Source organism: Pseudomonas sp. 28 E 9 (assembly GCF_900004785.1).
GTDB lineage: Bacteria > Pseudomonadota > Gammaproteobacteria > Pseudomonadales > Pseudomonadaceae > Aquipseudomonas > Aquipseudomonas orientalis_A.
Window position 1 is genome coordinate 1 of sequence record NZ_CVTK01000022.1, and the last position, 57,671, is coordinate 57,671.

The window sequence follows — 57,671 nt, forward strand, 5'->3', positions numbered from 1 at the left end:
GCGCATGGGTTTTCTCACGTTCCTGCCGTTTTTGCTCAAGGCCAAGGGGGCCGGGCCTGCGGGCATTGGCCTGGCGCTGACGATGCTGTTCGTGGGGGGCGCCTTCGGCAAATTGCTGTGCGGTTACCTCGGTGCGCGCATCGGCATGATGAAGACGGTGTGGGCCACGGAGTTCACCACGGCGGTGCTGATCGTCATGGCGGTGTACCTGCCCTACGCCGGCTTGATGGTGATGTTGCCGCTGCTGGGGCTGGCGCTCAATGGCACCTCGTCGGTGCTGTATGGCGCGGTGCCGGACCTGGCGGGGCCGGGCCGGCGCGACCAGGCGTTTGCAGTGTTCTACACCGGCACCATCGGTGGCGGCGCATTGGCGCCGGTGCTGTTCGGCAGCCTCGGAGATACCACCGGCGTGCCCGTGGCCGTCTTGTTGCTGGCCGCCACCTTGTTGCTCACCTTGCCGCTGTCCTGGCGGGTTCAGCGAGGGCTGGAGGCCCAGGCCCGGTAGGGCGAACGAATTTTTCAGCGTGTTCTGGCAGGTATAACAATGAATAACAGTGAACCGTCTGCCGTGTCCTTGCCGTTGTCCCAGCGTGCGCAACGCCTCAGCGCACCGGGCACGTCCAGCATGCGCAGCAAAGCCAATGCCTTGAAAGACGCCGGCGTCGACGTGATCAATTTTGCCGCCGGTGAATTGACCTTCGATGCCTGTCCGGACATGAAAGCCGCCGCGAGCGATGCGCTGGCCACTGCGCGCAACCGCTATACGCCGCCCATCGGCTTGCCCCAGTTGCGCCACGCGCTGGCGCAGCAGGTCACTCAGCGCTGCGGCGTGAACTACAGCGCCGATGAAGTCGCGGTGACCGCCGGTGCCAAGCAGGCGCTGTATAACGCCGCGATGGTGCTGCTCGATCCGGGGGATGAGATCATCGTTGCGGTGCCGTACTGGGAAACCTTTCCCACCCAGATCCAGCTGGCCGGTGGCGTCCCGGTCTATGTCGACACGGCAGCCGATGACTATCGCCTCACCTGCGCGGCCGTCGAAAACGCCCTGACTCCACGCACCCGCATGATTGTGATCAACACCCCGAACAATCCGACGGGGACGGTTTATCAACGCGAACAATTGTTGGGGATCGCCCGGCTCGCGTTCGAACACCGGCTGTGGGTGGTGTTCGACGAGTGCTACCGCAAGCTGGTGCGCGCGCCCCATGAACATCACAACATCGTCTCGCTGTTTGCGCCGCTCAAACACCAGACGGTGCTGGTCGATTCGTTTTCCAAGAGCCACGCGGTCACCGGCTGGCGGGTAGGGTATGCGTGCGCGCCCGCAGCGGTCATCGCCGCCATGCACAACCTGCAGGGGCACACCACATCCAACCCCAGCAGCCTGTCCCAATACGCCGCGCTCGGCACTTTGATGGCGGACGCGCCGTACTTTACCCGCCAGGTCAACGCCTTCCTCGACCAGCAACTGCTCGCGGCCTGCACTTGCCTGGGGCATATCGATGACATCACCTGCGCCCCGCCGGAAGGGGCGTTCTATCTGTTTATCGATGTGTCGCGCAAATTGGGTGGCCGCTACCTGGGCACCGTTATCCGTGATGTCGACCACCTGGCCGATCTGTTATTGACCCAGGCCCATATCGCGGTGGTGCCCGGCTCCGGCTGCGGCGACCGAAACAGTATCCGCATTTCCTACGCCGTTGAGCGCGAAGCGTTGATTGAAGGCCTCACGCGCTTTGCTCGCTTCATGGCAGAAATCGTTGCGCACTAACCCCAGCCAAAAAGGATATGAGCCGTGGAAAATCTGAGCCGCCAATTTATCGGGTACGTGAACCAGGCGCTGGTGGATGTCGAGGACCGACATCTGGCCCAGGCCCTGCTCAGCGGTTTCAACAGCCAGCCCGCCGAGCTGGACAGGTACTGCGAGACCTATGTCGACATGACTTCCAGTAACTGGAGCGAGTCGTCGCTGTGTACGTTCTTCTGCGGCTGGCGCAGCCCGGACGGCGCCGCCCATGCTGTCTCAAGCATCATTGTGCGCATTCTCCAGGAGTCGGCATCCCTGGCCGACGCCGCCCGGCTGCAGATGCTCGAAGCGGCGGCGCACTGTGGCGAGATCATTGTCGAGGACATCGGACTGGGCGAAATGCACGGGCATCCGCACCACTCCAAGCTTTATTACCGCATGGCTTCGGCGATATGCGGCTCGGATGAATGGCGTCTGCAGGACAAATTCCTGAACCCGATCACCAAGGAATTTTCCGGCTGGGTTGGCGAAAAACGCCCATTGGCGCCGCAGCTCATTGAGGCGCTGGAAATGATGGCCATGACGGAGCTGTTCAACACCGGCGAATACAACCTGATGACGCCGTTGTGGAAGCAGTGGTTGCGCGATGTGCGCGGCTACAGCGCCGGTGAGGCCAGCCGCGTGGCGAGCTTTCTCAGCGTGCACTGCGGCAGCGTCGAAGCGCGCCACTTCAAGCATGCGGCAGAGGCGCTGCGGCTGTATGCCAGCGCCACCGGGCAGGCCGTGGATTACAGCCGTATCGCGCAGCTATCCAGGGAATACGTGGCCAGGGCCTGTGAGCATCTGCAAAAGATGGCGTCGGTGCTCAAGTGTGAACAGCCCGCCTGGGATTGAGACGACCCGATAACCCCCGTTGTGCCGCTGACATGGAGCCTGAACCTATGATGGATACCGACACGCGCCGACGCCCTCTGTCGGCGCTACTGGATAGCACCCGTTGCCTGCGCGTACTCGAAGCCCATAGCCCGATATCGGCGTTGCTCGCGCAGCGCGCCAGGCTGGAAATCAGCCCCGGGCATACGGTGGGGTACGATGCCATCTGGTCCAGTTCGCTGACCGACTCGACCCAGCGCGGGTTACCCGATATCGAAATTCTCTCGCCCAGCAACCGCTTGCCGGGGATCCGCGAAATATTCGATGTGTGTTCGCTGCCGCTGATATTCGATGCCGACACCGGCGGCAAGCCCGAACATTTCGCGATTCACATCAAGATGCTGGAGCGTGCGGGCGTCTCGGCGGTGGTGATCGAAGACAAGTGCGGCTTGAAGAAGAACTCACTGTTCGGCACCGAGGTCGACCAGGCGCAGGAGCCCATTGAGACCTTTTGCGCCAAGCTCCAGGCCGGTTGCGCCAGCCGCACCGGCTCAGGGCTGATGCTGATTGCGCGGTGTGAAAGCTTGATCCTCGATCGCGGCATGGAGGAGGCGATGGCGCGGTGCCTGGCGTATGTGGAGGCGGGGGCGGATGGCATCATGATCCACAGCCGCAGACAGGATGGCCTGGAAATCCTCGAGTTCGCCAGGCAGTTTCGGCGGCAACGGCCCAGGGTACCGCTGATTTGTGTGCCCACCAGCTACGCTCATCTGAAGTTCGAGGTGTTGGAGCAGGCTGGTTTCAACGCGGTGATTTACGCCAATCACATGTTGCGCAGTGCCTATCTGGCTATGCGCGATACCGCTGTGGGCATACTCGCCCATGGCAGGACCCTGGAACTGGAGCCGCGCTGCCTGGGCATCGACGAAATGCTCGACCTGGTGCCCGGGACGCGCTAGCGCGATGCTGTCGTCCAGCCGTTTACTCATTGGTGCATGTGTCGGATTGAAATCCCCGTTTCAGGGCGAAAAACGCTGTTTATTTATACAAATGCACCATTTAAATTCATAAAAGCGACATTTTGCCCTGTCACGGTGCGAAATGAATTGATAAAGTCCGGCTCAATCTCTGTTTAACAACAATCATTTTGCCGAGACTTTTCATGAGCGAATCCGTCGAATCCTTCCTTGCCCGCCTCAAGAAACGCGACCCCGACCAACCGGAATTTCATCAGGCCGTGGAGGAAGTCCTACGCAGTCTGTGGCCGTTTCTTGAAGCCAACCCCCACTACCTGACCTCGGGCATTCTGGAGCGCATGTGCGAGCCGGAACGCGCGATCACCTTTCGGGTGTCCTGGGTGGATGACCATGGCAAGGTCCAGGTCAATCGCGGTTTTCGTATCCAGATGAACAGTGCCATCGGCCCGTACAAGGGCGGTTTGCGCTTCCATCCCTCGGTGAACCTGGGCGTGCTGAAATTCCTCGCCTTCGAGCAGACCTTCAAGAACTCCCTGACCTCGTTGCCCATGGGCGGCGGCAAAGGCGGCTCGGACTTCGACCCCAAGGGCAAGAGCGACGCCGAAGTGATGCGCTTCTGCCAGGCCTTCATGAGCGAGCTGTACCGTCATATCGGTGCGGACGTGGACGTACCGGCCGGTGATATCGGCGTGGGCGCACGGGAAATCGGCTTCCTGTTCGGCCAGTACAAACGCCTGGGCAATCAATTCACCTCCGTCCTGACCGGCAAAGGCATGACCTACGGCGGTAGCTTGATCCGTCCGGAAGCCACTGGTTTTGGCTGTGTGTATTTCGCCGAGGAAATGCTCAAGCGCCAGGGCCAGCGGGTCGAAGGCAAGCGTGTGGCGATCTCGGGTTCCGGCAATGTGGCGCAATACGCGGCGCGCAAAGTGATGGACCTGGGGGGCAAGGTGGTTTCCCTGTCGGACTCCGAAGGGACACTGTACGCCGAGAGCGGTTTGACCGAGGAACAATGGTCGGCCCTGCTGGCGCTGAAAAACGTGCAGCGTGGGCGTATCAGCGAACTGGCCGAGCGTTTCGGCCTGGAGTTTCGCCAGGGTCAAACACCCTGGGCGCTGGCGTGCGATATCGCGCTGCCCTGCGCCACCCAGAACGAACTCGACGCTGATGCCGCCCGCACGCTGTTGCGCAATGGCTGCATCTGCGTGGCCGAAGGCGCCAACATGCCGACCACGCTCGAGGCGGTGGATATCTTTATCGACGCGGGCATTCTGTTCGCGCCGGGCAAGGCCTCCAATGCCGGCGGCGTGGCCGTCAGCGGCCTGGAGATGTCGCAGAACGCCATGCGCCTGCTATGGACCGCGGGTGAAGTGGACAGCAAGCTGCACACCATCATGCAGTCGATCCACCATGCCTGCGTGCACTACGGCGAGGAAAATGGCCGGGTCAACTATGTGAAGGGCGCGAACATCGCAGGCTTCGTCAAAGTTGCCGACGCGATGCTGGCCCAGGGCATCGTCTAAGCCTCGGGCTCGATGCGCAGCACTTCGATCAACTGATCGCCGACGGGGCGCTTCCACAGCACCTCGTCACCCACCTGGGCGCCCAGCAAGGCGCGGCCCAGGGGCGAACCCCAATTGATCAGGCCCGCGTTGGCGTCGGCCTGGTCTTCGCCGACCAACTGGATGCGCTGCTGCTCGTCCTGTTCGTTGGCGAAGGTCACCCAACTGCCGATTTGCACCTTGTCGGTGGAGGTGGCCGGCGGCACAACCTGGGCGCTTTGCACGCGCTGGTTGAAGTAGCGCAAATCCCGCTCCAGGTCGGCTTGGCGTTGCTTGTCTGCCTGCTCGCCTTTAGTGGATTCGGTGCTGTATTCCAGTTGCAACTGCGTAACCCTGGCTTGCAGCTGCGCCAACCCTTGCGCCGTCAAACGGTTGGGCTGCGCGCTGACCTGACGCTCCACCGGCTGGTCGGCCTGGGCGGCGGCGTTGTCCTCATTTACAAAAGCTCGGCTCATGACATTCTCCTCCAATGGAGTTTGGGCCATGCTCACCGCCGGATCGTTCCCACGCTCATTGCGAGCGATAGGCTCTGGCCGCATCACGGTCTTTCTCCTGCTGCCACTCGTGCTCGCGATCGTTCCTGCGGTTGTCCTGGTACTCGCGCAATTCCTCGTTCTCACGCATGGCTTTGCACTGGCGAAAACCGTCCTCCCAGCCTTCGGCGTATTGCCGGTCTTTCAAATAGCGCGGCACGTTCTTGCGAAACTCCCCGGTGATCACCCCGGCGGCCTGGCGCCCGCTGCTGCAACCGTCGTCAAAGCCATCGGCGAAGGCGGGCGGATAACCCTTGGCCAGCAGCTCCTGATGGGTGGTTTGGCAGCCCGCTAACCACAGCACCGTACTCAGCACTACCGCATATCGCCACATGGCGTACTCCCTGGCCGATTTACGGCTGATAAGGAGAGTCTAGAAGGGGATTTGTAAGCTGTATGTGAAAGGCGTGTAAGAGGGATGTGCAGGATTTTTAGCCAAGCACACCACCAACTGTGGGAGGGGGCTTGCCCCCGATGGCGGTGTGTCAGCCAGCTTTGCAGTGACTGACACTCTGCTATCGGGGGCAAGCCCCCTCCCACATTTGATTTTCATCAGGCTTTAATTAGTAGTGGTACCACTTCACTTCGAGCAGCACTTCATTGACCGGCGTCGACAGGTGGCTGTACTCGCGCTGGGCGCTCAGGCGCAGGCCGAGGTTGCGTGACAGTTCCCATTGCTGGTTGAGGCTGATGCTGCGCCGCACCTCGCCATTGGTGAAGAAATCGCCCTTGGCTTCCAGGCTCAGGTTGCCCAGCGGGTTCTTCCACAGCACGCCGGTGTTGAAGCCGGCGGCGGGGGAGATGGCTTCGCTGAAGTCATTGTTGTGTTCCACGCGCACGGTGCCGAGGGCGAAGCCGAGCATGTCGTCCGAGAGCTGCCAGGTGCCGCCGGCGCCGCCGTTGACGTGGGCGACCAGGGTTTCGTCGTCATGTTTGCCCGGCACCCGCTCCAGGCCGCCGGTGACTTGCCAGGACCACGGTTGCAACAGGGCGTTGCGCGGGGTCAGGGAGCGGATGGTGGCCAGGTCCAGTTGCTGCAATTGCCAGTGGTTGCCTTCGTACTGGCGCAGTTTCATCTGCAGGATTTCGATTTGTGCGCCCAGTGGGAAGCCTTCGGCGTTGTCGTTGAGGTCGTGATAGGCCATGCGCAGGCCGTACTCGCCGAAGGCTTTGTCGCCGCGAGTGCCGATGCCGGCCTGCCAGGTGCGCGACTCGTGGCCGTTTTCCGGCAAGCCGGGCGGGGTGATCTTCAGGTCGGGCGCCGGGTTCTGGTTGATCGCGCGCAGCAGTTCGAAGCTGCGCTGGGAGCGTGCGGTGTCGCGTTCCAGGCCGTTGGCGCGGTAGCGGCCAAGGCGATAGGCAGCGTCCACCACCAGGGCCTGGCGCTCGCGAGGCAGCGCCTTGAAGGCGGGCTCCTGCAACTGTTTCTGGTCATCGCTGATCTTCAGTACCCATTGCTGCTCATCGCTGTCGAGCGGCTTGGCGCGTTCGAGCAGCTCGCGTTCACGGGACGGGCGATAGTCGATCTTCTCCACCAGACCCGCGTCCTTTACCGCTTTGACGGTATCGGTCGGGATCGCGGTGAGTGGGAATTGCTCGGTCAGACGCAGGCCGGGGCGCGCCACTTGCAGCAGTTCCAGCAGGCGATAGGAGCAGTTTTCATCGAAGAAGAAGTAGTCGAACTGGATCTGCTTGAGCTCCCACACGTGCTCGACCATGCGCTTGGTCTCGACTTCGGTGAGGTTCAGGCGGTATTCCCACAGGTCACGGTTTTCCAGGCTGCGATATTCGGAGAGTTTTTCCTGGTAGGGCACCAGGGCGAACAGGCCGGGGTAGCCGCCCATCAGGCCTTTCCAGGCATACAGAATGCTGTTGTCCGAGCCTTCGATATAGGCGCCGAAGTTGATTGCGTAGCTGAGCAGGGCGGTGTTGTTGCTCTGCACGTCGGCCTGGTCGATGCGCAGCAAAGTGTGGCCGAACATCGACGAGGGGCTGTTGAGGTAGGCCGCCGGGAAAATCATCACCGCGCTGTGGGGCGCGACGTCCGAGAACCACTGTTTGAATTCTTTGCAGTCCACGGCCGGCAGGTCGGTCAGTTGCAACTGATTCTTGAGCCAGCGGGTGCGTGCGGGGTAGACGCATTGGGCATGTTTTTCGCCCAGGCCGGCCGGTGCGTAGAGCGCGTCCACAGTGGCCTTGAGTTCGGCGTCCGGATGATGCGCGCCGTCAGCGGCGAGAAAGAATTTCTTGTCGCTGACATAGCTGCGCCAGCCATTGATCTTGCCGGCCTCGTAATGCCCCAGCGAAAGCCAGAACGGATCATTGGCCAGTTGCTGCAAACGTTGATCGTCGAGGTGCGGGGCCGCGTGCAGCGGGGCGCAGGCGAAGAGAGCCAGGCAAGCGAGGCGTTTGAGCATGGGGGCTACTTAAGTCGGACTGAAAAAAAGACCCAAGGGGGACAGGTCGAAAAAACAAAACCCGCGCCTCGAAAGACGCGGGTGGGTCGAGCTTAAGCCTGGGTAGCGTATTTCGCCAGACGGGCATCGCTTTTCAGTACGGCAATGGTGTTGTTGTGCACGTCATCAGCAGTCACGTCAGCCTTGCTGAAGATTTGCTGGAAGTGCTCGTGGGTCACGGCTGCGAAGTGATCGCGATCTTCCGGAGCCACACCCAGTACCACCGCGTAGGTGGTCAGGGCTTCGCCGTTGCCTTTGGCCATGTCTTCGGACAGCTCGTTCATCATGCCATTCATGGCAATCCAGGACTTGCCGCCGTAGGTCAGGGCGCTGTTGGTGCTGCAACCGTTGGTGCCCGAGGTCATGCCGAAGGTGGCGTTACCCGAGGTGCCGTTGGTGGTGGAAGCGAGGAAATGAGCAGGAGTACCGCGCTGGCCTTCAAACAACATGTTGCCCCAACCGCAGTTCGGGCCACCTGGTGCTTCTGCCATTGCATTGAGGGAGACGACGGTGAAGAGAGTACCAAGAAGGATCCGTTTCATAGCTTTGTTCTCTTTGTGTGCAAACCAATGGACAAGGGTTCAGGCGCTTCGCAGCACCCTAGGGGCCAGTTATTAGTCCAACCCGCGCAGTTTGGAGTTTAGGCACGTTCCATGGGTTCCGTGAGTTTTTATAAAACATTCAGTCTTGAACGTTTTTTTTGTGCGGCGCGCGCCGTGGCTATGCTTTCCCAACAGCGCGCCTTGCCAGAGCGCGCAACCGAGAGCCAGAATGCCCCCATCTGCCCCGCCTGATGTAAGGAAGCCCGATGCCTGATCCTGTTGCTGCCAGCTTGCGTCTAGCGCCCGAAGCGCTGACTCGCCCTTTCTCCGCTGAACAGTTCAGCTTCTCGACCACCAATGATTTGGAGCCCTTTCGCGGTGTGCTTGGCCAGGAACGTGCGGTTGAAGCCTTGCAGTTCGGTGTGGCCATGCCACGCCCCGGTTACAACGTGTTTGTCATGGGCGAGCCCGGTACCGGTCGCTTTTCATTCGTCAAACGTTACCTGAAGGCTGAAGGCAAACGCCTGCAAACCCCGTCGGACTGGGTTTATGTGAATAATTTCGATGAGCCGCGCGAACCGCGTGCGCTGGAATTGCCAGGCGGCGGCGCTGCAGCGTTTATCACCGATATCAACGCGCTGGTCGACAATCTGGTCGCGACCTTCCCGGCCGTGTTTGAACACCCGACGTACCAACAGCGCAAAAGCGCCATCGACCGTGCGTTCAACCAGCGCTACGACAAGGCCCTGGACGTGATCGAGCGCCTGGCCCTGGAAAAAGACGTGGCGCTGTATCGCGACAGCTCCAACATCGCCTTCACGCCGATGCTTGACGGCAAGGCGCTGGACGAAGCGGAGTTCTCGCAGTTGCCGGAAGCCGATCGTGAGCGCTTTCACACCGATATTTCCGAGCTGGAAGAACGCCTCAACGAAGAGTTGGCGAGCCTGCCGCAATGGAAGCGTGAGTCAAACAACCAACTGCGCCAGTTCAACGAAGAAACCATCACCCTGGCCCTGCAGCCTTTGCTTGCGCCGCTGTCGGAAAAGTACGCGGAAAACGCCGCCGTCTGCGGTTACCTGCAGGCCGTGCAGGTGTATCTGCTCAAGACCGTGGTCGAGCAATTGGTCGACGACGCCAAGACCGACGCCCAGGCGCGCAAGCTGCTCGAGGAGCAATACTGCCCGAGCCTGGTGGTGGGGCATTCGGTCAACGGCGGTGCGCCGGTGGTGTTTGAACCGCACCCGACCTACGACAACCTGTTCGGCCGTATCGAATACAGCACCGACCAGGGCGCGCTTTACACCACGTACCGCCAACTGCGTCCGGGGGCGTTGCACCGTGCCAACGGTGGCTTCCTGATTCTTGAAGCGGAAAAAATGCTCAGCGAGCCATTTGTATGGGATGCGCTCAAGCGTTCCCTGCAATCGCGCAAGCTGAAGATGGAGTCCCCGCTGGGCGAACTCGGCCGCCTGGCGACCGTGACCCTCAACCCGCAGATGATTCCGTTGCAGGTCAAGGTGATCATCATCGGGTCGCGCCAGTTGTACTACGCGTTGCAGGACGCCGATCCGGACTTCCAGGAAATGTTCCGGGTACTGGTGGACTTCGACGAAGACATCCCGATGGTCGACGAAAGCCTGGAGCAGTTCGCCCAGTTGCTCAAGACCCGCACCTCGGAAGAAGGCATGGCGCCGCTGACGTCGGATGCGGTGGCGCGGCTGGCGACTTACAGCGCACGCCTGGCGGAACATCAGGGCCGTTTGTCGGCGCGCATCGGCGACTTGTTCCAACTGGTCAGCGAGGCGGACTTTATTCGTCACCTGGCGGGCGATGAAATGACCGATGCCGGGCATATCGAGCGCGCGCTCAAGGCCAAGGCCACGCGCACCGGCCGTGTGTCGGCGCGGATTCTCGACGACATGCTCGCCGGGGTCATCCTGATCGACACCGCCGGCGCCGCCGTCGGCAAGTGCAACGGGCTGACGGTGCTGGAGGTGGGGGATTCGGCGTTTGGCGTACCGGCGCGGATTTCCGCCACGGTGTACCCGGGCGGCAGCGGCATTGTCGACATCGAACGTGAGGTCAACCTCGGCCAGCCGATTCACTCCAAGGGCGTGATGATCCTCACCGGTTACCTGGGTAGCCGTTACGCGCAGGAATTCCCGCTGGCGATCTCGGCCAGCATCGCGCTGGAACAGTCCTACGGTTACGTGGACGGCGACAGTGCCTCCCTGGGCGAGGCCTGCACCTTGATTTCGGCGTTGTCGAAGACGCCGCTCAAGCAGTGCTTTGCCATCACCGGCTCGATCAACCAGTTTGGCGAAGTGCAGGCGGTGGGTGGGGTCAACGAAAAGATCGAAGGCTTCTTCCGCCTGTGCGAAGCGCGCGGGTTGACCGGTGAACAGGGCGCGATCATTCCCAAGGCCAACGTGGCCACGCTGATGCTCGATGAAAAGGTCTTGCAGGCCGTGCGCGCCGGGCAATTCCATATCTATGCGGTGCGTCAGGCGGATGAGGCGTTGAGCCTGCTGGTGGGCGAGGATGCCGGTGAGCCGGATGCCGAAGGGCAGTTTCCGGAAGGCACGGTCAATGCGCGGGTGGTGGAGCGTTTGCGCGCGATTGCGGAAATGATCAGCGAGGAAGACTTGAAGGAGGCAGAGAAAGAGCTGGCGCAGCAGGCTTTAGCTGAGGCCAAACCGACCTGATCCCTGAAGCTTGATGAGATCAAAAGTGTGGGAGGGGGCTTGCTCCCGATAGCGGTGTGTCAGTCTCAATATTTTTGACTGATGCACCGCAATCGGGGGCAAGCCCCCTCCCACATTTGGAACTGCTTACGCCACAAAATTGACTCCATTCTCACGGACCGATGTCCGTTGGTCCTTACAACCTTGGTTTGTCGCGTTTTTCTTCTATTCTCAATATCAGGGATATCCGCAGGAGTCGCAGGATAGAAACAGCCTCGCCTTTGCGCTGGGGCTGAACACCGATCTACCGAGGGTCGCCGCCATGCCGCGCAACCTTTGCCTTACCCGCCAGTGCCTGGGCCTGGCAACTCGTATCGAATGCTCCATTCGCCCCCTTGCCGGGGAGAATGGGCTGTGGACGTTGTTATTTGCCGCCGGCATGTCGGGCGAGCAGCCTTCCACCGTCAAGTCTCAAGGCCCGTTTCACGGGCCGTTCGTGGCGGAAACCATGTTGGGCTCCATTGTCGACAGCCTGACCCTGCACGGTTACGAGCAGTTGGACGAGCCGCAGATCTGGTGCCTGCACCTGCAAGCTCATCTGCGCCAACTCAACGGCGGCCAGGAGCGATTGGCCCTGTAATCCCGGGCTATTTGCTTTCCGGTTTGTCCAGCTTGACCTCAAAGCCATATTGCACGGTGTTGAGGTCGGTGCGCTGGTAGCTTTCCAGGGTGGTCGGCTGGCCGTAGAAATAATGCACATCAAACAACGCCGTACCGTATTCCTCGGCGCGGTGGCTCACGCCGAGAATTTCCTTGAGGTAGTTGCCGCTCGCGTCCCTGGCGTAGAAACGCCAGCTGTCGGCGGGAAACGCTTGCTGGTCGACGATCAGCGCGTTGTCCTTGAGTGACAGGCCCTTGGGCAGTTTTCCGACGTCAATCGAGGCCTTTTCGATGGTGGCGAGAAACAAGGGTACCGAGCCGACCACAAACGCCGGGGTTTCCGGGAACAGGTTGAGGTCATAGGTCAGCGTGCCGCTGGCCGCGTTCAGCTCGTAGGCCTCGGTCGGCAACTCGATGGGTTCGCCGCGCTCGCCCTTATCATCTGCGGTGAAAAAGGTGATCGGCGCGGCGCTGTTATTGCGCTCGGCGCCGACCAGGTCGTCATTGAAGGTGAAAGGGTGATCGAACACGATTTTCGCGGCACTGGCGTCTTCGGTCGATTGGCTGATGGTGACGCTGTTTTTCAACTGATCTTCAGTCATCGACGCGTCTTTGAGCCAGCTGGCGGCGGCGGCGTCATACACCGTGACCGGCATCGGCAAGGGCTGCACGCTCTGTTGCAGGCTGTTTTTGTCGAAGCGCATCACCGGCAGGTCCAGCGCCTTGCGGGTCACGGTGGCCTTGGAAAAGTCCAGTACGTTGACCTGCAGGGTATCGATCACACCGTTGAAGTACACCTTGGCGTAGTGGCTGGTCTGGGTGCGTTCGAAGGCTTTTTGCGCGTCGGTGAGCTGTTTATCCAACGCTTCGGACCAGGCCTTCTGCTGTTGCAGCTGCGCCAGCTGCTTCTCATAGAACGCCACTTGGGCAGCGCTTTCGTTGATTGAACCTGAGCGGGTGAGAAATTGCCCGGTGTTGTCCCGGGCCTGTACCAGCAGCGGGTTGGGCGAGTCGTCGCCCAGCTCGGTGGCCAGCGGCTCGCTGTTGGTCAGTTCGATTTCGGCGTAATTCTTGTCCAGCGACAACAGTTTGAGGCTGATATTGCCCTCGGTGCGTGAATGGCCGACGTCCTTTTTTGACAGATCAAAGCTCAGCACTCTGCCCGGCGCGGCGACTTCAATCGTGCCTTTAAGGCTGACGGGCTGCGGCTGGCTCTTGTTTTCCGTCTCGATGCCCTCGATGAACGGGTAGGTCACCGTCAGGTCGTCGGGGTTGGTCAGGTTGGAGCTGCTGGGACTGAGCTGGATGCCGGGGTCGGTCTCCGACCATTCCGGCTGGAAGGGAATGACTTTGTTGTTGCTCAAGGTCACCGACTCCCACTCCAGGCCATGGGGGAAGGGGAATTGCTCGGGAGCGTTGAACGTGAACGGGAAGACCGGCTGCAAATCCGTCAGGTAGTCGGAATGCGAAGCCCTGCGCAGGACGAACAGGCCATTGATATAGGTGTCCACCAGGGCCTGGGGGCTGGGGTAATGCTTGAGCAAGACCAGGCTGTCTTCGCCGTATTCGGCCTCGATGGGTTTGGTGTCGAGCTTGATCCGCGCACGTTCCAGCAACAGCAGCGAACCGCCAAGGTCGGCGATGACGTCGCGCAGCTTGGGGTCCTGGATGCTGTCCAGGGACTGTTCGAACGTGGTGGTTTTTTCTTCGAGGGTGGCCTGCTTCTGCTCTTCTTTGGGAGAGCAGCCGCTGGTCATCAGCAACGCCGCGCACAGGCCTAGACTGGCCAAAGGGAATCGCACATCCATTATCTGAGTTTTCCTGTCCGACATCATCGAGCCGAGTGAATGGTCTCGACACTAGCAGAAAAATCCTCTTACAGATGCCACTTGGCGCAGTTTTCTCGCGGTGACAGGCGCCGGGTAGCCACTGGTATACTCGGCGCCATTTTTAGCCAAGCTGTGTGGGATTCAATGGAACGCTTTATCGAGAACACGATGTATGCCGCGCGCTGGCTGCTGGCGCCGATCTATCTGGGTTTATCCCTGGGGTTGCTGATCCTGGCGATCAAGTTTTTCCAGGAAATCATTCACGTGATTCCGAATATTTTTTCCTTGCTGGAATCGGAAGTGATCCTGCTGTTGCTGTCGCTGATCGACATGGCCCTGGTCGGCGGCCTGCTGGTGATGGTGATGATTTCCGGCTACGAGAACTTCGTCTCGCAGCTGGATATCGATGAAAACAAGGAAAAGCTCAACTGGCTGGGCACCATGGACTCTTCTTCGCTGAAGATGAAAGTGGCGGCCTCCATCGTGGCGATTTCCTCCATCCACCTGCTGCGCATCTTCATGGACGCCAAGAACGTCGATCCGCAACACCTGATGTGGTACGTGATCATCCATATGACCTTCGTGGTCTCGGCGTTTGCCATGGGTTACCTGGACAAGCTGACCAAGCACTGATGGCGCGCGCCGGCCTTACTGCTCGACGAAGTAGTAGGGCTGGCGGTTGATCTTCATTTGCTTGAGCACGGTGACTTTCTGACTGAGCCGATCGGTCTGATCCAGCAGCGCGACGTTGCCGGGTTTGGCGCTGAGAAAGGCGTGCAATTGGGCCTCGGTCTGCAGAATCGGCAAATAGGCCTGCAGATAGAACACACTGGCGCCGGCGATTCGCTCATTGGGTTGGAACAGCGCCACCTCTTTACCTTCGTCCTGCAGTGTCTGGACCTGACTGATCACCGGCACGAATGACTGGCGCACATCGGCTTTGGGGGCGAACCAGAAGGCGGCGCTGAGGTAGCAGGCGATGGCCAGTGTGAATACACCGCCGATGATCTGTCGGTGGTAGCGGTAGAGTGCCGGTTTGTGTTGTTTGACCCACTCCAGCAGCACCCGCGCGTATTCCGCCGCCAGTACGGCGGCGGCCGGAGTCAACGCCATCAAATAGACGGTGCGTTTGCTCGAGGCCAGGGTCAGCAGGGTGAACTGCGCCACCAGCCACACGCTGAAAAACAGGCGGTAGCGGTTGCGCACCAGGCTTTTGCGAAAGTGCCACAGGCCCAGGTACACCAGAATGTTCCATGGGAGGAAGGCCTCAGGCAGTTTAACGAGGTAGTAATAGAACGGCTCGTAATGCCCGGCTTCCACAAACGAGCCGCTGAAGCGCCCGACACTGTTGGTCCACAGCACGTCACCGACTGCCTGCATACCGCCGCGCTGAAACAGAAACCCGAGCCAGATCAGCAGCGGCACCAGCGCCAGCAGCGTGAACAGCGCCGGCTTGAGCCAGTCGCCGATACGCAGGCGCTTATCCATCAGGCTGGTGCACGCCAGGTAGACAAAAATCACAATCCCCGGCATCGCCAGGCCCAGCACACCTTTGCTCAGCGTGGCGATGACCATCCCTGCTGTGAACAATGCCCACGCCCAGGCGCTGGAACCCTGGCGCTCGGATTCGGGGCGCATTGCCTGGTAGAACCCCAGCAACGCTGCAGTCACGCCCAGGGCGAGCAACGAATCCTCACCCACTCCTCGCAGATTGCCCCAATAGCTGGCCATGGTCGCCAGGATCAACGCGGCGCTGAACGCCAGCGTTGTGGGCCGCCCGAACCGGCGCAACATCCCGTAGAGCAGCATCACGCTGAACAACCCGGCAAACGCCGACGCCAGGCGCACGGCCCCGGTGCTCGCGCCAAACAGACGAATCGCCCCGGCGTCCAGCCAAAGACTCAGTGGCGGTTTCTCCAGGAAAGGCTCACGAAACAGACGCGGCACCACCCAGTCATTGTCCAGGTGCATGGCCATGGCAATCCCCGAGACGCGGGCCTCGGTGGAGCCTTGCAGTTCATGGTTGCCAAGGGCGAAGAAAAACAGCAGGCCGACGAGCAAGAGCAGCAGGGGAACGGGACGCGTCATTGAGTGGCTACCGGGCAGGGGACCGCTCGGGGGAGCGGGCATGGCTGCCGGCTAGTATAGGGAGGGGTTTCTTAACGGTTCGTGAACGAGTGTAGGGTTTTTGTGCGGTCAGGCGGCGAGAGCTTTACGTACCTGACACGCTAATCCGCGTCCTTGGCAGCAAATAATCTCTTGGCCTGCGCAAAACACTTTTCTGCAATGGCCGAGCGCGGTTCGGTCTTGCGCATCACCATGCCCAGTGGCGCGAGCACGCTGGCGTCCGGCAGGTTGATGAACGCGAGGTTCTCGATCGGGCTTTCCAGGCCGCTGTCCAGCGGCATGATTGCGCAGCAGAAGCCTTCGTGGATCGCCTGGAACAGCTGATAGGTTGAGTCGCTTTCGAGCATGGGCTGGGGGGCGAGGCCGCGGCTGCGGAAGCTCAGGTCAATGGACTTTCGATAGTGCATGCCCGTGCTGATCATCCCCAGGGGCAATTGCGCGGCGTCTTCCCAGCTCATTTCCGAGCCTTCGAAATGGAAGTGACGGGTGTCGTACAGCAGGCCGACACGGGTCTCGCCCAGTTCGAAAAAATCCAGGTAGTTGGCGTTAACGTGGTCCAGGTAACACACACCCAGATCCAGTTGATTGGTGCCCAGCGCTTCGATGATGTTGTCCGAACTCATCGACGTCAGGCTGAACTTGAGCTCGGGAAAGGTGTGGGACAGGCTCTGGATATAGCTGATCGGGTTGAACCCGCTGAGCGGCACCAGGCCCAGGCGCAAGTTACCCACCAACTGGCCACGACACGCGGCCGCCTCGGCGAACAACCCGTCATGGGCGGCGAGCAAGGTCCTGGCCCACGCCAGCACACGCTCACCGGCCTCGGTAAAGCCTTCGAAACGCTGGCCCCGGGTGACCAACTCCAGGCCCAACTCCTCCTCCAGATTGCGCAGGCGCATCGACAACGTCGGCTGGGTGATATGGCAGCGCGCAGCCGCCTGGCCGAAGTGACGGGTCTGCTCCAGCGCAATCAGGAATTTGAGTTGTTTTATGTCCATCAAGGTGCCTGCCAGGGAAGAAGTGAAAGGTCTGTCAGAGTGGAATCACCGATTCCTCAGAACTGGCCAACGCACTCGATAACCGGCCGCCAGACAATGCTGGATAGCCCGATCAGCCTTGACGATTAGACAGGCATTTTTCAGTTCAGTACACAGTCGATGGGTTCAAGGACGGGCGGCAGCCCTGCCGTGCGCAGGATGGCATGGGGTTGAAACCGGGTCGATCAGCCGCCCGTCATATTCATGAAGCGCACCACCTGCACCTCATCGTCGAGGGTGAAGTTGTGCCGATACGGCTTGAGTTTCATCGACTCGATAATGGCGCTCTCCAAGCGTTTCGGTTCGCCCGGATAGCGCCGCAGCACCGCCTTGAGGTCGACCGAATGCTCATTGCCCAGGCACAGCAGCAACCGGCCTTCCACCGTCAGGCGCACACGGTTGCAGGTCGCGCAGAAGTTGTGACTGTGAGGCGAAATAAAGCCCAGGCGAATATGCGGCGCCTCGGCCAGACGCCAGTAACGCGAAGGCCCCTGCGTCGATTCCGCAGAGTCGATCAGCGTGTAGCGTTCGGCGATACGCTCGCGCACCTGCGCACTGGAATAAAACGCCTCGGCACGGCTGTGTTCGCTGATCACGCCCAGCGGCATTTCTTCGATAAAGGATATATCCAGACCACGGTCGATGGCGAAGGCCACGAGGTCGTTGACCTCATGGTCATTGCGACCTTTCATCACCACACAATTGAGCTTGGTGTGCTCGAAACCTGCGGCATTCGCGGCATCGATACCGGCGATCACCTTGGCCAAATCACCGGTGCGCGTCAGTTCACGAAAGCGCGTGGGGTCCAGGCTGTCCAGGCTGATATTCAAGCGCTTGAGCCCCGCATCGAACAACGGAGCAGCGAGCTTGCCCAGTTGCGAACCGTTGGTAGTCATGCACAACTCACGCAGACCGGGGAGCGCGGCGATGCGTCGGCACAGCTCCACCACGCCCTGACGAACCAAGGGCTCGCCGCCGGTCAGACGGATCTTGCGGGTGCCCAGCGCGACGAAACTGTGTGCCAGTTGATACAGCTCTTCCAGCGACAGAATCTGCTGGCGCGGCAGGAACTCCATGTCCTCGGCCATGCAATACACACAGCGGAAATCGCAACGGTCAGTGACGGACATCCTGAGGTAGTCGACCCGGCGCGAAAAGCTATCCATCAGGATTTGATCGGTCATGAGAAACCTCGGCGGCGGCGTCGGGCGCATAACCCTGGCGCTTTAATGGGCGCGTTATCTACGCGAGGCTAGAGTTGTTTTGAGCGTACGTCTAATCAGTATTAGCAACTGAGTGATCGACGGGGTCTATGGGGTGTGGCTGATGGTTTTAGGGGGGCCGCGGTGGTGGGTGATGAAGGGCTTGGTCAGTTAAGGTTCGATTCCGTCCTGTGGCGAGGGCGCCTCGCTCGCCGCAGGTACGGAGTGATCGTGCGGTCGGTTTCTATGGGTTCTCGCCAGGTGTCTGCTTAGTGAATACCTGAGTTTCCAGCATCCGCTCCAGCAACAACTCACCCAGCACGACCAGTTGCTGAGCCGCCAGCAGCTTGTGGCGGTGTGAGCCTTCCAGTTCAAAGGCCAGATCGGTGGTCATGACGTTCAGCGAGGCGAGGGTTTCACTGGCTTGGACCAGCAGGGTTTCGGCGGGGATGCCTGGGGCGAGGGTGAACAGGGTTGTTGGGGGATTGGGGGTGATCTTTTTCATGACTGAAACTCCTTGATTAGTGGAGTCGCCAGACATCGCTGCTAAACGAAAAGGGTGGCGACTGTACGCGGGTTAGCAGACCAGGAATCAAGGAACCCAGCGCACCCGAAGGTGCCCCACGCACAGCCGCCATAACGCAATCCAGCGGATGCTGAAAGCATCGCTTGAATGGGAGGTGGCGTTGCAGGCCTTGATATTAACCGAGCTGCTAAACCCGGTCGCTGATTTTGCAGCGACTGGGGGAGGTTAGCGGGGTGGGAGGTGAAGGGGGAGTTCATGGATGGCGCGAGTTTTTGTGGGAAAATTCTGAAGGCCCGCCAGTTGGGCTTTTTAAACCCAGAAACGACAAAATCCGCACAGGCGGGTTTTGTCGACGCTTCGAAGTGGTGCGCCGGGGTAAGTTGAACTGTTATTTCAACTCATTGAAATTATTAATATAAAATTTATTTTTTGTTGTTCTGGAATACCAATTGGAATACCGCCTATCCGGAAAGAGGTGCAGCTCCGTCTAATCAACACTCCCATCTTTTGGGGGCTCATCTGCCTCGAGCCCGCACATTAATGTTTTCTAGTAGTTTCTGCATAGCGCATTCGGAGCCCGCCGGCTGACACACATTGCGGATGAGGTTGAAATGATGGATACTGTTTTTATGTACAGTATTTAATTTTTTGACGACTCGTTGTGACTAGGCTTGGGGCAGTCGGCAAGGGTGATGCGAGATTTGAGCTTCCCTGACGCTGGTGGGGACATTTTGCCACTATCGGCGGTAGAGGTTATCCTGCCCGACCCGCATGACCGTACTGCCTATTTGGTAGACGTTTGCCCATCTTCAAGGAAGTAGTTAGGAATGCACGAGACGCTGAGAATAAAAATTGACTTTTTGAAGGAGCGTCAACGGCCAGCTGAAATTTTTCAGGCTATGAGTAGTTATATTGAGGCCTACGAAGCGATAGGCCAAGTCATGGTCGGGAGCCTCGGTGCGCAGGGAGAATTTGCTCTTCGGCTTGAAGATGTCGAAACTGGTTCAGTTGCTAGTGTGCTAAAGGCCGTTCCTGGACGCCTCAAGGGATGGTTCGAGACTGCTGTTTTCGAATCAAGCATGAAATTAGCGGAAGACCTAGCGGGTCTCGAAAGTACCACTACTGAAGAAGAGGTCGATCAGCTAGCGTCAGGAGTTGAAGCTGAACTAGCTAAGTTTAATGATGAACAAATGTTTGCCCCAAAAATTGATCGAAAAGCTTTTGCACACGCATTGAATAAATTGTCAGAAGCAAATAAGAGGCTTCTTCCTGAGGAGAGCGCTTCGGCCAGCATCGTTGAGTCGGAAAATATCACAGCTATCAATACTCACTGGCGTTTTAACGCGAATCCCAAAGAGATGTTTCAAGGGACGACTGAAACTAAAGGCTGCGTGGATAAACTTTACGTCAGAGCGCCAGTCAACATCGGTAAAGGAGCTTGGGCTATGCTCAGCGCCAGTACGAACAATCGCTACAATGCCAAGATCACTGACTTGCCGTGGCTTGAGCAGTACCAGGATGGCTCTATAGCACCTATTGGTCCCAGAGACGTTATGGAGGCTGAGGTTTCAATTGAAATTTACTCTCCGCCTCCGGGGAAAGGTAAACCCTTCATCTCGGGTGCGAAAGTCGTAAGAGTTTTGCAAATTCACCGCGATGTCGGATTACAGCATGAAACAAAACCTCTCTTCTAAAAAACGAAATACGATGTGGGCGGAGCTTTTTTCCGAGTACATCTTCATAGTCACGCCTTTTGTCTTTCTTGTGGCAATCAAACTGTATACATCGTCTTGGAAAGAAATCTTATTAGCGCCTGACTGGTCGTTAGTGTCCTGTATTATTTTTGGCCAGATTGCAGTGAGAATGTCTCGATCTGCAATCAAACATCGCGCCGCGGATGATACGCAGTTTGGGCTATACTCGGCAAAGCGATTCTTCTTAGTTGCAATGTCTTTGCTATTTTATTTTGGGATGGTGGCGCAGCCCACAATATATCTTGGGTGGGGGCAACTGGTTTTATTTTTAATGGCTAGTTATTTTCATTTTAAAGACGGTCTTGCTGCTCGAATTCTTGAGGGGGGCGTCAAAATTTAGTTTTATCTTGGGTCGCGTACATGTGCGGACTGATGATGACTAGGGTGAATAGGGCCACAAGCGAATCGTTGGTACTGAATATCTGCAAGGCTGCAACCAAGGCCTTCGGGGGGTCTAGTCATGCGTTTTTGGGCTAGCAGACTCTGAAGGTGGCCAAAGAATTCTGCCCCAAATGATGGCATCCACCTTATCATTCGGCTCTTTGCCAGCTGGATGACGAGAGGCTTCATGATTAACGATGCCAAAACCATAGCGGAGCTGCGAGTGCTATTCGGTTATCTCGGTGAGCAACTGCGGGGCTGGTGGCAGAACCAGTTTTCCAGTTCTCTAACCGCTGCATTTTTGAGCTGGTGTTCACCTGTTCAGTCGATCAAAAGGGAGCGAAAGTAATGCTTGGACTGACTCTGAGAGAGGAGTTTCGAGGTAAGCGCCTCAGAGGGACAGCCATTGAGCTCTCCAACGATACAAATACTGGCGCAACTCAGGTTGCAGCCACGCAGTTCCTAGAAATCACCTACCCGACGCACGACCTGCTGAAAGGCGTCGAGGCCGTCGGCCCAAACCAAGGTCGACCGGTGGTTGTGATCGGCGAACGAGGTCTCGGTAAGTCGCACTTGATGGCCGCGCTTTACCACGCGGTGAATGACCCAACCTCTACAGGCGCATGGCTCAATTCCTGGGCGACAACCTTGGGTGAACCACAGATCGGCAAGATCGCTCTTCGCAGCGAAATGCTCGTGCTCGGCGAAAGCCTGCATCGCCAGCGCTACAAGTTTTTATGGGATTTGCTTTTCGAGCGTCACCCCCACGGCACCTACATCAAGGGTAAGTGGGAAGGCATGGGCGCCGCGAAGACCGATATCCCATCCGACAAGCTGATCCTTGAGCTGTTGCAGCACACTCCTACGATGTTGCTTCTGGACGAATTCCAGACATGGTTCGACGGCCTGACAAACACCAAGCAGTATCCTTGGAAGAACTGGGCGTTCAACTTCATCCAGATATTGTCGGAGATCGCCAAGGAGCACCCCGAACTGCTAGTGCTGGTCATCTCAGTACGCAATGGCGGCAGCGACGCCTATCAACAGGTACACCGCGTTAATCCGGTCACCATTGATTTCAAGGCTGGCGGCAACGCCGAGCGCATCCAGCAGGATCGTCGGCGGATGCTGCTGCACCGGCTGTTCGATAACCGCTTGCAGATTCCAACGACCAATATCGAAGCCTTGGTAGCCAAGCACATCGCCGAGTACTTCCGCTTGCTGGACGTGCCGCCATCTGAGCAGGATCGCAAACGCAAAGAGTTCAACGAATCCTGGCCCTACGCCCCCCACCTACTGCGATTGCTCGAAGAGCAAGTGTTGATTGCGACGGACGCACAGGAAACGCGCGACATGATTCGCATCCTGGCCAACCTTTACAAGAGTCGTGGCGAGCTTACGCCTGTTCTTACTGCTGCTGATTTTCGGCTGGATGACGATGCGTCTGGCATCGGTGCGCTGCTGGACTCAGTATCAAACGAACACCACCGCACGCTGCGCTCCAAGGCGCAGCAGAACATCATCTCGGTCACGGAAGCCGTACCGACGCACGCTAGTATCGTCCCTCATCTGCAGGAAATTGTGGGGGCGCTGTGGTTGCGCTCGATTGCTGTAGGCAATCTAGCCGGTGCCGAGCCTGTGACGCTGCAAGCAGACATCACGCGCGATACGCCCATCGACGACAACGCCTTCCAAGTGGAATTGGCCACCGTCGTAGAGAACAGTTTCAACATCCATCAGGATGGCCTTCGCCTGGTCTTCCGTGAAGAAGAGAACCCGCAGGCCAAGTTGATGGCTTGTGCACGCAACGACAAACTGTTTTCTGATGGATCCGATCTTGTGCAGCTTGCCAAGGAAGTTCGCTACGTCATCGGCGGCACCGAAGAAGTAGCCAAAACTTTCCGTGTGATCGCACTGCCGAAATCCTGGCAGTCGGACCCTTGGTCGTCGCTCGACGAGTCGGAACAGCCGGAGCGCTGGGATAACCGCCTGCCAATCCTCGTTCTTCCTGAAGAGCCGGACAACACTGATCTGCGCCTTGGTCTCTGGATCAAAGATCATCTGCAAAAGCGCCGCAACACCATTCGCTTCCTGCTGCCGCGCTCTGGCTCATCGAATGCATTTCAAGATCGCGATCTGCTGATCCTCGCTCGTGCTGAAATGAAGGCATTGGAATGGAGTGGTCAGAGCTCCGAGTACAAGAAGCTGCACACAAAATATCAGGGCGAGCTTCGCGACATTCTGAAAAAACGCTTTGATCGCTTTGCCGTACTCCATCGCTGGAATTTCACCGACCCAAGCCAGTGCATATTTTCCGTCGAGAGTTTGAGAAAAGAGGGTGCACAGATTCCCGAGGGCATTGAGGAGGCTCTGGTCAATGATCTATTTGTGCCTGAAGACTTCGACGACCTAGTGCAAGAGGCAGCTAGTGATAACTCAGCGGTTGGCAAGCTACTGCGAGAATTGCAAGAGCCGCGTCCCGCAGGCCAAGACTGCATTCCTTGGCTGGGTGAAACCTCAATGAAGGACCGTCTGCTGCGTCTTTGCGCGCGGGGCAGGATCGCCATCAATGTGCGTGGCATGGAATTCCTGCAAGCGCAGCCGGGGGAAGATGAGGAAACAGCGTGGCGGCGGCTGCGCTCCAAGCTTTCCTATACCGGACGACAGCTCGACGAAGTATTTGTGATGGAGCCTTCAGCCATGCTCACAACGGGTGGCGCAACCCCTCCTCTGGTGTCGTCTGCGGGAGACTCCTCTGGCGGTGGTCTCTTTCGCGGCGCTGGCATCACACCATCGACTACTCCTCCCGGCGGTAGCAATGCTCCCTCCGGCGGCTTCACCTCCAATCCGCCCAGCGGAGGAGGAATTTTTGGTGGCGAACCAAACATCAACGCCGGCGGCAAGCCGCGCATCGCATTGAACAACCCGGCCACCTCGGCTCTAAATCTTATTGGTAAGCTTGAAGGCTGGGGTATTGGCCCAGCATCATCAGTACACGCGGTACATCTCAGCTCCGTGAGCAACGCAAACGGTCGCCTCGTCGAGGCATTGAAAATCGTCGGAGATGCTACTAGCGAAGTATCGATCAAGGTGTCTGCCGCGACCGGTGCCCAGCTTAAGGAATTACTCAAAAAGTTGCCCGACGGCATGACCTTTGATCTCAGTCTTGAGAAGGAAGACAACTGATGGCCCTCGACGCAGAGGTACTGCACAGCTTGACCAAGGGCCCCGCTGAGGATGCTTGGCGCGTCATCATCAACAAGACGATTGAGATCGCATCCAATCCGCTGACCGCTGGCAATGCGCCAAGTGAGGTCGCCAAACGAGACCGTGAAATCGGTGCGCTGGATCACTTCCTATCTTCTGGCGGATGGGATCTTTGGCAAGCGTTCGGCAGTACGGTGGAGCGCACCTCGGACAGGCTTGCACGCTGGTGGGGCGAACCTGGGTATGGCGGCGGCAGCGCCAAAGCAGTCCTGATCCTCGATGGCTTGTCACTGCGCGAGCTCCCTTGGTTGTTGCAGGGCGCGAAGGAGCGCGGCTTTACCTTGCACGAGGTCACGGCCAATGCGTCCGAGTTGCCCGGCGAAACCAATGAATTTGCTCGCGCCTTGGGCTTTAGCAGCCGCAGTCAATTGCAGAATAACGGTGGTGGTATGGCTCATCGCCTTCAACCAGCCTATACCGAGAGTGTCGATATGCCCTGGAAAGACTGCTCCAGGTTGGTCGATACTTCGCCGAATTGGGTGTTCTGGCATCACTGGCCAGACAGTAAGCTGCACGATGGTGCAGGCGCAGGTCAGGGGCTCGATACGCTGACGCGCGATGCTGCCGAGCAATTGAGCAGCGACGATTTTTGGGCTTTTGTGGAGCGCTTGGCGACTGGGCGGCGGTTGGTTATTACCTCCGATCACGGTTACGCCGCTACGGGTTACTTCCCAGATGCGGATGGCGAGGTTGGTCAGTTTCTCAAAAAAACTTTTTCCAGCGGGCGCAGCAAAGCGGGCACCGGTCTTACGCAAGAAGACTGCGGCCCCTTCGTGCCACCCGTGGCGATGCAAATTAACAGCCCCCATGGCGCTTACCTTCTCGCCCTTGGCCGCTGGAAGTGGAAGAGCCAAGGTGGTTACCCGACGTTGACGCACGGCGGCCTTTCGCTGCTTGAAGTGCTGTCACCGTTTGTTGAACTCTCTCGAAATAATCCAGTTAGTTAAAGGCGGCGCGGCATGGCAAGCAAAAAAGAACTCCTGGCGCTAGAAGTCGCTAAAGCTGTCGGTGCAGGCAAAGCCGTTGCGATGGAGACGGTCGATTTCAACGACCCGAATCGCCCCCTGACTTGTTTGGAAGTCGACTTCCCAATCCTGCCGGTCAATCAGGTCGCGATCATCGAGGGCAACGCGGGCAAGCCGATCTACCAGATGTCGAAGTGGTGGGCGCGGCGACGCTCTAGCGTATTTCGCTCGATGCTGATTGCGGCAGCGACCAAAGCGCCAGAAGACAAGTCTCATGCAGCGAAATTGGTGTGGGACAACTACTACGCTAACCACCAGAAAAAAGGCGCATTCAAACACTTGAAGGTGGCGGACATCTTCATGGGCGGCGGGACTACTTTAGTAGAGGGCTCGCGCCTCGGGATGCAGATGGTCGGTAATGATCTGAACCCGGTGGCATGGTTCGTTGTGAAGCAAGAGCTCGCCAATGTCGATCTGGAGGAGGTGAAGCGTCTGCTCGCCGACGTTGAGGCTGAGGTCAAGCCGCAGATAATGCCGTACTACTACTGCGACGGCCCCAATAATGAAAAAGGGGAATGGACGCACCTGCCAAGTAAGCGGGTGATGGCGGAAGACTTTGATCCGTTAAGCCTGACAATTGAGCAACGGCCCGATTATGCCTACGAAGGCCCGGAGATTATCTACACCTTCTGGGCCAAGCATGGCCCCTGTCAGGTAACAGGCTGCGGACATCGTACTCCCATCATGAGTAGCCCTGTGATGGCGGTGAAGACAATCAGCGTCAAATATTGGGAGCACTCTTGCAGCAAGTGCAATGTTGATTTCGACGTTGAAGAAAATGCGGCACGCATGGCCCCCGATGTACCGCTATATGTCGCGCCGGGCGAATATCCGTATTCAACGCTCGACCCAAAGCGCGGTGTGCTTTGTCCGCACTGTGACCACATTGAGATGGTTAAACTCGGCAAGGGAAAGAAAAAGAAGGTTGAACTCAGCTTGATTGTGCATCCGCAATGGCTTGCAGGGAGCGCACAGCAAAATGCCAATGGTCAACCCTTCGGCGGTTCTGCACAGGACGACGTGGCATCCTCTACCCTTTGGAGTCAAGAGCGTGCAGCCAAGATTCGCCTATTGGAAGTACGCGGTAAGTTGCCTGAAGAGGTGACATGCCCCGAAACCAAAATCACGTTTAAGACTAATGTCGGGACAGTACCCAAGAAATCAAACTACGCATGCAGTGCCTGCGGCACCGTGCAGAGTGTGCTGACCACGATTAAGGCAAGTGGAAAAGTGGGGCCAATGGCTGCTTATGCCGTCCAAGGCTATGCCCCTAAACGGAATTCTGCTGGCATGCCGTACAACGGCCGTTTCTTTGCACCGTTCGATACGGTGCACGCTCAGCAGCACGACGCAGCAGCTAAAGAGTGGGACGCTCGTAAAAACTCTGACTTGGCTGAATATTGGCCTCGTAGTGAAGTTCCGTTCGGGTTCATGACGCACATGAACAATGGTGGAATACCGAACCACGGCTTTACTCACTGGTGGACTATGTTCAATCCACGCCAGATGCTGGTGCATACGCAGTTGCTCAAGTCAATTATAACCACAGGGTCTTATGATTGGCCTGTTCGCGAATATGTCCTCGGTGCATTTCAGCAATATCTGAGAAATCAAAACTCATTTTGTTTTTGGGACATTGGGTACGACAAGCTTGTCCCTCACATGAGTAACAATAACTACCATCCGAAGAACAATGTTGTAGAGAACTGCGTATTTGCTTCGCTAGGCCGTGGGAATTGGGCATCCTGTATTGAGGGAATTTTGGAAGGAGGGGAGTGGGCGAAGCGCCCATGGGAAGTCGTTAGCAATGAGAGCCTTCAAAGGCGCGCTTCTCACTTGTCTGGTCAGGTTACCGGTAAGAGTGAAAAAGTGTTTCTAGGTGACCCAGTAGGTGATGTTACTGTGCATCAAGGCTCGTCGACGGACCTTAACCAGCTCGCCTCTGGAAGCTTGGATTTGGTCATTACCGATCCTCCATTCGGTGGTCTGCTGCATTATTCCGAATTGGCTGACTTCTTTTACGTTTGGCTGCGGCTAGCGCTTAAAGACAAATATCCAGAGTATTTCAATGCCGAGTACACGCCCAAATCACTTGAGGCGGTCGCCAACCGGGCACGTGAGCCGGAAGACCCGGATGGCTTCTACCAGAGGCTACTAACGCAGTGTTGGCGAGAGGCTCACCGCATTCTGAAACCAAGCGGTCTTCTTGCGTTTACCTTCCACCACAGTGAGGACAAGCCTTGGGTGGCCGTGCTGGAGTCGCTCTTTGATGCTGGTTTTTACCTTGAGGCCACATACCCTATTCGATCAGACGAGACAAAAGGAGACGGAGCGAAGCCAGGAACGTTTGGTTCCCAAACCATCGAATACGACATCATCCACGTCTGCCGTAAACGCACGGAAGAGCCCAAACCAGTGAGCTGGGGTCGGATGCGTCGCGAAGTGATGGCGGATGTGCGGCAATTGCAGGCGATGCTGGAAAACCACGTCAAGGAAGGCTTGCCTGCGGCCGACATCCAGGTAATCCGGCGCGGCAAGGCGCTGGAGTATTTCTCGCGCCACTACGGCAAGGTCTACGTTGATGAGGGCCGTGCGATTTCCGTCAAGGAAGCGCTCGTCGGTATCAATGAGCTCATCGACGATGATGCGGACAAAGGCAAGGAGCCACCGCCGGTGAATGCGGAGCCCATGTCTAGGCAGTTTCTACGCACCTTCGATGGCAAGACCGAACTCGCCCGTGATCAGTTACAGAAGTTCCTTAAGGGGTCAATCACCACGCCAGATGAATTTGAGCAGCGCGGCTGGTGTAGCGAGAAAAAGAAGATTTTCACGCTAACCGATCCTCTTGATTTTGCGCGCGATTGGCAGGGCAAGCATAAACGGAAACTCACCTCCGATCTTGATCAGGCGCTGGTGTTGATCGGTGCCTGCTATGACGGTAGCGGCATCAATGCCTCGGATACCCTCAAGAACGAAAACTTCAAACCCCACGTGGCCTTGAAGCCGCTGCTTGAATGGCTGTCTCGTCGCGCGGTCAATCCATCTGCTCGCAATGCAGCATCGCGAGCTGTATCGATCTTCAATAATTGGGCCGCAACACAAGCTCCCAAGCCGCAACAGGGATCGCTGTTTGAGGAGTATGGAGAATGAAGCAAATACGCGACACCGTGTGGCAAAGACGTGGCACGAGCTGGATGTGGGATGCTAAAGCGCTAGCACAAGTCGGCACCGCCAGCGAGGTATGGAGCTTGCGCCAATTTGTGCAGGCGACCGGACATTGGCCGGAAGACTTGCCTAGCAATGATAACAATACCATGGTGGTGGGGGGGCTGGATGGTTGCCTAGATTTGCTCACCCCTACGGATGCCGAAAGCTGGCTGGCTTCTGAGATGAAGGACGCCATTCTGTCCTTTCAGGCGTTTTACGACGGACAAGCAGCATTGATTTTTTGGTTGCCGTCTGGCGCGGGCCGCATTACATCCAACTCTGCCACTGATGCGGTGAGTTGGCGCTGTGCTCACCCCAATGCCAATGAGCGCATCGACTTTGGTCGGGTGTTGTGGGGGGAAGCGCACGAATACCCCCAAGAAATTTTGCTGTGTGAAGGCGCAAAGCCTTCTGGGCTCTTTCACCTGCGGATTACTTGAGGCTTCGATGACAGATCAGTCTCAATTCCATCCCGGAGAACGGATCACCCATCACGAATACGGTCAAGGCGTTATTCTTGACGCGGAGCGTGAAGGCTATCTGCGAGCATTTTTTGGCGTCGGTGAGCGCCGAGTCCCGCTTGGCTCAATTCGCCGCGAACTCTCCCGAACCGAGCGCATCTTACGCGCGGTGGACGGCAGCACTGACCGTGCACGCAAGGCGTGGCTGTCATATGAGGCGCACGCACTACCAGTGATGGAGAGTGCGTCGGCGCTGACCTCGGCCAAGATTGATCTCCTCCCACATCAGGTGGTGCTGACCCACCGAATTGCCACTGCATCGCCACGCCGTTACCTGATTGCAGATGAGGTGGGCCTGGGCAAGACCATTGAGACTGCGCTGATCTTGCGGGAGCTGGCAAGCCGCGGGGAGCTGAGTCGTGCAATGATGGTGGTGCCAGCCGGGCTGGTGAATAACTGGCACCGCGAACTCAACGAAGTCTTTAACCTCGACTTCGAAGTATTCGGCTCCGAGGGTGATATCACCGACCGCAAAACCAACGCCTTTGCCAAACACGACCGTCTGATCGTGAGTATAGACACTTTGAAGCGCTCCGCGCGTATCAAGCGCCTATTGGATGCACCACGCTGGGATCTGGTGGTGTTCGACGAGGCACACCATCTCACTGCCTACCGCACCGGCGGTAAGGTGAGAAAGACCGAGAACTACAAGTTGGCAGAAGCGCTGAAAGACCATTCGCGCGACTTGATGCTGTTGTCAGCCACACCGCACCAGGGAAATCATTTCCAGTTCTGGATGCTCGTGCAACTTCTGAACCCAACGTTGTTCAGTAGCCCGGAGGAAATGCTGGAACATCGGCACCGTCTCAATACAGTGATGTTCCGCCGCACCAAGGCCGATGCCTGCCAGCCGGATGGTTCGCCGCTGTTTGCACGTCGCTGGGTGCATACCGAGTCTTTCTTGATGGGCGATGAGGAGCGGAGATTCTACGAGAAGCTACGCGAGTATTTGGAGGATGGATTCGACCTTGCGCGCCGTCAGGGTGGTCAGGGGCGAGCCCTCGGTTTCTTGATGGCAATCTTCCAGAAGATTGCCGCGTCGAGCTTTGCCGCCGTGAGGCGAACGCTGAAGCGTCGTCTCTTGATGCTGACGTTGCACGAGGCATTGCTGCGGGACAAAGATCTGGACATTGAAGGGCGTGACCGTCTGACCGATGCAGCGCGCGAACTGATTCATGAAGAGTTCAATCTTGCGTGTGACAGTATAGGGCGCAGCGAGGTCGACCGTGTGCTGGCCGATCTTAAGCATCGGTTGGTCAAAAAACTGGATGAAGAAGCGCTGGAGCTTGCCTCCGACCCTTACGGCAGCGAGTATTCGGCCGCATACGCCGAGGAAGCTGCATCGGCTGTCGTGGAGCTGCACCTTCCTGAGGAACGACTGCGAATTGGCGATCTGCTCAAGGTATTCCCGCAACAGCGCGAGACGAAGATGCAGAAGCTACTCGACGGCCTCGGCATTTTGTGGCGACAGAACCCGAATGAAAAAATCGTGGTATTCGCCACCTATCTAGGTACGGTGGATTTGATCGCCCGGGAAATCAATCAGACTTTCCCCGGGCAGGGTGTGGCGGTGCTGCGAGGTGGCGATCATGGAGCCAAGATTGCGGCAGAGCGCCGCTTTCGTCAGAAAGACGGCTCTCGCGTGCTAGTGTGTACTGCTGCTGGTCGTGAAGGAATCAACCTGCAATTTGCGCGTATCCTGTTCAACTTCGACCTACCATGGAACCCAATGGACGTCGAACAGCGTATCGGTCGCATCCACCGCTACGGGCAGAACCATACGGCGCAGGTTTACAACTTAGTCCTTTCGGACACCATTGAGGGGCGGATTTTTCTGCTACTGGACGAAAAGTTGACAGAGATCGCCAGGGCCGTTGGCAAGGTCGACGACCAAGGCAATGTAGCTGAAGATCTGCGTGCGCAGATTCTTGGCCAACTTTCAGAGCGGCTCAACTATGACCGTCTGTACCAAGAGGCGCTATCAGACCCTGAATTGAAGCGGACACAGGTGGAGCTTGAAGCTGCCCTGTCCAATTCGCGCGAAGCACGACAGGTAGTGTTCGATCTATTCCAAGACCTAGAAGGCTTCAGTCTTGACGACTACAAACCTTTTTCCGATGTGTCGTCGAGCCTGGATCGGTTGGTACGCTTCATGTCTGCGGCTGTGGCGGATCGACAGCAGCGGTTAGTTAAGGTTGACGACGAGAGCTACGAGCTCGTAACCAATGATGGAGTTCGCCGCGCCCAGTTCACCTTGAATCGTGAGACTGCTACAAGTCACGACAATGTTGAACTGATGGGACTGGATCATCCGTTGGTACAAGAAGAGCTGGGCCGCTGGCGCAGTGTTCCCCCTGAAGAAATTGGTATTGCAGTTATAGGGGATGTTGAAGCGCCGGTGCTGTTGTCACTCTGGATAATCGAAACGTCAGCCGGAAACGGTGAGCGTCGTGTGGTTGTGCAGCCTATTGCCGTCACGCAGGATGGCGCGCGGGTGCCTGCATTAGAACGTCAGTCTGAACGCTATTTGCATGCACCAACCATTAAGCCGAAGTTTTCATCGGAACAACGGCTTAGCCTTTTTTCAAGTGTTGTAGAGCCAACGTTGCAACGAGAGCTCAAGCACAAAGGTGCTGTGAATAGTAACGGCAGTTATGCTGCTGAGCTCATTGGTTATGTAGAGATCTTAGCTCCAGAGACGCTATGCTGAAAGTAACATTGATCGGGATCGACAGAAGTGAGTGTATTTAAATAGGAGTTGGTCTGGATTTCATCTTAATGCCACGATGCTGTCTGGAGGCCAAGTGCGAAATATTTAATACGAAGGCATGAGGCTAAATGGGCTGTATGAATGGAACCCTATAGCCAGTGTCCAGGCAACTCAATCCCGTAGTTTTTAGCCACGCTCTTCAAAGTCTCAATGATCTCGGTATGTCGAGCCTGGTCAGTGGAATGCCAGCTGGCCCGGTTAATTAGCAGAATCCGCAGCTCTCCCAGATTGTACATGCCCAGGCGATGGAAGTTGCCCCAGCTGGGAATGCCAAACAGGTTGTATATGACTACGGTAGCGTCCCGTTCACTAGCTAGCCGCTTATCGCCAGTCAGCTTTTCGGCGGCTTCTTCGGCTTCGTCACGGTCTTCGTAGGTGTTGAGTAGTTTCATGGCTCTTGGATGCAATAGTGGCGGGGGCGAGGATTGTGCCCGAGCAGAAGCTGCTATGAATAGGCAAAGGGGCCAAAGGACACGAAAAAAATCGACTCCGATGCGCTGGCTTTAGTGCTGTTCGGTAATGCGTAGGTAGGGTTCGATGAACGGCCGATGGGCGAATGCATGGAGATTACGCATATGTCATGGCATGGTTATAAAGGATTTGGTCGAAATTTGACATGCTAGTTGAGTGACTTCTCAACGGAAAAAAATAGACCTTCCCGTTGGTCGTCTGCTGAAGGGGCTCGCGCGATCCAAACCCCGTGGGGCGATGAGTTCGCTCCGGTAATAAAGGAGGGAGGGCGTTGCGCAGAGACTTGGCTGGAAGGCTCATCATTACCGCTATGGTGGGTGCTGTCTCAGAACCGAAAACGTCATCGTCCAGGTGATCCACATGAGGCATTTGAAGCCGGTTTTTTGCTGCGGTTGCAGCAGGCGCTGATTATGCGGCGTGAGGCAGTCACTTCCCAATCAACCCTCTTTGATGCCTGAGCTTGTAATTGAGGTTTAAGATTTGCTTTTCCCGCCAAACCCTCCGATCAAGCGATCTTTGATCGCGCCGACCGGAGGGTTCACTCGCTTTTTCTCGGAGCCAGTTTGTTCCACTTTCCCATTTTCAAATTTGATTAGCGTCACGTTTGCTTTCACCTGTCAGTAATCCCCCCGCGATTCCCATCGAGCGCAGCGCCATTCAGCGTGTGCGAATCTTTTTGTTGGGCATTGATGTAGGTGTGGTGACAGCGGCGACAGCGGCGACAACCGACGTAGAGCGTGGCCTGGAGCGTGGCGACAGAAGTAGCGACAGTCGCCACCTTCTGAGCTCATTGGTTTGACGCTTGACCTCTTTTTCGAGCGGGTATAAAAATTGGCGCACGGATCGCTGTCGTTGACAGCACCTGCCCAGGTAGCCAGAACCTTCAAGGCTACGCCACTTGTCTGGTGGTTCTCCCGAAGTGCGATTAGCGTCCGGCGGCTCGCACAGTCACTCCCCAAGAGTGATGGATGCCTACTCAGCTGATCTGCCCACTGCGGCAGACGATGGACCTACCTCGCTGCGTTGCAGCAACCTCACCTTTTGGCACACTTCGCTGCGCCAGACCGCGCCCGTCTCTTTCTCCTGGAAAGAGACGGGCGCTCGTACCACTGCTGCAGGCCACGTCGTACTGGGCATTGCCGCAATTCTCCTCGTGACAATCGGCCTGACAAATCCGATTCGTCGCCATCCGCAACGACACAGGCACCGGTGCCGCAGCCTATGGAAAAGCTGCACCTGACTGACAGTCAGGCATGCCCCAGATGTCGATGTTGTTGCCTTATCCCACCCAGGATCTCCAGGTGCCGAACTCGTCAGTCGGCACAGCCTCCACCCGCCCGTATCTTAGGATGCGTCTAAGGAGGCCAGATTCATGGAGTCATGCCCTTGCTCCCGGTCGTAAGGAGCCGTCGTTCCGCGTCAGTGAACACCTCACAGGCCGCAGGGGCCTTGATCCTTGATAACACTCAACAGCCGTGGCGGCACTACGTGAGGACAACCAGCAATGAACGAGGAGAGGGCCCATGCAGCAGTTAGACCCGAGGCTTGAACTACCACAATCCCCTCGACCGCTGATTGAGTCGAACCCCGTGCCCCATCCCTATCCCGTGCAGGCACTGGGTGGGATTCTTGGGCCTGCGGTTGAGCGCATGGCCGAGGTCATCGGCGTGCCCCAGGCACTGGCCGCGCAATCAGTGTTGGCTGCCTCGGCGCTGGCCACTCAAGGTCATGCGGGCTTACAGCTCGACGGAAGAAATTATCCCCTGTCGCTGTACCTGATCACGGTGGCCGCGTCCGGTGATCGCAAGACCGCGGCAGACCGATCCGCACTGCTGCCGGCGCGCCAATGGGAGCGTGAACAGTGGCAACATTATCGTGAGCAGCTCTTTCGGTACCGTGCCGCGCAGCGACAAGCGCAGCGTATCAGTCCTGCCGATCCCGCCCCCACAAACAGCGTACCGCTCGAAGCGGAGCCTTCGGCCCCTCGGCTGATCACCACAGACCCGACGATCGAGGCCCTGATCAAGGGGCTCTGCCATGATTTGCCGAGCATGGGCCTGTTCTGTGACGAGGGGGGACAATTCCTTGGTAGCAGCACCATGAGTCGGGATAACCGTTTGAAAGCGGTTACGACCTTGTCGTCACTCTGGGACGATAGCCCGATTGATCGTGCTCGCTCTATGGCAGGCGAAAGCCTACGAGCATATGACCGACGCCTGAGCCTGCACCTGATGCTGCAACCGTATTTGGCCATGCAGTTACTCAGTGACCCGTTGCTGCAGGGGCAAGGCATTCTAGGGCGCTGCTTGATGACCTGGCCAACCAGTCTAGCCGGGCAACGTAGCTACCAAGCTGTCGACTTGTCCAAAGACGCCGCCCTCAAGCGCTATCATCACCGCCTCTCGGCTCTGTTTTATCAGCCTTGGTCACTTTCCGCTGACGGAGCCTTGCAGCTGTCAAAGCTGAGTCTCAGTCCGCTGGCGCGTCGTCGTTGGATTGATTTGCATGATGCTATTGAAGCTCAGTTGGGGGAGTTTGGCGAGCTGGCCAGCGTACGGCCCAGCGGATCAAAGGCAGCCGATAACCTGCTGCGTGTCGCCAGCATCCTTGCCGTGGTGGAGGAGAACAGCGTCGTGGAGGTCGACCACATCCAACGGGCCTCGACCTTAATTGGCTATTACCTTACCGAGATCCAGCGCCTGACCGAACAGGAACCGGTGTGTCGGGTAAAGGAAGAAGCAGATCGGCTGCTGCGCTGGCTCAAGGTCAAAGATTGGAAGCGTTTTAGTATCCGGGACCTGAATCGCAATGGTCCCCGCTTTGCCCGCAAGAGCAGTCGTCATGCCGCCAAGCTGCTGGTCGAGTTGATTGATCATCAGTGGTTGATCACTGATGGCCACACCTTCGAGGTGCGCCATGTTTAATCTTGATGAAGCGCTGCGCAACCATCTGGCTCAGCGTCAAAAGGAGCCCAAAGCGCGATTTGTCGCCGCTACTGTCGCCACTTTGTCGCCACGCTCAAAACCAGGCAGGACAAGGGTTGTCGCCGCTGTCGCCAGCGTCGCCACCACCCATAAAGCTATCGCCTCTACGACAGCCATTATTCAATGGTTGAAAGAGGAGGGTGCGCATCTTTACGTCACCGACAACACGCTGTGTTTTCGCCCGACTGATTGGGCTCAATTCGCCGTCGTGAATGCGCACTGGCGAGCCCTTTTGCATGATCTCGCGGCAGTCGATTAGGAGTAGAAAAATGGCTCGAGTCGGTAAGCGAGCTGGGCGCAATTTCGGCTTCGGTCGCCAGCTCAGCTATGCCGGCCCGCAAGCCTTGAAAGATCTGTTTGGCGACGGCCATTTTGCTACCGTCAAAGCCCATAACGATCGCTGGCAGGCATTCGTGCAATGGTGTCGATCCGATGAAGGACCGGGACTCAATGACGCGCGCCAGATAGACCGCGAGATCCTCATGCTGTACGCCGTCCATGTGCGGGAGCAGGTTGATCAGGGCAGCGTCGGCATTGCCACCGCGCAGAACCGACTGTCCAGCGTGAACCGAACGATGGCCGCGCTGCGCGGTGATCAGTACGTCAAAATCCCCAGTCCGAGCAAGGCGCTGGGCTTGCAGCGCTCAAGCGTGCGTAGTGAGGCCCCACAAGGCCAAGACCGTGCGCAGGTCGAGTTGATCGCACGGGCACTGTCAGATCGTCAGCAATCTAGGGTGAGTGCCATTGTGCTCCTCGCCCGTGAGACTGGTATGCGCCTGCGCGAAGCGATCCTGGCCGATCTGCCCCGACTGCAACTTGAGGTTCGGCAACTGGGCAAGATCAACATCCAGGATGGCACCAAAGGTGGTCGATCAGGGGCCTCGGCACCGCGCTGGATTACGGTAACGGATCAAGTTCGCGATGCCCTGGATTGGGCCAGCGCGACCTCACCCAATGGTAGCCGGAATTTGTTGGCGCCCGACGAAAGCTACAAAGACTTTATGCGGGCAGTTGTGCGACCGGCACGGGACATCCTGCATGAGTATGGATTGAAAGGTTTTCATGAGCTGCGGGCGGCTTACGCCTGTGAGCGCTATGAGCAACTAATCGGCTTTCCTGCACCCGTTAATGGTGGTCGTGTTCATCAAGAGGATCGAGCACTCGATCAGCAAGCCCGTAAGCAGATCAGCCACGAGTTGGGACATAACCGCATCGATGTGGTGAGTGCCTACATCGGAGGCCGGCGATGACGGCCGAGTTCGACATAGCGTTGTTCCTGCGCCCCGTGCTCAAAGGTGCACATGCCACGCAGCAGCGGCACATCAGGCAAGCAGAAAGGATGCACGAGGTGATTCGTGAACGCTGGGGTTGCGCGACTCCGTGGTCCTGGAGAGAAAAGCACGTGAGATGGTTTCTGGAGCACTATTTGCGATGCTCAGCTCCAGCTACCATCTACTACTACAAGTTAACAGCAGGGTTGATCCGCCGTAGAAAGGCAAAAATCGTGGTTGCCTGATAGACCTTTAAGCGTGAGCCCCTGAGTATGGGAATGCGGAGCCTTCCCATACTCAGGGGCTTGCCTGAAAAAGCGTAGGCATGCCAGAGATCTGGCAACTGTCGTCACTCCTTTCGCCCTACTATACGACACGGATCGTAGCCGGTGGCGCGTACCTTTTGGATGTTCAGCGAATCGGTATGACGTTGCGATCTCTGGTTTGATTGATAGCCGATGCCGACAGGCTGCCGGTGGCCGCCTTCTGGATATGTTCACTCCACCAAGCCATCATCGGACGCCGGCGTTCGATGTAGTCAGTCCTGTTGTAGGCGCTACGAACTTCGTCCTTGTCGACATGCGCCAGCGCGACCTCGATCAGTTCCGGATCCCAGCCATGCTCATTCAGGATGGTGCTCGCCATCGAGCGCAAGCCGTGGCTGACTAGACGGTCCTGAAAGCCCATGCGCTTCAACGCCATGTTGGCGGTCTGGCTATTGGCATGGGTGCGGGGGTTTCTATCTGAGGGGAACACGTACTCTCTGTTACCACTGAGTTGCTTGAGCGTTTCCAGTAACGAAAGTGCCTGGTCGGTGAGGGGGATTGTGTGCGGGCGACGCTTTTTCATGCGCTCTGGCGGAATGGTCCAAATGCGCTTGTCGAAGTCGATATCTGCCCATCGTGTGGTGGCTGCTTCGGCAGGGCGGGTCATCGTGTGCAACTGCCATTCTATCAGGCAGCGGGTCGTGCGCTTGATGCTGGCATTCGCGATTTCCATCATGAGCTCGGGAAGCTCCTCAGGTGGTAGCGCAGCCATGTTCTCTTTCTTGGGTTTCTTGAACACCGCCCGAATTCCATTGAGGGGGTTCGCAAATATCAGCCCGGAGTTGACCCCGTAGGTCATGATCTCGTTGAGTCGTTGACTCAATCGTTTCACGGTTTCGAGACTCCCTTTGGCCTCGATTGGGCGAAGGATCTTGATAACCATCGGAGCAGTGATTTGAGAGAGCGGCGTTGTTTTCATGCTTGGGAACACATGGAGCGTCAGCGATCTCCAAATGTCTTCGGCGTAGGCTTTGGTTACGGAGTCTTTCTTCAGCTCGAACCAGGCGGTGGCCACTTTCTCGAACGTGTGTTCAGTCTCAGCAAGTTTGGCTTGCCTTACCTCATCACGCTGGGTTTTGGGATCAGTGCCCAAAGCGAGCAGCTCACGCGCCTCTGCTGCTTTCTTCCGGTCGTTAGCTAGCGAGAGATCGGGGTATGGACCAAGCGCCATATTGATACGGCTTCTGGTCAAGGGCTCGCGGTAATTGAAATTCCACATCATTGAGCCGCTCGCGCGAACTCGAAGCTGTAAGCCATCGCCGTCGCTGAGGACGAAATCTTTACCAGTTGCCTTGACCGCCTTGAGCTGGCGATCGGAGAGGCGGGTTGCGTTAGTAGGCATGGGGCTACCTCCAGCACCGTTTTGGTATCCTGAAAATAGCATTTGGTAGTCCGGGATACCACCTGGGATACCAAAGCAGCTGGAACTCAGAAAACCTCCAAAGCTCCCGTAAGCGCTGAAATCCCCGTATTTACTGGATTTCAGGCACAAAAAAAGACGTCCATGGACGTCTTTAGATGATGAAGTGGTGGAGCCGGGGGGATTTGAACCCCCGTCCGCCAGTACTCCGCTGTCGGTACTACATGCGTAGCCGTTTCTATTAAGTTAACCCTCAGCGACCCGAAGGGCAGGGTGCTTTGGGCGAGTTGTGTAAGTTTTAGCCGCTTCGTCCACAACGTACTGCACGGCGATTCTGTTCTATATGACAATCACTTTGGGTTTACAGACATCCCCTGGTGATTGCTGGACCCGAAGGTACCAGAAGCTCAGGGCTAAGGCTGCTTACGCAGCGAGAGCGAATTCCTGGCCGTAGTTTTCGTCATTGGCAACTATAAGAAGTTGCAACAGTGGATTTACGAGTTCTGTTACCAACTCGGCATGCACCTAAAGTTTCGCGACCGGCGTCGAATCCTAAACGGCCCCGTGCTTGTAACTCGTTGTTTCTAGTGAGTGACAAGCTTGTGCAGTGTACGCCAAACCTTCACGAAAGGCCAACCCGAAGGTCGGCCCTATCGCTTACTGACCGCCTTTGTCGCTGTTCTGCAGGTCTTGCAGGGCCTTGGAGGTGATTTCGATGCACTTCTTGTGGTCACCGGCGGCGCTGGCTGCCTTGGCTTGGGCGACGGCGGTGTCGATTTCGCCGCTTTTGCCACTGGTGTCGGTGGACAGCAAGGCTTTACCGTTGTTGATTTTGTCCAGGTTGATCTGGCACAGGTCTTTTTCACCGGCCGCAAAGGCGGGGGATGCCAGCATCGCAGCGGTGATGAACAAGCCAGCAAGAGCGGAACGCTTCATAGGGTATCTCCTTGCGCAAAAGGGCTCGACGCTGCTGGCGTTGAGGGCCTGCCAGCGACATCACTGATGAGCCTCGTTTGTCGAGGCCTATGCAGATGACTACGCCGGCGCGCAGGGGTTCTGTTTTATTTTGCAGGCTTATGGGCGCGGGCCTGGGTGACGCGGTCGACGAGGTAGACCAGCCCGTGATAGTCGATGCCGCCGTGCAGGCTCAGGCCGATCTCGCAGGTGCGGCTGGTGGAGATGCCTTCGCTGCAGTGTTGCACCGCGTCCTTGAGGCTGCGCAGTGAGTGGGCGTTGAGTTCCGGGGTGGTGAAGCCTTTGTCGCCGGCAAAGCCGCAGCAGTGAATGCCTTCGGGGACGACGACGGTCTTGGCGCAGCGTCGGGCGAGGTCGATCAGCGCCTGGCTTTCACCCAGGTGCTGGGTGCTGCAGGTGACGTGGACGGCAATGGGCGCTTCCTGCGGCGTGAAGTCGAGGCGGTCCATGAGGTGGGTGCGGATGAAACGTACGGGGTCGTAGAGGTCCAGGCGTGTCTCGCCCAGGTCTTGCGTCAGGCGCAGGGTGCACGGGCTGGTGTCGCAGTAGATCGGGTCGAGTCCGCCACGGCTGGCGTGGAGCAGGGCGCCGATCAGTTCCTGGCGCTTGTGTTCGGCCTGTTCGGCATAGCCTTTGGAGGCGAAAGGTTGGCCGCAGCAGAGGTTGTCCTGGTGGTCGGGGAAGACCACTTGGTAACCGGCTTTTTCCAGCAGGCCACGGGTTTTGTCGTACAGCGACATTTGCTCTTTATCCCCCGCTGCTGGGCCCATGGCGCGTGAGACGCACGCCGCCAGGTAGACCACCCTTGGTCGCTCGTCGGTAACGGCGGGACTGAAGCGAATGGCTTTTTCCGGCTGTGGCATGGCGTTGGTCCACTGCGGGACTTGCCCCTTGGACAGCTGGGTCACGGTGGCCGATAACTTCGCCAGGCGTGGGGCGCCCAGCAGCATGCGCGCGCCGTTGGCGACATGCAGGGTAAAACGCGCGCCTTGCAGTGCGGTGGCGAAATGGGTGGCGAGCCAGTCGGCGGTTTTCGTACGGTCGGCGTCGCGGCTGCGCAGCTTTTTCACCAGGTCGCCGGTATTGATGCCTACAGGGCAGCGTTGGGCGCAGAGCCCGGTCGCGGCGCAGGTGTCGATGCCTTGGTAGTGATAGGCCGCTTCCAATTCGGTGGTGTCGACGCCGGCGCGTTGTTTGGCCTGGATGTCGCGCCAGATCACGATGCGTTGGCGCGGGCTCAGGGTCAGGCCTTTCGACGGGCATACCGGCTCGCAGAACCCGCATTCGATGCACTTATCCACAAGCGCGTCGGCGGCGGGCAGGGGCTTGAGGTGTTTGAGGTGAATCTGCGGGTCTTCGCTGAGCACCACGTCCGGGTTGAGGATGCCGTTGGGGTCGAGCAGGCGCTTGAGCTGCCACATCAGTTGATAGGCATCGCTGCCCCATTCCAGTTCGACGAACGGCGCCATATTGCGACCGGTGCCGTGTTCGGCTTTCAACGAGCCACCGAATTCAACCGCCACCAGTTGGGCCACGTCGTCCATGAACGCTTGATAGCGTGCGACTTCTTCCGCGCTGTTGAAGCCTTGGGTGAAGACGAAGTGCAGATTGCCTTCCAGTGCGTGTCCGAAAAGGATGGCTTCGTCGTAGTGGTGTTTGTCGAACAGTTCGATCAAACGGTTGACGCCAATCGCCAGCTGCTCGACCGGGAAGGTGACGTCTTCGATGATCACGGTAGTGCCGGTTTTGCGTACGGCGCCCACGGCGGGGAAGGTGTCCTTGCGAATCGCCCAGAGCCGGGCGTTTTCCAGCGGGTCTTCGGTGAAGTCGACCTGCTTCTCCACCGCAAAAGAGGCGAGTGAGGCCATGATCAGCGCCAGTTGTTCATGCAGTAATGAAGGAGACGCGGCGCGGGATTCGATCAGCAGCGCGCAGGCATTTTCCGATAGTTGCTGTACGAACGCCGGCATGCCCGGTTTGTCCTGTACCGAGCGCAGGCTGCGCCGGTCCAGCAGCTCAACGGCCGACACCGGCTGGGTTTTCAGCACGGTGACCGCGTTGCAGCAGGTCTCGACGTCCGGGAATACGATGAGTGCCGAGGCTTTGTGCGGGTGATCGATCACCGTGTCGTAGGTCACGGCGCTGATAAACCCCAGCGTGCCCTCGGAGCCCACCAGCAAATGGCTGAGGATATCCAGCGGGTCATCGAAATCCACCAGGGCATTCAGCGACAGGCCGGTGGTATTTTTCAGACGGTATTTGTGGCGGATCTTTGCCGCCAGTTCGGCGTTTGCCTGCGTCTCCCGGCCCAGTGTGGCCAGGCGTTCTAGCAGCGCGCCATGGGTGTGGCGGAAGGCCTGGACGCTGGCGGGGTCTTCGGTGTCCAGGCGGCTGCCATCGGCCAGGACCAGACGAATGCCTGCCAGGGTGTGGTAGGTATTTTGCGCCGTCCCGCAGCACATGCCGCTGGCGTTGTTGGCAACGATGCCGCCGATCTTGCAGGCGTTGATCGACGCCGGGTCTGGCCCGATCTTGCGCCCGAATGGCGCAAGCCAGGCATTGGCCTGAGCGCCGATGACGCCGGGTTGCAGGCGGATCTGCAGGCCTTGCGCGCGAATTTCGCGGCCATTCCACTGATCACCCAGCACGATCAGTACCGAGTCGCTGATGGCCTGGCCGGACAAGCTGGTGCCCGCTGCGCGAAAGGTCACGGCGACGCGGTCGCGCTGGGCCAGTTGCAGCAGCGTGACGACTTCGTCTTCCGACTCCACGCGTATCACCAGCTGTGGGATCAATCGGTAAAAGCTGGCATCGGTGCCGAAGGCGAGGGTGGAAAGTGGATCGTCAAAACGACGATCCTTCGGGATCAGTTGTGCGACGTCGCTCAGGAATGCGGCAGGCAGGCTCATCGGTCCTCCAGAAATAGCTGACGCCGGAACCGTTGTCCGGCGTCGATTCTTACCCTGTTGCGTGCAGGTCTCAGTGCACCAGCATACCGGTGAACCAATACGCCTGTGCCAGGGTGATCAGCCCGACGATCGTGGCGAAGAACAGGCTGTGTTTAAGGGTGAAGCGGAACAGGTCGGACTCCTTGCCGACCAGGCCGGTCGCGGCACAGGCCACGGCGATCGATTGCGGCGAAATCATTTTGCCGGTCACGCCGCCACTGGTATTCGCCGCCACCAGCAAGGTGTCGTTGACGCCGATCTGGTGGGCGGTGGTGGCTTGCAACGAGCTGAACAGTGCATTGGACGAGGTGTCCGAGCCTGTCAGGAAAACGCCGAGCCAGCCGAGGAACGGTGAGAAAAACGGGAAGGCCGCGCCGGTGCCGGCCAGCACCAGGGCCATGGTCGAGGACATGCCCGAGTAGTTGGTGACAAAGGCGAAGGCCAACACCATGCCGATGGACAGGATCGGCCAGCGCAGCTCGTAGAAGGTCTCTTTTAAAGTGGTAAGACCAGTTTTAACGTCTATTTTCAATACCGCCATCGAGATCAGCGCGGAGAAGAAAATTGCGGTGCCGGTCGCTGAAATCGGGTCCAGCTTGAATACCGCCGGTATGGCGGTGGGGTTGGTGACGATCGGCGCGACTTTGATTACCAGTTGGTCGAGGTGCGGGATCGCAAAGTTGAACACCCAACTGTACATCGAGCCGCCAGCGGCGAACATCGCCTTGAAGGGTTTGAGGGTCCAGATGGTCACCAGCACGGTGAGAATCAGGAAGGGCGACCACGCCTTGAAAATCTGCCCCAGGCTGTACGGCGAAACCAGGGTGTTGCGCGGCAAACCGAAGCCGCCGGCGCTGGCGGTAACCGCCGTGCTCGAGGTGGCGCCGGCAATCTGCGCGCCGGCACTGCGTTTGGGTTGCCAGACTTTGAGGAATAAGGTCAGGGCGATCAGGCTGGCCAGTGCCGAGGTGATGTCAGGCAGCTCCGGGCCGATGAAGTTGGAGGTGAAGTACTGAGTGACGGCAAAGCTCAGGCCCGCCACCAGGGCTGCGGGCCAGGTTTCGCGAACGCCGCGCAGGCCGTCCATCATGAACACCAGCCAGAACGGCACGAACAGTGACAGCAGGGGCAGTTGGCGACCGGTCATGGCGCCGATCTTGAAGGCGTCGATGCCGGTGACCTGGCCCGCCACAATGATCGGGATACCCAGCGCACCGAAGGCGACCGGGGCGGTGTTGGCAATCAGGCACAGGCCGGCGGCGTAGAGCGGGTTGAAACCCAGGCCGACCAGCAGCGCGGCGGTAATTGCCACGGGCGCACCGAAACCGGCCGCCCCTTCGAGGAAGGCGCCGAAGCAGAAGCCGATCAGCAGTACCTGCAGGCGCTGGTCGTCGGTAATCGACAGGACCGAGCTGCGGATCACTTCGAACTGACCGCTCTTGACCGTCAATTTGTAGAGAAATACCGCCGCCACGATGATCCATGCAATCGGCCACAAGCCATAGGCGAAGCCGTAGCCGGCGGCGGCCAGGGCCATGTCCACCGGCATCTGGAAGGCGAAAATCGCCACCAGGATCGACAGCGCCAGCGTGATGCTGCCGGCCACGTGCCCCTTGAGGCGGAATACAGCCAGGGCCAGGAAGAAAAACACGATGGGTATAACGGCGGCCAGTGCGGATACACCGAGACTGCCAAGAGGGCTGTAGAGCTGTTGCCAGGTTTGCATATGGGGTGGCCCCTGATTGTTGTTGTTTGTACGCTCTGGATAATTGGTAATACCAATTTACAGTCGCTGTTGGCTAGATTAAGAGGCTTGGCAGGGGTGTGTCAATTTGCCGCCCAGGAAACTTTGGTCGTACGAGTGGGTATGCGGCGTTCTGATCGGGATAATCCGAGGCGTTCTGATAGGTGCCGGGAGCGCGGCGATAGGCCAGAATAGAGAGCCCGGCGCGTGGTCGGGATGGTGGAGAGCGGGTTATGGGGTTTGATCAGGTGCGTCAGCGCCGTTTGTCTGACGATATTGTCGAGCAGCTCGAGGGCATGATCCTTGAGGGCACGCTGAAGTCGGGCGAGCGCTTGCCGGCCGAGCGCGCATTGGCTGAACAATTTGGTGTATCGCGCCCTTCGCTGCGAGAAGCGATTCAGAAGCTGGCGGCCAAAGGGTTGTTGGTCAGTCGTCAGGGCGGTGGCAACTATGTGGTGGAATCCCTGGGGTCAACCTTCAGCGACCCTCTGTTGCATCTGCTGGAAAACAATCCTGAAGCGCAGCGGGACCTGCTGGAATTTCGCCAGACGCTTGAGGCTTCCTGTGCTTATTACGCGGCGTTACGGGCAACGGAAGTGGACCGTGAGCGGCTGACGGCGGCGTTCGAGGCGTTGCAGGATTGCTACGCGCGCGTCGATGAGGTGAGTCGAGTGGAGGAGGGCGCGGCAGATGCGCGGTTTCACCTGGCCATTGCCGAAGCCAGTCATAATGCCGTGCTGCTGCACACCATTCGCGGGCTGTTCGATCTGCTCAAGCGTAACGTGGTAACAAACATTGGCGGCATGTATCAACAGCGCACCGAGACCCGCGACATGCTGATCAGTCAGCATCGCGACCTGTACCTGGCAATTATTGAAGGGCGGGCCGAGCAGGCGCGGGAGATCTCAACGCGTCACCTGCTGTATGTGCAGGAAGTGCTGGAGGAGGTTCGTCAGGAGGTTCAGCGCGTGGCTCGGGCGGAGCGACGTAAAGGCATGTAGCCTCGGGCGAGTGGCCCGAAGCTGCATCGTCACAAGGTTAGTCTTCCTTGCCTTTGTTACGCACCGCGCGATGCAATTCGCGATTGGAGTCGCGCTCGCGTTCGGTGTCGCGTTTGTCGTATTCCTTCTTGCCCTTGCCCAGCGCAATTTCGCACTTGACCAGATGCTTGCTCCAGTACCAGGACAGGCAGATGCAGGCGTAGCCTTTCTGCTGCACTGCCGCAGCGAGTTTTTCCAGCTCGCGGGCATTGAGCAGCAGCTTGCGCGTGCGCACCGGGTCGGCAATTACGTGGGTGCTCGCGGTGGTCAGCGGGGTGATATGACTGCCAAGCAGCCACGCCTCGCCATCCTTGAGCAGCACATAGCTGTCGACCAGCTGCAGCTTGCTGGCACGCAGACTTTTTACTTCCCAGCCGGCCAGGACCAGACCAGCCTCGAACCGATGCTCGATGAAGTAATCGTGTCGCGCCTTTTTATTTTGCGCGATGGTCCCTGTTGGGTGTTTCTTTTGTTTAGCCATAGGGGCGGCATTATAGGGAGTTGCGAGCGTGTCGGCTACGGTCAACCTGCGTGCTTGAGCGTGTTGGACGAATCCCGGACAATGCGGGCAGTTCTCTGGTTTTTTTCTCTCGCGGATCTGGCTGTTGTTTCGCGATGTTTGCCCGCTCAGCTGTGGAAATAACGCTCACATGACGACGCATATTCAACGTTCGGCCCTGCTGCCGTATCCCGCACAGGCGCTCTATGACCTGGTCAACGACGTGGCGCGTTACCCGGAATTCCTGCCGTGGTGCTCCACCGCCGAGGTTTTGGAGGGCGATGACGGGTACATGGTTGCCAGCGTCGGCGTAGCCAAGGGTGGGCTTAGCCAGCATTTTGTTACGCGCAATGTGCTGGTGCCTGGAAAATCCATCGAGATGAATCTGCAGGAAGGCCCGTTCACCCAGTTGCATGGGGTCTGGGTATTCAAGGCGCTGACGGACAAGGCCTGCAAGATCAGCCTGGATCTGTCGTTCGATTACGCAGGGCCGATCGTTCGCGCGACATTGGGGCCTTTGTTCAATCAGGCGGCGAATACGCTGGTGGATGCGTTCTGCCAGCGGGCCAAGCAACTGCATGGTTGAGATTGAAGTGGTGCATGCCGCCGTTGATCGCCAGGTTTTATTGCAGGTGAAGGTTCCGGCGGGCACGAGCCTGAGGGCGGCGGTGCAAATGTCGGGAATGGCTGAGCAGTTCCCGCAATGGATGCTGGCTGACTGCCCGCTGGGGATCTTCGGCAAGGTGGTTTCGGACCCTGATGCGCGTGTTGTGCAGCCAGGTGATCGAATTGAGATCTATCGGCCGTTGCTGGCAGATCCCAAGGAAATACGCAGGCAGCGTGCGGCCAGGGCGGCGAAGACCAGGCAGCAAAGCTCATAAATGCGTCAGACAACAAAAAGCCCGGCATGCCGGGCTTTTTGTTGAGTGTTGCTTTGTTACTGCGGGCTGGTGTCCAGAGGCTGTGGCGTCGGGACGGGCACGGTTTCCACGCCATCGACGTCTTTCTGGATCTGGTCCAGCAAGGAGCCTGGCTTGGCCGGCACCTCGGATTTCGGCTTCTCGGCTTCCTGTGCAGGGGCGGTCACGCTGGTGCCGCTGTCCTTGCCCAACAGCGCTTCATCGCGGCTTACGCCAGGCATGAAGTCGCCGGACAGGCTGACAAGCTGGTCATTGCCATTGAAAATGACACTGACGCGCTCCTGCTGGCGCTCACCGCCGCCAGGCTGGAGGCTGTAGAGATAATCCCAGCGATCGGCATGGAAAGTGTCGGTCAGCAGGGGATTACCCATGATAAACCTTACTTGCCGTCGGGTCATTCCCGGGCGTAACTGGTCTATCATGTCCTGCGTGACGACATTGCCCTGCTGGATGTCGATTTTGTAAACCCCGGGGAATGAACAACCGGCGAGTGCGAGCAGTCCCACAAAGGTGAAACTGGTTAGCAAGAGCTTGGTGTTTTGCATCGGTGGGCGACTTCCACTATCTTGGCTGGGACAACGTAAACGCCGATCATACCCGTATTAAGAGAAGCTGCGAAGCAGCATCCGCGAGAAAGCTAACCATGGTTGAAAATAGCGAACTACGCAAAGCCGGTCTCAAAGTGACTCTGCCCCGAGTCAAGATTCTACAAATGCTCGATTCTGCTGAGCAACGCCACATGAGTGCCGAGGACGTTTACAAGGCGCTGATGGAGTCTAATGAAGACGTCGGCCTGGCCACGGTTTACCGTGTCCTGACCCAGTTTGAAGCCGCAGGGCTGGTGGTTCGTCATAATTTCGACGGCGGTCATGCAGTGTTTGAATTGGCCGACGGCGGGCATCACGACCACATGGTTGACCTGGATACCAATGAGGTTATCGAGTTCACCAGCCCTGAGATCGAAGCGCTGCAGCATAAGATCGCTGAGGAGCATGGCTTCGATTTGGTTGACCATAATCTGGTGCTGTACATCCGTAAGAAAAAGTAAAAATCGACGCAGATTTGCTCTGCGCAACGATCGAAGGCGACCCCAGGGTCGCCTTCGTGCTTTATATAAGAGGGAAAATGCTCGCTCAGGCCTTCGCTGCTACGACCATCTTCTTCGCGTGCGCCAGGGACTCCTTGGTCAAATCAATACCGCCAAGCATCCGCGCCACTTCTTCCACGCGCTCCGACTTGTTCAGCTTGGACACGGCCGTGCGCGTCGCATCACTGCCCCGCACTTTGTGCACGAACAAATGCTGATGCCCCTGGGCCGCCACTTGCGGTAAGTGGGTCACCGTCAGCACCTGGCCGCGATCGCCCAGACGGCGCAACAACTGACCAACAATCTCGGCAGTCGGCCCGCCAATGCCTACGTCCACTTCATCGAATACCAGAGTCGGTACACGCGAGGTTTGCGCAGTGATGACCTGGATCGCCAGGCTGATCCGTGACAGCTCACCGCCGGAGGCGACTTTTGCCAGGGCTTTGAGCGGTTGCCCCGGGTTGGCGCTGACCAGCAGCTCCACCTGTTCCAGTCCGTGGGGTTGCAGTTCATGGCTGGTATTGGCGTGCAGCTGGATGGTGAAGCGGCCGCCGGGCATGCCCAGGCGCTGGATCTCCTGTTCCACGGCACCGGCCAGACGGGTAGCGGCCTGTTGGCGAAGGTCGCTCAGCTCACGAGCCTTTTCCTGATAATGGCGGGCGAAGGAGGCGAGTTCTTCGCCGAGGCGCTCGATGGACTCGTCGTTCGCGTTCAGGGTCTCGATTTCATCCAGCAGCTTTTGTTGCATTGCCGCCACTTCGGTTGGCTGGATTCGATGTTTGCGCGCCAGGGTGTAGATGGTGTCCAGGCGCTCTTCTATTACCTGCAGGCGCGCCGGGTCGACATCGAAATGATCGAGGAAGCGGTTCAACTCACCCACCGCTTCCTCCACCTGGATCTGCGCGCTGGTCAGCAGGGTGGTGGCTTCACTCAGTGAGCCGGAGGCGTTAGTCACGCTGGACAGGCGATTGAGGCTCGCGGTCAGTGCGTTAAGCACATTGCCGGAATCACTTTCGCTGCATTGCTCGATCACCTGGCGACAGATGCCCAGCAGTGTCTCGGCGTTGGTCAGGTTCTTGTGTTCCTGTTCAAGCTGTTCCAGTTCGGTCTCGCCCAGGCCCAAGCTTTCAAGCTCTTCGAGTTGATAGCTGAGCAGTTGGTGGCGAGCGCGTTGCTCGTCGCCGGAATTGGAAAGGCGTTCCAGTTCCTGGCGCGTCTGGCGCCAGCGTTGCGCGGCCAGGTGAACCTGGCGGGCAAGTTCGGTGGCGCCGGCGTACTCATCCAGCAGGCGGCGATGAGTGTCGGTTTTCAGCAGGGACTGGTGCTCATGCTGGCTGTGGATATCAATCAACAGTTCACCCAGGGCTTTCAAGTCGCCAAGGGGGCAGGGCGTGCCGTTGATATAGCCACGTGAGCGTCCTTCGGCGGTGATCACTCGGCGCAGGATGCACGGGCCTTCGTTATTGAGGTCGCGCTCGGCCAGCCAGGCCTCGGCCTCGGGAATGTCCGCCAGATCGAATGTGGCCAGGATGTCGGCCTTGTCGGCGCCGGGGCGCACCACGCCACTGTCGGCGCGGTCCCCGAGCGTCAGGCCCAGGGCGTCGAGCATGATCGACTTGCCGGCGCCGGTCTCGCCTGTGATTACGCTCATGCCGCGATCCAGTTCGAGATCCAGATGTTCAACGATGGCGTAGTTATGTACGGACAGGTGCACGAGCATGACGGCCGCTCCCAGGCTTTAGGTCTGGTTATTTATACAGTGTTTTGTTTAGAGCTGACAATCCTGGCGCTTAGCTCGATTTGCTTGATCGGGTGCTTTTTTTAGCTCAATAAGGAATGTAGGGGCAGGAAATGATCCGAGACATGCGAAAGACTTTTGGTAACGTCCGCGCCCTTGAACCTGAAAATTGTGGCCCCATATACCGGAACAGAAGCGCGAGTTGAGTTCGCGCATGATTTTGAAAGGAGAAAGCTATGGCTGACGAACAGACGCAGGATACGCAAACGCCAGACGCCAATTTGGCTGCCGGTGATGAGCTGGTTACTCGTGTGCAAGTGCTCGAAGAGCAATTGGCCGCCGCGCAGGATCAGTCGTTGCGTGTTGCCGCCGATCTGCAGAACGTCCGCCGCCGCGCCGAGCAGGACGTAGAAAAGGCTCACAAATTCGCCTTGGAAAAATTCGCCAACGACCTGCTGCCGATTATTGACAGCCTGGAGCGTGGCCTTGAATTGTCCAATCCAGATGACGAAAACATCCGCCCGATGCGCGAGGGGATCGAACTGACCCTGAAAATGTTCCAGGACACCCTGAAGCGTTATCAGTTGGAAGCCATCGATCCACTCGGCGGTGAGCCGTTCAACGCGGAGCACCACCAGGCGATGGCGATGCAGGAAAGCCACGACCTGGAGCCCAACAGCGTATTGAAGGTATTCCAGAAGGGTTATCTGCTCAACGGTCGCTTGTTGCGCCCGGCGATGGTGGTGGTGAGCAAGGCTCCCGCACCCGTTTCGCCTTCTATTGATGAGCAGGCTTGAAATCCGCCGCAAGGCCCCCATTTATAAGTCAAGCGATTAAGTGCTACCGCAGTTAGCCACAACTGCTGCGGCAACCAAATTCAAGTTTCGGGAGAGTCAAACATGGGCAAAATTATCGGTATCGACCTGGGGACCACCAACTCGTGCGTCTCGGTCATGGAAAACGGCAAGGCCAAAGTTATCGAAAACGCTGAAGGCGCGCGTACCACGCCGTCGATCATCGCTTACGCCAACGATGGCGAGATCCTGGTCGGTCAGTCGGCCAAGCGTCAGGCCGTCACCAACCCGCACAACACCCTGTACGCGGTAAAACGTCTGATCGGTCGCAAGTTCGACGAAGAAGTCGTACAGAAAGACATCAAGATGGTGCCTTACAAAATCGCCAAGGCCGACAACGGTGATGCTTGGGTTGAAGTGAACGGCAACAAGATGTCCGCACCGCAGATATCGGCTGAAGTCTTGAAAAAGATGAAGAAGACTGCCGAAGACTACCTCGGTGAAACCGTGACCGAAGCGGTCATCACTGTTCCGGCCTACTTCAACGACAGCCAGCGCCAGGCAACCAAAGACGCCGGCCGCATCGCGGGTCTGGACGTAAAACGTATCATCAACGAACCCACCGCAGCGGCCCTGGCCTACGGTATGGACAAGGCCAAAGGCGACCACACTGTGATCGTTTATGACCTGGGCGGTGGTACTTTCGACGTCTCCGTCATCGAGATCGCGGAAGTTGACGGTGAGCACCAGTTCGAAGTGTTGGCCACCAACGGCGACACGTTCCTGGGTGGTGAAGACTTCGACATCCGTCTGATCGACTACCTCGTTGACGAATTCAAGAAAGAAAGCGGCATGAACCTCAAGGGTGACCCGCTGGCGATGCAGCGCCTGAAAGAAGCCGCTGAGAAAGCCAAGATCGAACTGTCGTCGAGCATGTCCACCGATGTGAACCTGCCGTACATCACTGCAGACGCGACCGGTCCCAAGCACTTGAACGTGAAGATCTCGCGCGCCAAGTTGGAAGCACTGGTTGAAGACCTGGTTCAACGCACCATCGAACCATGCCGCATTGCACTGAAAGACGCCGGTATTGACGTTGGCTCGATCAACGACGTGATCCTGGTCGGTGGCCAGACCCGTATGCCGCTGGTGCAGCAGAAAGTCACCGAGTTCTTCGGTAAAGAAGCACGTAAAGACGTGAACCCGGACGAAGCGGTTGCCATGGGTGCTGCCATCCAGGGCGCGGTATTGGCCGGTGACGTGAAAGACGTGCTGCTGCTGGACGTCAGCCCGCTGACCCTGGGTATCGAAACCATGGGTGGCGTGATGACCGCGCTGATCGAGAAAAACACCACGATTCCTACCAAGAAATCCCAGGTGTTCTCGACTGCCGACGACAACCAGGGCGCCGTGACCATTCACGTGCTGCAAGGCGAGCGCAAGCAAGCTGCGCAGAACAAATCCCTGGGCAAGTTCGACCTGGCCGAGATTCCACCAGCACCCCGTGGCGTGCCACAGATCGAAGTGACCTTCGACATCGACGCCAACGGTATCCTGCACGTTGGCGCGAAAGACAAGGCGACCGGCAAAGAGCAGAAGATCACCATCAAGGCCAACTCCGGCCTGTCTGATGAAGAAATTCAACAGATGATTCGTGATGCTGAAGCCAACGCTGATGCGGACGCCAAGTTTGCCGAGTTGGCCGGTGCCCGTAACCAGGGTGACGCGCTGGTTCACTCGACGCGCAAAATGGTCGCTGATGCTGGCGACAAGGTGACTGCCGAAGAGAAAACTGCAATCGAAGCCGCTGTAGTTGCCCTGGAAGTCGCTATCAAAGGCGACGACAAGGCCGCTATCGAAGCCAAGGTTGAGGAGCTGTCTAAGGTGTCCGCGCCAGTGGCCCAGAAAATGTACGCCGAACAAGGCCAGCCGGCTGAAGGTGCTGCGCAGCAAGCAGAGCCTGAAGCCAAGCACGACGATGTTGTCGATGCCGAGTTCGAAGAAGTCAAAGACCAGAAGTAACTTGGTCGCCCGGTTGACCGCTCACAAGCGGTGACTGGTAGGATGTCGCCGCGCGGGAGCTTGCTCCCGCGTTGGCGTGTCTGGGGTATGCGAATTTTTACAGTATGCGACAGCGTTCGGGTGCTGGCGGTGTGGCCGGGAATGCTCCTGCTTTCCGAGCAGTAAATACCGCGTTTTTAGTCGGGTGGCCGGCTAAAAAGTAGTAATGACCAGGATCGTTGAATTGACGTGAGTTGGGTCCGGGCCTGCATTGGGGCTCAACGAGTTTGGCGAGGCTCAGGAGGGTCTGGCTGAACGTCCTTAAGAGTGCAAAGACTTATGGCAAAGCGTGACTATTACGAAGTATTGGGTGTGGAGCGCGGGGCTAGCGAGGCGGACCTGAAAAAGGCTTACCGTCGCCTGGCGATGAAGCACCACCCGGACCGTAATCCGGATAGCAAAGAATCCGAAGAAATGTTCAAAGAGGCCAATGAGGCCTACGAATGTCTGTCTGATCCCAACAAGCGTGCAGCCTACGACCAGTATGGCCATGCCGGCGTCGACCCGAGCATGGGCGGCGGCGGTGCCGGTTTTGGTGGCCAGAACTTCTCCGATATTTTCGGTGACGTGTTCAGTGATTTCTTTGGTGGCGGCCGTGGGGGCCAGCGTGGCGGGGCTCAGCGTGGCAGCGACCTGCGCTATACCCTGGAGCTGAACCTGGAAGAAGCCGTGCGCGGCACCAGCGTCAACATCCGTGTACCGACGCTGGTCAACTGCAAGCCGTGCGACGGCTCGGGTGCCAAGAAGGGCTCTTCGCCCATCACCTGCCCGACCTGCGGCGGTATCGGCCAGGTGCGGATGCAGCAGGGCTTCTTCTCGGTGCAGCAAACCTGCCCGCGTTGCCATGGCCAGGGCAAGATCATTTCCGACCCGTGCGATTCCTGCCATGGCGAAGGTCGCGTCGAAGAGTACAAGACGCTGTCGGTGAAAGTGCCGGCGGGCGTGGATACCGGCGACCGCATTCGTCTGTCGGGTGAAGGGGAAGCCGGTACTCAGGGTGGGCCTACGGGCGACCTGTACGTGGTGATCAATGTGCGCGAGCACTCGATCTTCCAGCGTGATGGCAAGCATCTGTTCTGTGAAGTGCCGATCAGCTTTGTCGACGCGGCCCTGGGTGGTGAGTTGGAAATTCCGACGCTGGACGGTCGGGTCAAGCTCAAGATTCCAGAGGGTACGCAGACCGGCAAGCAGTTCCGTATCCGTGGCAAAGGCGTTGCGCCGGTGCGCGGTGGCGGGGCCGGCGACCTGATGTGTCGCGTGGCGGTAGAAACGCCGGTCAACCTGAATCGCCGTCAGCGTGAGCTGCTTGAAGAGTTCCGCAGTTCGTTGGAAGGTGATGACTCTCACTCGCCGAAAACCACGGGCTTTTTCGATGGTGTGAAGCGTTTCTTCGGCGACCTGTAAGGAATTGAGTATGCGACGTATAGCCGTAATGGGCGCTGCCGGGCGCATGGGCAAGACGCTGGTCGAAGCCGTGCAGCAGCGCTCGCCGGCGTCCGGGCTGACCGCGGCGATCGTGCGTCCGGGCAGCACGTTGATCGGTGCGGACGCCGGTGAGTTGGCCTCACTGGGCCGTATCGGCGTCTCGTTGTCCGGTCATCTGGCGCAGGTGGCCGACGAGTTCGACGTGTTGATCGATTTCACGCTGCCGGAGGTGATGCTGGAAAACCTGGCGTTCTGTCGCAAGGCAGGTAAGGCGATGGTGATCGGTACCACCGGTTTGACGGTTGAGCAGAAGCAGTTGCTGGCTCAGGCGGGCAAGGATATCCCGATCGTCTTTGCGGCGAACTTCAGCGTAGGCGTGAATCTGTCCCTCAAGCTGCTGGATATGGCGGCTCGCGTGTTGGGTGATGAGGCGGATATCGAGATTATCGAAACCCATCATCGCCACAAGATCGATGCGCCGTCCGGGACTGCCTTGCGGATGGGCGAGGCCATCGCTGAGGCGTTGGGGCGTGACCTGTCCAAAGTGGCGGTGTATGGCCGTGAAGGGCACACCGGTGCCCGTGCGCGCGACACCATTGGTTTTGCCACCGTACGCGGTGGTGATGTGGTCGGCGATCACACTGTGCTGTTTGCCACTGAAGGCGAACGCCTGGAAATCACGCACAAGGCCTCGAGTCGCATGACGTTTGCCAAGGGCGCGGTGCGCGCTGCGCTCTGGCTGGAAGGGCGCGAGCCTGGCCTGTACGACATGCGTGATGTGCTCGACCTGCACTAATCGGTAGCTTAAACAGGGCCTCAAGCTTATGCTTGGGCCCCGTTTTACCCGCTAAGCGACGCCCTGTCGCATTCCCCTGCCTTTCAGGCTCATTAGCGGTGGACCAAAAAAGCCTTTTTCTGTAAGCTACAGCTTTAGTGTGTCCACTAAAAGCGCGCAGAATAATTCAGTGAAGAAGCGGGGTGACGTGTCCATACGTCACTCCGCTTTTTTGCAACCTGCGATCGCCCTTTCAGGCTTTATTTACGGGAGGTCTTCTTGACTAAGCCAGCCATACTCGCCCTTGCTGATGGCAGCATTTTTCGCGGCGAAGCCATTGGAGCCGACGGTCAAACCGTTGGTGAGGTGGTGTTCAACACCGCCATGACCGGCTATCAGGAAATCCTTACCGATCCTTCCTACGCCCAACAGATCGTTACCCTGACCTATCCGCACATCGGCAACACCGGTACTACACCGGAAGACGCCGAGTCTGATCGTGTCTGGTCGGCCGGTCTGGTGATTCGTGACCTGCCACTGGTTGCGAGCAACTGGCGTAACACGATGTCGCTGTCCGATTACCTGAAAGCCAACAATGTTGTGGCGATCGCCGGTATCGATACGCGCCGTCTCACGCGCATCCTGCGTGAAAAAGGCTCGCAGAACGGCTGCATCATGGTCGGTGAGAATATCTCCGAAGAGGCCGCGATTGCCGCAGCGCAAGGGTTCCCTGGCCTGAAGGGCATGGACTTGGCGAAAGTCGTCAGCGTCAAAGAGACGTACGAATGGCGCTCCACTGTCTGGGACCTGAAGACCGACAGCCACGCGACTATCGAGGCCGCCGACTTGCCTTATCACGTTGTGGCCTACGACTACGGCGTGAAGTACAACATCCTGCGCATGCTGGTTGAGCGTGGCTGCCGCGTAACCGTGGTGCCGGCGCAAACCCCGGCCAGCGATGTACTCGCCCTGCAACCGGACGGCGTGTTCCTGTCCAACGGCCCTGGTGACCCGGAGCCATGCGACTACGCCATCCAGGCGATCAAGGACGTGCTGGAAACCGAGATCCCGGTATTCGGTATCTGCCTGGGCCACCAGTTGCTTGCCCTGGCCTCGGGCGCCAAGACCCTGAAAATGGGCCACGGTCACCACGGTGCCAACCACCCCGTGCAGGACCTGGACACCGGCGTTGTCATGATCACCAGCCAGAACCACGGTTTTGCGGTGGATGAGGCGAGCCTGCCTTCGAACGTGCGCGCCATTCACAAGTCGCTGTTCGACGGTTCCCTGCAAGGCATCGAGCGCACCGACAAGAGCGCGTTCAGCTTCCAGGGGCACCCTGAAGCCAGCCCGGGCCCGAACGACGTAGCGCCGCTGTTCGACCGTTTCATCAATGAGATGGCCAAGCGACGCTGACTGAGCGGCCTGCGGGTGGTCCCGAATTTCGGTGGCCCCCGCAGGCTCTTCAAAGAATGTTCAAGACGGCTTGCCGACTGACCTGCGGATTTGAGTGACAAACCCATGCCAAAACGTACAGACATAAAAAGCATCCTGATTCTCGGCGCTGGCCCGATCGTTATCGGCCAGGCCTGCGAATTCGACTACTCCGGCGCCCAGGCCTGTAAAGCCCTGCGCGAGGAGGGTTACCGCGTCATCCTGGTGAACTCCAACCCGGCCACCATCATGACCGACCCGGCCATGGCCGATGCCACCTACATCGAACCGATCAAATGGCAGACCGTGGCCAAGATCATCGAGAAAGAGCGTCCGGACGCGCTGTTGCCAACCATGGGCGGCCAGACCGCACTGAACTGCGCCCTGGACCTGGAGCGCGAAGGCATCCTGGAGAAGTTCGGCGTCGAGATGATCGGTGCCAACGCCGACACCATCGACAAGGCTGAAGACCGTTCGCGTTTCGACAAGGCGATGAAGTCCATCGGCCTTGATTGCCCGCGCTCCGGTATCGCCCACAGCATGGAAGAAGCCAACGCGGTTCTCGAAAAGCTGGGCTTCCCGTGCATTATCCGTCCGTCCTTCACCATGGGCGGCACCGGTGGTGGCATCGCCTACAACCGTGAAGAGTTCGAAGAGATCTGCGCCCGCGGCCTGGACCTGTCGCCGACCAAAGAGCTGCTGATTGACGAATCCCTGATCGGCTGGAAAGAATACGAGATGGAGGTTGTCCGCGATAAAAAGGACAACTGCATCATCGTCTGCTCCATCGAAAACTTCGACCCGATGGGTGTGCACACCGGTGACTCGATCACCGTTGCGCCGGCGCAGACCCTGACGGACAAGGAATACCAGATCATGCGTAACGCCTCGTTGGCGGTACTGCGTGAGATCGGCGTTGAAACCGGCGGCTCCAACGTTCAGTTCGGCATCTGCCCGGACACCGGCCGCATGGTCGTGATCGAGATGAACCCGCGTGTATCGCGTTCGTCGGCGCTGGCATCGAAAGCCACCGGTTTCCCGATTGCGCGTATCGCCGCCAAGCTGGCAATCGGTTACACCCTGGACGAGTTGCAGAACGAAATCACCGGCGGCGCCATGCCGGCGTCTTTCGAGCCGTCTATCGACTACGTCGTGACCAAGCTGCCGCGCTTTGCCTTCGAGAAATTCGCCAAGGCCGATGCGCGCCTGACCACTCAGATGAAGTCGGTCGGTGAGGTCATGGCCATCGGCCGCACGTTCCAGGAGTCCCTGCAGAAAGCCCTGCGCGGCCTGGAAGTCGGTGTATGCGGCCTGGACGAGAAGCTTGACCTGAGCAACCCGGAAAGCATGAGCATCCTCAAGCGCGAGCTGACCGTACCGGGCGCCGAGCGTATCTGGTACGTGGCTGACGCCTTCCGTGCCGGCCTGAGCGTCGAAGATATCTTCGGCATGAACATGATCGACCCTTGGTTCCTGGTGCAGATCGAAGACCTGATCAAGGAAGAAGAGAAGGTCAAGACCCTCGGCCTGTCGTCCATCGACCGCGACCTGATGTTCCGCCTCAAGCGCAAAGGCTTCTCCGATCAGCGTCTGGCCAAGCTGCTGGGTGTGACCGAGAAAAACCTGCGTACCCATCGCCACAAGCTGGATATCTTCCCGGTCTACAAGCGCGTTGACACCTGCGCCGCCGAGTTCGCCACCGACACTGCGTACATGTACTCCACCTATGAGGAAGAGTGCGAAGCCGCGCCGTCGGGCCGCGACAAGATCATCATCCTGGGTGGCGGTCCGAACCGTATCGGCCAGGGCATCGAGTTTGACTATTGCTGCGTACACGCCGCTCTCGCTCTGCGCGAAGACGGGTACGAGACCATCATGGTCAACTGCAACCCGGAAACGGTTTCCACCGACTACGACACGTCCGACCGCCTGTACTTCGAACCGGTGACACTGGAAGACGTACTGGAAATCTGCCGCGTCGAGAAGCCAAAAGGCGTGATCGTCCAGTACGGCGGCCAAACCCCGCTGAAACTGGCGCGTGCCCTGGAAGCCGCTGGCGTGCCGATCATCGGTACCAGCCCGGATGCCATCGACCGTGCAGAAGATCGTGAGCGTTTCCAGCAAATGGTCGAGCGC

At 58.3% G+C, this 57,671-nt stretch carries 46 protein-coding genes and 1 other RNA gene (1 of these 47 running past the window's edge); 29 read left to right on the top strand and 18 right to left on the bottom strand.

Annotated elements, in window-relative coordinates; all coding sequences use genetic code 11:
* The 5 genes from BFQ00_RS03800 to gdhA form a co-directional block, all read left to right on the top strand.
* A partial coding sequence (locus BFQ00_RS03800) for an MFS transporter (RefSeq protein WP_139114964.1) occupies window positions 1-505 on the top strand: 505 nt, incomplete at its 5' end.
* Between the two features lie 39 nt (window positions 506-544).
* Window positions 545-1,774, top strand: coding sequence for an aminotransferase class I/II-fold pyridoxal phosphate-dependent enzyme (locus BFQ00_RS03805; protein ID WP_065932656.1), 1,230 nt, complete (start codon window positions 545-547; stop codon window positions 1,772-1,774).
* 24 nt (window positions 1,775-1,798) lie between these two features.
* Window positions 1,799-2,644: a hypothetical protein gene (locus BFQ00_RS03810; protein WP_065883851.1), complete on the top strand. Its 846-nt coding sequence runs from the start codon at window positions 1,799-1,801 to the stop codon at window positions 2,642-2,644.
* A gap of 47 nt (window positions 2,645-2,691) precedes the next feature.
* A complete protein-coding gene (gene aepX, locus BFQ00_RS03815; RefSeq protein WP_065932657.1) occupies window positions 2,692-3,582 on the top strand; it encodes a phosphoenolpyruvate mutase in 891 nt (296 codons plus the stop codon).
* Between the two features lie 203 nt (window positions 3,583-3,785).
* Window positions 3,786-5,123 carry an NADP-specific glutamate dehydrogenase gene (gene gdhA / locus BFQ00_RS03820; RefSeq protein WP_065932658.1) on the top strand — a complete coding sequence of 446 codons (1,338 nt, stop codon included), beginning with the start codon at window positions 3,786-3,788 and terminating at the stop codon, window positions 5,121-5,123.
* On the opposite strand, the gene BFQ00_RS03825 is transcribed toward gdhA, so the two are convergent.
* The 4 genes from BFQ00_RS03825 to BFQ00_RS03840 form a co-directional block, all read right to left on the bottom strand.
* Window positions 5,120-5,617 carry a GreA/GreB family elongation factor gene (locus BFQ00_RS03825; RefSeq protein WP_065932659.1) on the bottom strand — a complete coding sequence of 166 codons (498 nt, stop codon included), beginning with the start codon at window positions 5,615-5,617 and terminating at the stop codon, window positions 5,120-5,122. The two genes, gdhA and BFQ00_RS03825, sit on opposite strands and share 4 nt — an antisense overlap.
* Window positions 5,618-5,672: 55 nt before the next feature.
* Entirely contained in the window at window positions 5,673-6,029 is a 357-nt protein-coding gene (locus tag BFQ00_RS03830) for a hypothetical protein (protein ID WP_065932660.1), read from the bottom strand.
* 229 nt (window positions 6,030-6,258) lie between these two features.
* Window positions 6,259-8,112 carry an Lnb N-terminal periplasmic domain-containing protein gene (locus BFQ00_RS03835; RefSeq protein ID WP_065932661.1) on the bottom strand — a complete coding sequence of 618 codons (1,854 nt, stop codon included), beginning with the start codon at window positions 8,110-8,112 and terminating at the stop codon, window positions 6,259-6,261.
* Between the two features lie 92 nt (window positions 8,113-8,204).
* Window positions 8,205-8,693 (bottom strand): DUF3015 domain-containing protein, encoded by a 489-nt coding sequence (locus tag BFQ00_RS03840; protein ID WP_003194274.1) that lies wholly within the window; start codon window positions 8,691-8,693, stop codon window positions 8,205-8,207.
* Window positions 8,694-8,959: 266 nt separating this feature from the next.
* Between BFQ00_RS03840 and BFQ00_RS03845 the strand changes: the two genes are divergently transcribed.
* Window positions 8,960-11,398: a Lon protease family protein gene (locus BFQ00_RS03845; protein WP_065883862.1), complete on the top strand. Its 2,439-nt coding sequence runs from the start codon at window positions 8,960-8,962 to the stop codon at window positions 11,396-11,398.
* Window positions 11,399-11,699: 301 nt separating this feature from the next.
* Window positions 11,700-12,017, top strand: a complete 318-nt coding sequence (locus BFQ00_RS03850) for a PA4575 family protein (protein ID WP_065897618.1) — start codon at window positions 11,700-11,702, stop codon at window positions 12,015-12,017.
* Between the two features lie 7 nt (window positions 12,018-12,024).
* On the opposite strand, the gene BFQ00_RS03855 is transcribed toward BFQ00_RS03850, so the two are convergent.
* Window positions 12,025-13,845 carry a hypothetical protein gene (locus tag BFQ00_RS03855; protein WP_065932662.1) on the bottom strand — a complete coding sequence of 607 codons (1,821 nt, stop codon included), beginning with the start codon at window positions 13,843-13,845 and terminating at the stop codon, window positions 12,025-12,027.
* Window positions 13,846-14,010: 165 nt separating this feature from the next.
* Here BFQ00_RS03855 and BFQ00_RS03860 point away from each other — a divergent pair, with 165 nt between their 5' ends.
* Window positions 14,011-14,499: a TIGR00645 family protein gene (locus BFQ00_RS03860; RefSeq protein WP_057724985.1), complete on the top strand. Its 489-nt coding sequence runs from the start codon at window positions 14,011-14,013 to the stop codon at window positions 14,497-14,499.
* Between the two features lie 15 nt (window positions 14,500-14,514).
* On the opposite strand, the gene BFQ00_RS03865 is transcribed toward BFQ00_RS03860, so the two are convergent.
* The 4 genes from BFQ00_RS03865 to BFQ00_RS03880 all read right to left on the bottom strand — a co-directional run bounded on the left by BFQ00_RS03865 (window position 14,515) and on the right by BFQ00_RS03880 (window position 18,737).
* The gene (locus tag BFQ00_RS03865) at window positions 14,515-15,954 is read right to left on the bottom strand and encodes an ArnT family glycosyltransferase (RefSeq protein WP_065932663.1); all 1,440 of its coding nucleotides are present in this window, start codon (window positions 15,952-15,954) and stop codon (window positions 14,515-14,517) included.
* A 140-nt stretch (window positions 15,955-16,094) separates the two neighbouring features.
* Window positions 16,095-16,991: a LysR family transcriptional regulator gene (locus tag BFQ00_RS03870; protein ID WP_065897617.1), complete on the bottom strand. Its 897-nt coding sequence runs from the start codon at window positions 16,989-16,991 to the stop codon at window positions 16,095-16,097.
* A gap of 224 nt (window positions 16,992-17,215) precedes the next feature.
* Window positions 17,216-18,214: a GTP 3',8-cyclase MoaA gene (moaA, locus tag BFQ00_RS03875; RefSeq protein ID WP_065932706.1), complete on the bottom strand. Its 999-nt coding sequence runs from the start codon at window positions 18,212-18,214 to the stop codon at window positions 17,216-17,218.
* A 262-nt stretch (window positions 18,215-18,476) separates the two neighbouring features.
* A complete protein-coding gene (locus tag BFQ00_RS03880; protein ID WP_065932664.1) occupies window positions 18,477-18,737 on the bottom strand; it encodes a DUF6124 family protein in 261 nt (86 codons plus the stop codon).
* 848 nt (window positions 18,738-19,585) lie between these two features.
* Here BFQ00_RS03880 and BFQ00_RS03885 point away from each other — a divergent pair.
* The 7 genes from BFQ00_RS03885 (at window position 19,586) to BFQ00_RS03915 (ending at window position 31,623) form a co-directional block, all read left to right on the top strand.
* Window positions 19,586-20,452 (top strand): hypothetical protein, encoded by an 867-nt coding sequence (locus tag BFQ00_RS03885; protein ID WP_065932665.1) that lies wholly within the window; start codon window positions 19,586-19,588, stop codon window positions 20,450-20,452.
* Entirely contained in the window at window positions 20,430-20,852 is a 423-nt protein-coding gene (locus tag BFQ00_RS03890) for a hypothetical protein (protein WP_065932666.1), read from the top strand. Before BFQ00_RS03885 ends, BFQ00_RS03890 begins: the two co-directional genes overlap by 23 nt.
* Before the next feature lie 389 nt (window positions 20,853-21,241).
* A complete protein-coding gene (locus BFQ00_RS03895; protein ID WP_065932667.1) occupies window positions 21,242-24,079 on the top strand; it encodes a DUF499 domain-containing protein in 2,838 nt (945 codons plus the stop codon).
* A complete protein-coding gene (locus BFQ00_RS03900) occupies window positions 24,079-25,107 on the top strand; it encodes a hypothetical protein (protein ID WP_065932668.1) in 1,029 nt (342 codons plus the stop codon). The genes BFQ00_RS03895 and BFQ00_RS03900 overlap by 1 nt, the downstream gene beginning before the upstream one ends.
* A 12-nt stretch (window positions 25,108-25,119) precedes the next feature.
* Window positions 25,120-28,335: an SAM-dependent methyltransferase gene (locus BFQ00_RS03905; RefSeq protein ID WP_065932669.1), complete on the top strand. Its 3,216-nt coding sequence runs from the start codon at window positions 25,120-25,122 to the stop codon at window positions 28,333-28,335.
* Complete coding sequence (locus BFQ00_RS03910) at window positions 28,332-28,832, top strand: hypothetical protein (protein ID WP_065932670.1); 501 nt, start codon at window positions 28,332-28,334, stop codon at window positions 28,830-28,832. Before BFQ00_RS03905 ends, BFQ00_RS03910 begins: the two co-directional genes overlap by 4 nt.
* Window positions 28,833-28,839: 7 nt before the next feature.
* Window positions 28,840-31,623 carry a DEAD/DEAH box helicase gene (locus tag BFQ00_RS03915; RefSeq protein ID WP_065932671.1) on the top strand — a complete coding sequence of 928 codons (2,784 nt, stop codon included), beginning with the start codon at window positions 28,840-28,842 and terminating at the stop codon, window positions 31,621-31,623.
* 149 nt (window positions 31,624-31,772) lie between these two features.
* Here the strand turns inward: BFQ00_RS03915 and BFQ00_RS03920 are convergent, their stop codons facing one another.
* Entirely contained in the window at window positions 31,773-32,075 is a 303-nt protein-coding gene (locus BFQ00_RS03920) for a hypothetical protein (RefSeq protein WP_065932672.1), read from the bottom strand.
* 1,602 nt (window positions 32,076-33,677) lie between these two features.
* Here BFQ00_RS03920 and BFQ00_RS03925 point away from each other — a divergent pair.
* The 4 genes from BFQ00_RS03925 to BFQ00_RS29900 are packed head-to-tail and all read left to right on the top strand — an operon-like array spanning window position 33,678 to window position 36,654.
* Complete coding sequence (locus BFQ00_RS03925; protein WP_065932673.1) at window positions 33,678-35,078, top strand: YfjI family protein; 1,401 nt, start codon at window positions 33,678-33,680, stop codon at window positions 35,076-35,078.
* Window positions 35,071-35,397, top strand: coding sequence for a hypothetical protein (locus tag BFQ00_RS03930; protein WP_065932674.1), 327 nt, complete (start codon window positions 35,071-35,073; stop codon window positions 35,395-35,397). Before BFQ00_RS03925 ends, BFQ00_RS03930 begins: the two co-directional genes overlap by 8 nt.
* A 10-nt stretch (window positions 35,398-35,407) precedes the next feature.
* Window positions 35,408-36,388 (top strand): integrase domain-containing protein, encoded by a 981-nt coding sequence (locus tag BFQ00_RS03935; RefSeq protein ID WP_065932675.1) that lies wholly within the window; start codon window positions 35,408-35,410, stop codon window positions 36,386-36,388.
* A complete protein-coding gene (locus tag BFQ00_RS29900) occupies window positions 36,385-36,654 on the top strand; it encodes a hypothetical protein (RefSeq protein ID WP_065932676.1) in 270 nt (89 codons plus the stop codon). Before BFQ00_RS03935 ends, BFQ00_RS29900 begins: the two co-directional genes overlap by 4 nt.
* Before the next feature lie 166 nt (window positions 36,655-36,820).
* Here the strand turns inward: BFQ00_RS29900 and BFQ00_RS03945 are convergent, their stop codons facing one another.
* The 5 genes from BFQ00_RS03945 to BFQ00_RS03965 all read right to left on the bottom strand — a co-directional run bounded on the left by BFQ00_RS03945 (window position 36,821) and on the right by BFQ00_RS03965 (window position 43,744).
* Window positions 36,821-38,077 (bottom strand): integrase domain-containing protein, encoded by a 1,257-nt coding sequence (locus BFQ00_RS03945; protein WP_065932677.1) that lies wholly within the window; start codon window positions 38,075-38,077, stop codon window positions 36,821-36,823.
* A 185-nt stretch (window positions 38,078-38,262) separates the two neighbouring features.
* Window positions 38,263-38,659: a transfer-messenger RNA gene (gene ssrA / locus BFQ00_RS03950) on the bottom strand.
* 93 nt (window positions 38,660-38,752) lie between these two features.
* Window positions 38,753-39,031, bottom strand: coding sequence for a hypothetical protein (locus tag BFQ00_RS03955; RefSeq protein WP_065932678.1), 279 nt, complete (start codon window positions 39,029-39,031; stop codon window positions 38,753-38,755).
* Between the two features lie 125 nt (window positions 39,032-39,156).
* A complete protein-coding gene (locus tag BFQ00_RS03960) occupies window positions 39,157-41,979 on the bottom strand; it encodes an FAD-binding and (Fe-S)-binding domain-containing protein (RefSeq protein WP_065932679.1) in 2,823 nt (940 codons plus the stop codon).
* 70 nt (window positions 41,980-42,049) lie between these two features.
* A complete protein-coding gene (locus BFQ00_RS03965) occupies window positions 42,050-43,744 on the bottom strand; it encodes a lactate permease LctP family transporter (protein ID WP_065932680.1) in 1,695 nt (564 codons plus the stop codon).
* A gap of 251 nt (window positions 43,745-43,995) precedes the next feature.
* Here BFQ00_RS03965 and BFQ00_RS03970 point away from each other — a divergent pair, with 251 nt between their 5' ends.
* Entirely contained in the window at window positions 43,996-44,763 is a 768-nt protein-coding gene (locus tag BFQ00_RS03970) for a GntR family transcriptional regulator (RefSeq protein WP_057725002.1), read from the top strand.
* A gap of 37 nt (window positions 44,764-44,800) precedes the next feature.
* Here BFQ00_RS03970 and smpB read toward each other — a convergent pair whose 3' ends face one another.
* On the bottom strand, window positions 44,801-45,283 hold the full coding sequence (gene smpB, locus BFQ00_RS03975) for an SsrA-binding protein SmpB (protein ID WP_003235073.1): 483 nt from the start codon (window positions 45,281-45,283) through the stop codon (window positions 44,801-44,803).
* 169 nt (window positions 45,284-45,452) lie between these two features.
* Here smpB and BFQ00_RS03980 point away from each other — a divergent pair, with 169 nt between their 5' ends.
* Complete coding sequence (locus BFQ00_RS03980; RefSeq protein WP_065883925.1) at window positions 45,453-45,887, top strand: type II toxin-antitoxin system RatA family toxin; 435 nt, start codon at window positions 45,453-45,455, stop codon at window positions 45,885-45,887.
* The gene (locus tag BFQ00_RS03985) at window positions 45,880-46,182 is read left to right on the top strand and encodes an RnfH family protein (protein WP_065932681.1); all 303 of its coding nucleotides are present in this window, start codon (window positions 45,880-45,882) and stop codon (window positions 46,180-46,182) included. The genes BFQ00_RS03980 and BFQ00_RS03985 overlap by 8 nt, the downstream gene beginning before the upstream one ends.
* 56 nt (window positions 46,183-46,238) lie before the next feature.
* On the opposite strand, the gene BFQ00_RS03990 is transcribed toward BFQ00_RS03985, so the two are convergent.
* The gene (locus tag BFQ00_RS03990; protein WP_057725005.1) at window positions 46,239-46,766 is read right to left on the bottom strand and encodes an outer membrane protein assembly factor BamE; all 528 of its coding nucleotides are present in this window, start codon (window positions 46,764-46,766) and stop codon (window positions 46,239-46,241) included.
* A 98-nt stretch (window positions 46,767-46,864) separates the two neighbouring features.
* Between BFQ00_RS03990 and fur the strand changes: the two genes are divergently transcribed.
* Window positions 46,865-47,269: a ferric iron uptake transcriptional regulator gene (gene fur / locus BFQ00_RS03995; RefSeq protein ID WP_003194220.1), complete on the top strand. Its 405-nt coding sequence runs from the start codon at window positions 46,865-46,867 to the stop codon at window positions 47,267-47,269.
* Between the two features lie 85 nt (window positions 47,270-47,354).
* On the opposite strand, the gene recN is transcribed toward fur, so the two are convergent.
* Complete coding sequence (gene recN, locus BFQ00_RS04000) at window positions 47,355-49,028, bottom strand: DNA repair protein RecN (protein WP_065932682.1); 1,674 nt, start codon at window positions 49,026-49,028, stop codon at window positions 47,355-47,357.
* Between the two features lie 254 nt (window positions 49,029-49,282).
* Here recN and grpE point away from each other — a divergent pair, with 254 nt between their 5' ends.
* From grpE to carB, 6 genes are all read left to right on the top strand, one after another.
* The gene (gene grpE, locus BFQ00_RS04005; RefSeq protein ID WP_065932683.1) at window positions 49,283-49,843 is read left to right on the top strand and encodes a nucleotide exchange factor GrpE; all 561 of its coding nucleotides are present in this window, start codon (window positions 49,283-49,285) and stop codon (window positions 49,841-49,843) included.
* Between the two features lie 102 nt (window positions 49,844-49,945).
* A complete protein-coding gene (gene dnaK / locus BFQ00_RS04010; protein ID WP_065932684.1) occupies window positions 49,946-51,862 on the top strand; it encodes a molecular chaperone DnaK in 1,917 nt (638 codons plus the stop codon).
* Between the two features lie 318 nt (window positions 51,863-52,180).
* Window positions 52,181-53,305, top strand: a complete 1,125-nt coding sequence (gene dnaJ, locus BFQ00_RS04015) for a molecular chaperone DnaJ (protein WP_065883934.1) — start codon at window positions 52,181-52,183, stop codon at window positions 53,303-53,305.
* A gap of 10 nt (window positions 53,306-53,315) precedes the next feature.
* Complete coding sequence (gene dapB, locus BFQ00_RS04020; protein WP_065932685.1) at window positions 53,316-54,122, top strand: 4-hydroxy-tetrahydrodipicolinate reductase; 807 nt, start codon at window positions 53,316-53,318, stop codon at window positions 54,120-54,122.
* Between the two features lie 258 nt (window positions 54,123-54,380).
* Window positions 54,381-55,517, top strand: a complete 1,137-nt coding sequence (gene carA, locus BFQ00_RS04025) for a glutamine-hydrolyzing carbamoyl-phosphate synthase small subunit (protein ID WP_065932686.1) — start codon at window positions 54,381-54,383, stop codon at window positions 55,515-55,517.
* A gap of 105 nt (window positions 55,518-55,622) precedes the next feature.
* A protein-coding gene (gene carB / locus BFQ00_RS04030) for a carbamoyl-phosphate synthase large subunit (RefSeq protein ID WP_065932687.1) crosses the window boundary here: on the top strand, window positions 55,623-57,671 show its 5' portion. It continues 1,173 nt past the right edge of the window; the window shows 2,049 of its 3,222 coding nt (coding positions 1-2,049); its start codon is at window positions 55,623-55,625; its stop codon lies off the right edge, out of view.

Coding starts and splice junctions, on each gene's coding strand:
- BFQ00_RS03805 (WP_065932656.1), top strand. CDS start 545: ATGAATAACAGTGAACCGTCTGCCGTGTCCTTGCCGTTGTCCCAGCGT.
- aepX (WP_065932657.1), top strand. CDS start 2,692: ATGATGGATACCGACACGCGCCGACGCCCTCTGTCGGCGCTACTGGAT.
- gdhA (WP_065932658.1), top strand. CDS start 3,786: ATGAGCGAATCCGTCGAATCCTTCCTTGCCCGCCTCAAGAAACGCGAC.
- BFQ00_RS03825 (WP_065932659.1), bottom strand. CDS start 5,617: ATGAGCCGAGCTTTTGTAAATGAGGACAACGCCGCCGCCCAGGCCGAC.
- BFQ00_RS03830 (WP_065932660.1), bottom strand. CDS start 6,029: ATGTGGCGATATGCGGTAGTGCTGAGTACGGTGCTGTGGTTAGCGGGC.
- BFQ00_RS03835 (WP_065932661.1), bottom strand. CDS start 8,112: ATGCTCAAACGCCTCGCTTGCCTGGCTCTCTTCGCCTGCGCCCCGCTG.
- BFQ00_RS03840 (WP_003194274.1), bottom strand. CDS start 8,693: ATGAAACGGATCCTTCTTGGTACTCTCTTCACCGTCGTCTCCCTCAAT.
- BFQ00_RS03845 (WP_065883862.1), top strand. CDS start 8,960: ATGCCTGATCCTGTTGCTGCCAGCTTGCGTCTAGCGCCCGAAGCGCTG.
- BFQ00_RS03850 (WP_065897618.1), top strand. CDS start 11,700: ATGCCGCGCAACCTTTGCCTTACCCGCCAGTGCCTGGGCCTGGCAACT.
- BFQ00_RS03855 (WP_065932662.1), bottom strand. CDS start 13,845: ATGGATGTGCGATTCCCTTTGGCCAGTCTAGGCCTGTGCGCGGCGTTG.
- BFQ00_RS03860 (WP_057724985.1), top strand. CDS start 14,011: ATGGAACGCTTTATCGAGAACACGATGTATGCCGCGCGCTGGCTGCTG.
- BFQ00_RS03865 (WP_065932663.1), bottom strand. CDS start 15,954: ATGACGCGTCCCGTTCCCCTGCTGCTCTTGCTCGTCGGCCTGCTGTTT.
- BFQ00_RS03870 (WP_065897617.1), bottom strand. CDS start 16,991: ATGGACATAAAACAACTCAAATTCCTGATTGCGCTGGAGCAGACCCGT.
- moaA (WP_065932706.1), bottom strand. CDS start 18,214: ATGACCGATCAAATCCTGATGGATAGCTTTTCGCGCCGGGTCGACTAC.
- BFQ00_RS03880 (WP_065932664.1), bottom strand. CDS start 18,737: ATGAAAAAGATCACCCCCAATCCCCCAACAACCCTGTTCACCCTCGCC.
- BFQ00_RS03885 (WP_065932665.1), top strand. CDS start 19,586: ATGCACGAGACGCTGAGAATAAAAATTGACTTTTTGAAGGAGCGTCAA.
- BFQ00_RS03890 (WP_065932666.1), top strand. CDS start 20,430: ATGAAACAAAACCTCTCTTCTAAAAAACGAAATACGATGTGGGCGGAG.
- BFQ00_RS03895 (WP_065932667.1), top strand. CDS start 21,242: ATGCTTGGACTGACTCTGAGAGAGGAGTTTCGAGGTAAGCGCCTCAGA.
- BFQ00_RS03900 (WP_065932668.1), top strand. CDS start 24,079: ATGGCCCTCGACGCAGAGGTACTGCACAGCTTGACCAAGGGCCCCGCT.
- BFQ00_RS03905 (WP_065932669.1), top strand. CDS start 25,120: ATGGCAAGCAAAAAAGAACTCCTGGCGCTAGAAGTCGCTAAAGCTGTC.
- BFQ00_RS03910 (WP_065932670.1), top strand. CDS start 28,332: ATGAAGCAAATACGCGACACCGTGTGGCAAAGACGTGGCACGAGCTGG.
- BFQ00_RS03915 (WP_065932671.1), top strand. CDS start 28,840: ATGACAGATCAGTCTCAATTCCATCCCGGAGAACGGATCACCCATCAC.
- BFQ00_RS03920 (WP_065932672.1), bottom strand. CDS start 32,075: ATGAAACTACTCAACACCTACGAAGACCGTGACGAAGCCGAAGAAGCC.
- BFQ00_RS03925 (WP_065932673.1), top strand. CDS start 33,678: ATGCAGCAGTTAGACCCGAGGCTTGAACTACCACAATCCCCTCGACCG.
- BFQ00_RS03930 (WP_065932674.1), top strand. CDS start 35,071: ATGTTTAATCTTGATGAAGCGCTGCGCAACCATCTGGCTCAGCGTCAA.
- BFQ00_RS03935 (WP_065932675.1), top strand. CDS start 35,408: ATGGCTCGAGTCGGTAAGCGAGCTGGGCGCAATTTCGGCTTCGGTCGC.
- BFQ00_RS29900 (WP_065932676.1), top strand. CDS start 36,385: ATGACGGCCGAGTTCGACATAGCGTTGTTCCTGCGCCCCGTGCTCAAA.
- BFQ00_RS03945 (WP_065932677.1), bottom strand. CDS start 38,077: ATGCCTACTAACGCAACCCGCCTCTCCGATCGCCAGCTCAAGGCGGTC.
- BFQ00_RS03955 (WP_065932678.1), bottom strand. CDS start 39,031: ATGAAGCGTTCCGCTCTTGCTGGCTTGTTCATCACCGCTGCGATGCTG.
- BFQ00_RS03960 (WP_065932679.1), bottom strand. CDS start 41,979: ATGAGCCTGCCTGCCGCATTCCTGAGCGACGTCGCACAACTGATCCCG.
- BFQ00_RS03965 (WP_065932680.1), bottom strand. CDS start 43,744: ATGCAAACCTGGCAACAGCTCTACAGCCCTCTTGGCAGTCTCGGTGTA.
- BFQ00_RS03970 (WP_057725002.1), top strand. CDS start 43,996: ATGGGGTTTGATCAGGTGCGTCAGCGCCGTTTGTCTGACGATATTGTC.
- smpB (WP_003235073.1), bottom strand. CDS start 45,283: ATGGCTAAACAAAAGAAACACCCAACAGGGACCATCGCGCAAAATAAA.
- BFQ00_RS03980 (WP_065883925.1), top strand. CDS start 45,453: ATGACGACGCATATTCAACGTTCGGCCCTGCTGCCGTATCCCGCACAG.
- BFQ00_RS03985 (WP_065932681.1), top strand. CDS start 45,880: ATGGTTGAGATTGAAGTGGTGCATGCCGCCGTTGATCGCCAGGTTTTA.
- BFQ00_RS03990 (WP_057725005.1), bottom strand. CDS start 46,766: ATGCAAAACACCAAGCTCTTGCTAACCAGTTTCACCTTTGTGGGACTG.
- fur (WP_003194220.1), top strand. CDS start 46,865: ATGGTTGAAAATAGCGAACTACGCAAAGCCGGTCTCAAAGTGACTCTG.
- recN (WP_065932682.1), bottom strand. CDS start 49,028: ATGCTCGTGCACCTGTCCGTACATAACTACGCCATCGTTGAACATCTG.
- grpE (WP_065932683.1), top strand. CDS start 49,283: ATGGCTGACGAACAGACGCAGGATACGCAAACGCCAGACGCCAATTTG.
- dnaK (WP_065932684.1), top strand. CDS start 49,946: ATGGGCAAAATTATCGGTATCGACCTGGGGACCACCAACTCGTGCGTC.
- dnaJ (WP_065883934.1), top strand. CDS start 52,181: ATGGCAAAGCGTGACTATTACGAAGTATTGGGTGTGGAGCGCGGGGCT.
- dapB (WP_065932685.1), top strand. CDS start 53,316: ATGCGACGTATAGCCGTAATGGGCGCTGCCGGGCGCATGGGCAAGACG.